We start from the raw sequence: 41969 nt of genomic DNA, 5'->3' as shown, positions 1-41969 counted from the left end.
GGGCGCACCGATCTGCCCCCAGGGCACCGGCGCGGCCAAAGCGCCGCCGGGCCACACGGGCACGCAACGGGGCGGCAAGTCGGCCACGCCCTCCGGGCCGTCCACCACGGCCACCGGCAACAAGCCGCCCGTGACCTGAACCGCCCGGCGCAGGGTGGCCAGGTCGCCGATGACGACGCATTCGCGCGACCATTCGGGCCGCAGCCGAAACACCTGGGCCACGATTTCCGGCCCGATGCCGGCCGGGTCGCCCATGGTGATGGCGAGGGGCAGGCGCGCGCTCATGCGGGGTTGTCCACTTCGATAAAACGGTGCGTCAGCCCCAGTTGCCGGGCCACTTCGGCGGCGACGGCCGGGGCCCCGTAGCGTTCGGTGGCGTGGTGGCCACAGGCCAGGTAGGCCACGCCGCACTCGCGCGCGAGGTGGGCCTGCGGCTCGGAAATCTCGCCGGTGATGAAAGCGTCGGCCCCGGCGGCGATGGCCGCCTCGAAATAGCCTTGGGCACCCCCGGTGCACCAGGCCACACGGCGCAAGGGACGTTGAGCGGTGTCGAGCAGGGTCACCGGCCGACCGAGGGCGGCCTGGACGTGGGCGGCCAGCTGCGCGGCGCTCTCCACCGGCGGCACGCCGATGAAGCCCAGGTCCTGCTCGCCGAACCGGCTGCGCTCGTGCTCGGGCAAAGGTGCCATGCCCAGCCGCAGGCCCAGTTGGGCGTTGTTGCCCAGGGTGGGGTGGGCGTCCAGCGGCAGGTGGTAGGCGAACAGGCTGATGTCGTGCCGCAGCAACAAGACCAGCCGCTGCTTCATCCAACCGGTGACGCAGCCGCTCTGCCCGCGCCAGAACAGGCCGTGGTGCACCACGATGGCATCGGCGCCGTCTTCGATGGCCGCTTCGATCAGGGCCCGGCTGGCGGTCACCCCGCTGACGAGGTGGCGCACCCGCTCGCGACCTTCGACCTGCAGGCCGTTGGGGCCATAGTCCTTGAAACGGGCCGGCTCCAGCAAGGCGTCGAGGGCAGCGCCCACGGCATCACGGGACACGCCGTCGCCAAGGGGAGCGGGGATGGGCTGGGGTGGGGTCAGGTCGGTCGCGTCGGGCATGGCGGTGGAATCGGGCGGATTGAGGTCGATTGTCTCACCCACCCGCCCCGGGCTCCGCAGCGCCCGCGGGCGCGACTCAGGGTCGCTTGGCCGCCTGGGCGCGTTCGGATTCTTCCATCTTGCGGGTGAAGAAGCGGTAGAACCACCACGCCATGAAGGGAATGAACAGGAGCACCGCGATGCTCAACAGGCCGTAGTCGGTGGAAAAAAGGTCCACAATCGCTTTCATGGTGCACTCCGCTTTTCTTGTGTCTGGATCGCCCCGGATTTGAACCCGGATGCCGCGCCCGGGACTTGACGCACATCAAGCTTGCACGCCACACAGGCCCCCCATGAAACGTTATTGGCTCTTGTTTTCCCAAACCATCACGGTGCTGCTGGCGGCGTGGTTCGTCGTCGCCACCCTCAAGCCCCAGTGGCTGAACCGCCGCCCGGAGCTGGCCAGCATCGTCCCGGTGTTCGACGTGGGCGAGACCGAACGCAGCGCCGCCGTCGCGGCCAGCAGCTACAGCGGCGCGGCCAAAGCCGCGGCGCCGGCGGTGGTCAGCATCAGCACCAGCAAAGCGCCGGCCCGCAACCCGCACGAGCAGGACCCGTGGTTCCGCTTCTTCTTCGGCGACCAGCAAAGCAACCCGCAACCCCAGACCGGCCTGGGCTCGGGCGTGATCGTCAGCCCGGAAGGCTACATCCTGACCAACAACCACGTGGTCGAGGAGGCCGACGAGATCCAGGTGCAGCTGAGCGACGGGCGCAGCGCCCAGGCCCGCACCGTGGGCAGCGACCCGGAAACCGACCTGGCCATCCTGAAAATCGAACTGCCCGACCTGCCGGTGATCCTGCTGGGCCAATCGGAACAGCTGCAGGTGGGCGACGTGGTGCTGGCCATCGGCAACCCCTTCGGGGTCGGCCAGACGGTGACCAGCGGCATCGTCAGCGCCCTGGAGCGCAGCCAGCTCGGGATCAACACCTTCGAGAACTTCATCCAGACCGATGCGGCCATCAACCCCGGCAATTCCGGCGGGGCGCTGGTGGACGTGAACGGCCACCTGATGGGCATCAACACCGCGATCTACTCGCGCTCGGGCGGCTCCATGGGCATCGGCTTCGCCATTCCCACCTCCACGGCGCGCAGCGTGATGGAGGCAATCGTGCGCGATGGGGCCGTGACCCGCGGCTGGATCGGCGTGGAGCCCCAGACCCTGACGCCCGAACTGGCCGCCTACTTCGGGCTGAGCCAGACGGAGGGCGTGGTCATCACCGGCGTGCTGCAGGATGGGCCCGCGGCCCTCGCCGGCATCCGCCCCGGGGACGTGGTGACCCGGGTCGGCCAGGTGGCGGTGAAAGACGTGCCTGGGCTGCTGAGCGCGGTGGCCGCCCTGCCCCCAGGCCGGCCGGCCGAACTGGAAGTGGAGCGGCGCGACGGCCCGCAGCGGCTGCAGATCACACCCAGCCGCCGCACCCCGCCGGGACGCGCCCGCTGAGCAAGCCGGCCCGCCACCACAGGGCGGGCCCGAGGGGTTCAGGCCTCGTCCGAGGCTTCGGGCGGCTTGGCGTTCTGGGCAAACCAGCGCGAACCGACGATGCCCAGTTCGTACAGGATGCACATGGGAATGGCCAGGGCGAGCTGCGAGATCACGTCCGGCGGCGTGACCACCGCCGAGATGATGAAAGCCACCACAACGAAGTAGCCCCGAAAGCTCTTGAGCTGTTCGGGCGTGACCATGCCAAAGCGCACCAGCAGCATGACAACGATGGGCACCTGAAAGGCCAGGCCAAAGGCGAGGTACAGCGACAAGATGGCTTCGACGTAGGAGGCGATGTCGGGCGTGGCGTTGACACTGTCCGGGGTGAAGCCCTGGATGAAGCCGAACATCTTGTCGAGCACGAAAAACTGCACGAAGGCGATGCCGGTGTAGGCAAGCAGGCTGCCAAAGATGATGAGCGGCAGGGCAAAGCGCTTTTCGTGGCTGTACAGGCCCGGCGCGACGAAGGCCCAGATCTGGTACATGACCCAGGGCAGCGCCAGCAGCAGGCCCGCCATCATCAGCACCTTGAGCGGCACGAAGAAGGGGGTGAACACACCCACCGCGATCAGCTTGACGTCGGGCGGCATGTGCGCCCGGATGGGCACGGCGATCAGGTCGATCAGGCCGCTGGGGCCGGGCCAGATGGCCAAGGCCACCATGCACGCACCGATGCCCGCCATGATGTAGACCAGGCGGTCGCGCAGTTCGATCAGGTGCTGGACGAAGGGTTGCTCGGTGCCGGCCAGTTCGTCGGTCTTGTCTTGGGCTTCGGACATGGCTCGGGCTTACATCGGTTTGGTTTTCGGCCGGAAACGGGCCACGCGGGCCGCGCCCGACTGGGCCCGGGTGCGGGTGCCGGTGCGCGCCTTGAACCACTGCGGCACGGCCTTCTGCTTGAGCCGGAAGTTCTTCTTAGGGTGCTTGTATTCGGGGAACACCGTCATGCCGATGGAGTCGGCGTCGGACGGGTTGAAACCGACCGAGGCACTGGACTCGAGGCCGGCGGTCGCCTCGGACCACTGTTTGTCGAACTCGGCCGAGGTGTCGTGGATCGTGGACTCGACGTTGCGCGCCGCGCTCTCGACCGACTCCTTCATCTTTTTGAGCTCTTCCAGCTCCATGGAGCGGTTGACCTCGGCCTTGACGTCGGCCACGTAACGCTGCGCCTTGCCCAGCAAGGTCCCGACGGTGCGGGCCACCTTGGGCAGCTTTTCGGGACCGATGACCACCAGAGCAACAACCCCGATCAGGGCCAGCTTGGAAATACCCAAGTCAATCATGCAGCGCTTTCCATGCACGCATCACACACAAGGGGGGCTTGCCCCCCTCAGGAAACCCACGGCGAACGGCTCAGCCCTTGGTTTTGGCTTCGACGTCGATGGTGGCTTTGTCGGCCGAGGCCTTGTCCTGGGCCACCTGCGCGGTGGTGGTGGACTCGGCGGTGCTGCCACCGTCCTTCATGCCGTCCTTGAAACCCTTGACGGCGCCACCCAGGTCGGAACCGATGTTCTTGAGCTTCTTGGTGCCGAAGACCAAGACCACGATCAGCAGGACGATCAGCCAATGCCAGACGGAAAAAGCACCCATGTCAAAACTCCAGTGTGGGGAACAGTACCCCGGGTATGCGTTGGATTCTAAGTCGGGCGACCGGTTCGCCGCCCGCAGCGCTGGGGATTGTCCCAGATATGTGTGACGGTCCCGCCAAAAACAAGACCACCGCCCACACCGGGGCGACGCAAGTCCCGTGCCGGCTCAGCCCTTGAGCCAGGGCCGCGGACCGCCCATGACGTGCACGTGCAGGTGGTGCACCTCCTGCCCGCCCTCCAGACCGGTGTTGGCGAGCACGCGGAAACCGCCTTCCGGGTAGGGCTTGCAGCCCTGCTCCAGCGCCAGCTTGGGCGCCAGCACCATCATCTTGCCCATGAGACGTTCGTGCTCGGGGGCGAGCTGGGCCATGGACGGGATGTGCAGCTTGGGGATCAGCAGAAAGTGCACCGGCGCCCAGGGCGCGATGTCGTGGAAGGCGAAGATGTCCTCGTCCTCGTAGACCTTGCGGCTGGGGATCTGGCCGGCGACGATTTTGCAGAAGATGCAATGCGGGTCGTGACTCATTCGGCGAACTCCATGGGCTGGCCGGCATTCATGCGGGCCATGCCTTTGACGATGCGGTACAGGAACCAGGCGGAAATGGCCAGCCACGCCACCCAGCCGGGAACGACGAACAGCAGCCACAGTGGGAAGGTGACCAAGTAGGCCAGGAAGGCAATGACGACCGAGCGGATGCGCCAGCGGAAATGGCTGGCGTGCCAGGTGCCCTGGGCCTCGTCCTTTTTGACGAAGTCCAGAATGAGGGCGACGATGAGCAGGGTCGGGCCCCACTGCCCGCCAGGGATCAGCGCCCCCACCGCCACGATGAGGTGCAGCACGTAGCTGATCAGCCCCACGGTGTTGAGGCGGCGCAGGCGTTCGGTGTCGTCTTGCATGGCCGGGGCTCCGGGGGTTGGGGCTTATTCGCCGGCTTCGCGGGCCTGCGCCTTGCGCAGGGCTTTTTCTTCCAGGCCGCTCAGGCCTTCGCGGCGGGCCAGTTCGGCCACCACGTCGGCCGGGCTCAGGCCAAAGTGGGCCAGCGCGATCATGCTGTGGAACCACAGGTCGGCCACCTCGCCGACCAGGGCCTGGGTGTCCCCGTGGCCGTGCTGCAGGTCTTTGGCGGCCATGATGGCCTCGCCGGCTTCCTCGCCGATTTTTTTCAGAAAGGCGTCGGGGCCTTTGTGCAGCAGGCGGGCGACGTAGCTTTTCTCCGGGTCGCCACCGTGGGCGGGCTTGCGGGTTTCAATCACGGCCGCCAGGCGGTCCAGGGTGTCGGTGGCGCTCATTGGTAGATGCTTTCGGGGTCTTTGAGGACCGGATCGACCGCCTTCCATTCGCCCTGCTCGTGGCGCTGGAAGAAGCAGCTGTGGCGGCCGGTGTGGCAGGCGATGCCGGGTTCGTGGCCCAGCTGGGTGACTTTCAGCAGCACCACGTCGTTGTCGCAATCGAGGCGGATGTCGTGCACCGTTTGCACGTGGCCGGATTCTTCGCCCTTGAACCAGAGCTTGCCGCGCGAGCGGCTGAAGTACACCGCGCGGCCGAGTTCGGCGGTTTTCTGCAGCGCCTCGCGGTTCATCCAGGCGAACATCAGCACGTCGCCGGTGGCGTTTTCTTGGGCAATGACGGGCACCAGGCCTTTGTCGTCCCATTTCACTTGGTCGAGCCAGTTCATGCGTCCAGCCCCCTTCACAGCCGCACCGGAATGCCGTGGGCGCGCAGGGTTTCCTTGGCCTGGCGCACGGTGAATTCGCCGTAGTGGAAGATGGACGCGGCCAGCACCGCGTCGGCCCCGCCCTGCTGGATGCCTTCGGCCAGGTGTTCCAGGGCACCCACGCCACCGGAGGCGATCACGGGCACCGGCACCGCGTCGCTGACGGCGCGGGTGAGCGCCAGGTCGAAGCCGATCTTGGTGCCGTCGCGGTCCATGCTGGTGAGCAGGATTTCGCCGGCGCCGTGCGCGGCCATCTGCGTGGCCCAGGCCACCGCGTCCAGGCCCACGTTCTTGCGACCGCCGTGGCTGAACACGTCCCAGCCCGGGCCCACCGGCAGGCCGTTGGCGCCCAGGCGTTGCTCTTCTTCCGGCCGGCGGCGCTTGGCGTCGATGGCCACCACGATGCACTGGGCGCCGTACTTGGCCGACGCGTCGCGGATGACCTGCGGGTTGGCGATGGCGGCGGAATTGAAGCTGACCTTGTCGGCCCCGGCGTTGAGCAGGCGGCGCACGTCGTCCACGGTGCGCACGCCCCCGCCCACCGTCAGGGGGATGAAGACCTGCGAGGCCACCGCCTCGATGATGTGCAGGATGAGGTCGCGGCCGTCGCTGGTGGCGGTGATGTCGAGGAAGGTCAACTCGTCGGCGCCCTGCTCGTTGTAGCGGGCGGCGATTTCGACCGGGTCACCGGCGTCGCGCAATTCGACGAAGTTCACGCCTTTGACGACGCGGCCACCGGTCACGTCCAGGCAGGGGATGATGCGTTTGGCTAGCATGGCGTCATTGTTTCAAAAGTTCTGTCTCGGCCTCACACCACACGCAAACACTGGGAACCCACCCATTGCTCACCCGGCGCCAACTCGATGGGTTCGAACACTTGGGCAGCCTCCACGCACAGCATGCGCCGCCAGCCATCGGTCGGCATGTCGGGCAGCGCGACACACTTGTGGGCACCGGGGTTCCAAACCACCGTTTCGGCCCAGTCGAAGTCCTGCTCGATCTCCAACCCGTGCGGCCCGTCCTGCAATTCCAGTGGCCCGTGCGCAGCCGCATAGACCCGGTCAAATTCGCCCACAAAGCGCAATTCGGGGTCGGCACGGCGGCGCTGGTCCGTCACGGCATCCCATTCGGCCTGTCCCCCCAAACCGAACAAACGGGCCTGGGCCACGTCGTCCACGGCCAGGTAGGTGTGCAAGGCACCGGTGAAAGCCAGTGGCTGGGCGTCGGTGTTGCGCACCTCCAGGCCCACGCGCAATGCGCTCGGCGTGAGCAGCACCCGCACCCGGGCCTCGAAGACCTGGGACCACCACTGGCGCGTGGTGGCGCTGTCGCCCAAAGCCAGGTTCAACAGGGCCGAGTCTTCGGTGAAGTCGGCGGCATCGAATGCCCAGGCCAGGTTCCGGGCAAAACCGTGTTTGGGCAGTGGCCCGCGCTGGTTGAACTGGGGAAAACACACCGGAATGCCGCCACGGATGGCGGCACGACCGTCCAGGGTGCTGCGTGGGCTCAGGTACAGGCGCTCGCGCCCACCCGACACCCAGGACAGCACCTGGGCCCCTTGTTGCGCCACCACCGCGCGATCGCCCTGCGGCAGCGTCAGCTCCCAGGCCGGCAGGCCCGCGAACGTGGTGTCGCGACAGGTGGCCGGCGTGGGGCTCATGGTCAACCGTTGAGCTCGTCGGCCAGCTTCTGCGCAGCTTCGAAATCCAGGTCGCCGCTGTAAATGGAGCGGCCGCAGATCACGCCTTCAACACCCTCGCCCTCCACCGCACAGAGGCGGCGAATGTCGTCGAGGTTGGACAGGCCACCCGAGGCGATGACCGGGATGGACAGGGCCTGGGCCAGCTTGACAGTGGCCTCGATGTTGATGCCCGAGAGCATGCCGTCGCGGCCGATGTCGGTGTAGATGATGGACTCGACGCCGTAGTCCTCGAACTTCTTGCCCAGGTCCACCACCTCGTGGCCGGTGAGCTTGCTCCAGCCGTCGGTGGCCACCTTGCCGTCTTTCGCGTCCAGGCCGACGATGATGTGGCCCGGGAAGGCGGTGCAGGCGTCCTGCAGGAAGCCGGGGTTCTTCACCGCGGCGGTGCCGATGATGACGTAACGCAGGCCGGCGTCGAGGTAGCGTTCGATGGTGTCGAGGTCGCGGATGCCGCCGCCCAACTGCACGTCCACCTCGTCGCCCACTTCCTGCAGGATGCCTTTGATGGCGTCGCCGTTCTTGGGTTTGCCGGCAAAGGCGCCGTTGAGGTCGACCAGGTGCACGCGGCGCGCGCCCTTGTTGACCCATTGTCGGGCCATGGCCGGCGGGTCTTCACCGAACACGGTGGATTGGTCCATGTCGCCTTGTTTCAGGCGCACACATTGGCCGTCTTTCAAGTCAATGGCAGGGATCAGCAGCATGGCGGTACGGTCGGGCAGGGAAAGGGATCAGGGGTTCCAGTGGAGGAAATTGCGGTACAGGGCCAAGCCCTGGTCGGCGCTTTTCTCGGGGTGGAACTGGGTGGCAAACAGGTTGTCGCGGGCCACGGCGCAGCTGAAGCGGCTGCCGTAGTCGCTCTCGCCCACGCTGTGCGCGGCCTGGGCGGGCCGGGCGTAGAAGCTGTGGACGAAGTAGAAATGGGTGCCGTCGGGCACACCCGCCCACACCGGGTGGACGGGGCCGCGACCCAGGTCGTGGAACACCTGGTTCCAGCCCATCTGCGGCACTTTGTAGCGACTGCCATCGGGCTGGATCTGGCCTTCGAGCCGGAAGCGCACCACCTCGCCCGGGATCAGGCCCAGGCCGGCGACGTCGCCCTCCTCGCTGTGGTCGAGCAACATCTGCATGCCCACGCACACGCCGAACAGGGGCTTGCTGGCGGCGGCTTCGAGCACCGCGTCGCGCAGGCCGGAGCGTTCCAGCTCGGCCATGCAGTCGGGCATGGCGCCCTGGCCGGGCAGCACCACGCGCTGGGCGTCGCGCACCACTTGGGGATCGGACGTGACCACCACGTCCACATGGTCCACCGCGGTGGCGGCGTGGATGACGGCCTGCGCCACCGAGCGCAGGTTGCCCATGCCGTAGTCGACCACGGCCACGGTCTGTCGGTTCATCGTTCGGAACGGTTCAGGCGGGTGAACACGGTGTCGGAGTTACAGGGAACCTTTGGTCGAAGGAATCACACCGGCTTGGCGCGGGTCCAGCTCCAGCGCGGCGCGCAGGGCGCGGGCAAAGGCCTTGAAAATGGTTTCGCACTGGTGGTGCGCGTTGACGCCCTTGAGGTTGTCGATGTGCAGGGTCACGCCGGCGTGGTTGACGAAGCCCTGAAAAAACTCGAACACCAGTTGCGTGTCGAGCTGGCCGATGCTGCCTGCGGTGAACTGCACGTCCATGTGCAGCCCCGGGCGCCCGGAAAAGTCCACCACCACGCGGCTCAGGGCCTCGTCCAGCGGCACGTAGGCGTGGCCGTAGCGGCGGATGCCCTTCTTGTCGCCCACGGCCTGGGCAAAGGCTTGCCCGAGGGTGATGCCGATGTCTTCCACCGTGTGGTGGCCGTCGATGTGCAGGTCGCCCTCGCACTGCACCGCCAGATCGATCAGCCCGTGGCGGGCGATCTGGTCCAGCATGTGATCCAGAAACCCGATACCGCTGTGCAGTTGCGAGCGCCCCGTGCCATCGAGGTGGACGCTCACGGTGATGCGGGTTTCGAGGGTGTTGCGGGTGACTTCGGCTTGCCGCATGAGGGCTATCGCTTCTGGGGGGTGTTGATCAGGGGGGCATGATACCATCCACCTTCAAGGCGACCCCGCCCTCTCACGCATACACCCATGAGCCGCTTCTGGAGCGCCGTCGTCCACGGCCTGACCCCCTACGTTCCGGGCGAACAGCCCAAACTGGACAACCTGGTCAAGCTCAACACCAACGAGCACCCCTATGGGCCTTCGCCCCTGGCGCTGGAGGCCATCCGCACGGCCACAGACGACGCGCTGCGGCTCTACCCCGACCCGAACGCCGACGCGCTGAAAGCCGCGCTGGCGCAGCGCCACGGCGTGAAGCCGAACCAGATTTTCGTCGGCAACGGCTCGGACGAGGTGCTGGCACATGCCTTCATGGCGCTGCTGAACCACGGGCGACCGCTGTGGTTCCCCGACATCACCTACTCCTTCTACCCGGTGTACTGCGGCCTGTACGGCGTGGCGCACCAAACCGTGCCCCTGGCCGAGGACTATTCGATTCGCGTCGAGGACTACCTGCCGCGGGAGGATGAGCAGGCCGGCGCGATCATCTTCCCCAACCCCAACGCACCCACCGGCCGGCTGCTGCCGCTGGACGCGGTGGAGCGCATCGTGGCCGGCAACCCCGACGCGGTGGTGCTGGTGGACGAAGCCTATGTGGACTTTGGCGGCGACAGCGCCATCGCCCTGGTGGACCGCTACCCCAACCTGCTGGTGGTGCACACCTTCTCCAAGAGCCGTTCGCTGGCGGGCTTGCGGGTGGGCTTTGCCGTGGGACACCCGGCCTTGATCGAGGGGCTGGAACGGGTGAAGAACAGCTTCAACTCCTATCCGCTGGGCCGGTTGGCACTGGCGGGGGCCGTGGCGTCGGTGAAAGACGAAGCGCATTTCCAGCGCAGCTGCGCCCAGGTGGTGGCCACGCGCGAACGGCTGGTGGCCGACATGGCGGCGCTGGGCTTCGAAGTGCTGCCGTCGGCGGCCAACTTCATCTTTGCGCGCCACCCGGCGCACGACGGCGCCGCCTTGACGGCCGCGTTGCGCCAGCGGGCGATCATCGTGCGGCATTTCAAGCAGCCGCGCATCGACCAGTTCCTGCGCATCACCGTGGGCACGGACGCGCAGTGCGATGCCCTGGTGGCGGCGCTGCGCGAGATCCTCGCGGCCGGCTGATCAACGCCGCGCCGGCACGGGCTTGGCCAGTTCGGCCTGCAGGGTCTGGAGCAGTTGGGCGTCGTCCGGGCCGGTGCTGCTGGCGTAGGCGCCAGCCACCCGACCGTCGCGTCCGATCAGGTATTTGTAAAAGTTCCACTTCGGCGACACGCCGCTCTGCTGGGCCAGCTGCTTGTAAAAGGGCGAGGCACCCGAGCCGCGCACCGAGCTCTTGGCGAACATCGGAAATTTGACGCCGAAGGTGTTTTCGCAGAATTCGGCGATGTCGGCGTTGCTTTTCTTTTCCTGGAAAAAGTCGCCCGAGGGAAATCCCAGCACCACCAGGCCCCGCTCTTTATAGCGGGCGTACAGGTCTTCCAGCCCCTGGTACTGGCCGGTGAAACCGCAGTAACTGGCGGTGTTGACCACCAGCAGCACCTGACCGCTGTACTGGCACAGCGATTGCGGCTTTTCGTCCTGCAGGCGCGGGAAGGTGTGCTGCAGCAAAGGCGGGCAGCCGCCACCCACCGCGACCGGCGCCGGCGCCGCGACCTGCGCGGTGGCGGACACACTGAGCAAACCGGCCAGACCGGCCAGCAGGCCGCCCCCCAAACCGCGCAGGCGGTGTTTCCAATTCAGGTTGGTCATGTGCGTGCTCCGTGGTGGGAAAAAAGGGGATCAGCGCAGGCGCAACTCGGCGGCGCGGGCATGGGCCTGCAGCCCCTCGCCGTGCGCCAGCACCGAGGCGATCTGGCCCAAGGTTTGCGCGCCCTGCTCGCTCACCTCGATCAGGCTGCTGCGCTTTTGAAAGTCGTACACGCCCAGCGGGCTGCTGAAGCGCGCGGTGCCGCTGGTGGGCAACACGTGGTTGGGGCCGGCGCAGTAGTCGCCCAGGCTTTCGCTGGTGTAGGCGCCCAGGAAAATGGCACCCGCGTGCTTGAGTAGCGGCTCCCAGCGGTGCGGTTCGTTCGACGACACCTCCAGGTGCTCGGGCGCGATCCGGTTGCTGATGGCGCAGGCCTCTTCCATGCTGCGGGTCACGATCATGGCGCCGCGCCCGTTCAGGCTTTTGGCGATGATCTCGGCGCGTGGCATGGTGGGCAACAAACGGTCGATGGCCGCCTGCACCTGTGCGATGTACGCCTCGTCCGGGCACAGCAGAATGCTCTGGGCCAGCTCGTCGTGCTCGGCCTGTGAAAACAGGTCCATCGCCACCCAGTCCGGGGGGGTGCTGCCGTCGGCCAGCACCAGGATTTCGCTCGGGCCGGCGATCATGTCGATGCCCACGGTGCCGAACACGTGCTTCTTGGCGCTGGCCACGTAGGCGTTGCCAGGGCCGGTGATCTTGTCCACCGGGGGCACGGTGGCGGTGCCGTAGGCCAGGGCAGCCACGGCCTGCGCGCCACCGATGGTGAAGGCGCGGCTGACGCCCGCCACGTGGGCGGCGGCCAGCACCAGCGGGTTCTTCTCGCCCCGGGGCGTGGGTACCACCATGATGATGTCCTGCACCCCGGCCACGTGGGCCGGAATGGCGTTCATCAACACCGACGAGGGGTAGGCCGCCTTGCCGCCGGGCACGTAAATGCCCACCCGGTCCAGCGGCGTGACCTTCTGGCCCAGCAAGGTGCCGTCCTCGTCGCGGTAGCTCCAGCTTTCGCCGCTGGCCTTCTTTTGCGCCTCGTGGTAGCGGCGCACGCGCGCGGCGGCGGCCTGCAGGGCGTCGCGCTGCACGGCGGGCAGGCCATCGAAGGCGGCTTTCAGCTCGGGCTGCTTCAGCTCCAGTTCGGCCATGCCGCTGGCGCTCAGGCCGTCGAAACGCTGGGTGTAGTCCAGCACGGCCGTGTCGCCACGGGTGCGCACATCGGCCAGGATGTCGGCCACGCGCTGCTCGATGGCCGCGTCGGTGTCGGCGGACCAATGCAGCCGCGCCTGGAACTGGGCTTCGAAGTCGGCGTCGGTGGTGCGCAACGCGGGCGGGGTGGCTTTCATGGGGTCGGTTCCATCAAACGACAAAAGGCTGCAACGCAAGGGATGCAGCCCTGAGCTTAGCGCAGCGGGCAAGGCCCCAGCGCCGGCGGTGTTTCGGGCTCAGCCCGCGGTGGCCTGGGCAAAGGCGTCCAAGATCGGGCGGATCGCGGCGCGCTTGACCTTCAAGGCGGACTGGTTCACCACCAGGCGCGAGGAAATGTCCATGATGCGCTCCACTTCCACCAACTGGTTGGCCTTCAGGGTGTTGCCGGTGGACACCAGGTCCACGATGGCGTCGGCCAGACCGGTCAGCGGGGCCAGCTCCATGCTGCCATAGAGCTTGATCAGGTCCACGTGCACGCCCTTGCTGGCGAAGAAGTCGCGCGCAATCGCCACGTACTTGGTCGCCACCTTCAGGCGCGCACCCTGGCGCACCGCATTGGCGTAATCGAAGTCGGCCCGCACGGCCACGCTCATGCGGCACTTGGCAATTTTCAAATCCAGCGGCTGGTACAGGCCGACGTTGCCGGCACCGCCCCACTCGGCCTCGTGCTCCAGCAGGGTGTCCTTGCCGCACACGCCCATGTCGGCGCCGCCGTACTGCACGTAGGTGGGCACGTCGGAGGCGCGCACCAGCACCACCTGCACGTCGGGCCGGTTGGTGGGCAAAATCAGCTTGCGCGACTTTTCCGGGTCTTCCAGCACCTCAATGCCGGCGGCCGCCAACAAGGGCAGGGTTTCTTCGAAAATGCGGCCCTTGGACAGGGCCAAGGTGATCATGGCCTGGCTCATTGGATTCTTTCGATGTCCGCGCCCAGGGCGCGCAGTTTCACTTCCATCTGGTCGTAGCCGCGGTCCAGGTGGTAGATGCGGTCCACCACGGTTTCACCCTCAGCCACCAGGCCGGCGATGACCAGGCTGGCCGAAGCCCGCAGGTCGGTCGCCATCACCGTGGCACCAGACAAGCGGCCGCTCCCGTCCAACCCTTCGACCAGGGCCACGCGGCCGTCGATGTGGATCTTGGCGCCCAGGCGCTGCAGCTCCTGCACGTGCATGAAGCGGTTTTCGAAAATGGTTTCGGTCACGCTGCTGGCGCCCTGCGCCACCACGTTCAGGGCCATGAACTGGGCCTGCATGTCGGTCGGGAAACCGGGGTATTCGGTGGTGCGGAAGGTTTGCGCCTTCAGTTGGGCCGCACCAGGCGAAGCCACGCGCAGGCCACCGGGCACCTCGTCCACCGCCACGCCGGCGTCGCGCAGCTTGTCGATCACCGCGTCCAGGTGGTCGCCGCGCGCGTGGTGCAGCACGGCTTCGCCACCCGTGGCGGCCACGGCGCAGAGGAAAGTACCGGCCTCGATGCGGTCGGCCACCACGGCGTGGTCGCAGCCGTCCAGGCGCTCCACGCCCTGGATGCGGATGCGGCTGCTGCCGTGGCCTTCGATCTTCGCGCCCATCTTGATCAGCATCTCGGCCAGGTCCGTCACCTCGGGCTCTTGCGCGGCGTTTTCCAACACGGTTTCTCCGTCGGCCAGGGCCGCGGCCATCAGGAAGTTCTCGGTGCCGGTGACGGTGACCATGTCGGTGGTGATGCGCGCGCCCTTGAGACGGGTCCGGCCCGCGGGCAGTTGCGCCACCATGTAGCCGTGCTCGACCACGATCTCGGCCCCCATGGCCTGCAGGCCCTTGATGTGCTGGTCCACCGGGCGCGAGCCGATGGCGCAACCGCCGGGCAGCGACACCTTGGCACGGCCAAAGCGCGCCAGCAGCGGCCCCAGCACCAGCACCGAGGCGCGCATGGTCTTGACCAGTTCGTACGGTGCTTCGGGGTGGATGGGGTCGTGCGCGTGCAACGTCAGGCCGCCGCGGTCGCCGTGGGCCTGGGTCTGCACGCCCATGTTTTCCAGCAGCTTGCGCATGGTGGCCACGTCGCGCAGGCGCGGCACGTTGCGCAGCATCACCGGTTGGTCGGTCAGCAGGGCGGCACAGAGTTCGGGCAGGGCGGCGTTTTTGGCGCCGGAAACGGTCACCTCGCCATGCAGGGGCTTGCCGCCCACAATTCGCAGTTGGTCCATGGCTCAGCCGTTCAAGGTGGCCCATTCGGCCGGGGTGTGGGTCTTCATCGACAGGGCGTGGACCTCGTCGTTCTGGATGCGCTGGCCCAGGGTGGCGTAGACCAGTTGGTGGCGCTGGATCGGGCGCTTGCCCTCGAACGCCGGTGACACGATGACGGCGGCCCAGTGGCGGCCATCGCCGGACACCTCCAGGTGCTCGCAGGCCAGGCCGCTGGCGATGAGGGAATGCAGTTCGTCGGAAGTCATGTCAGTGCCGGATCTTGTAGCCGGTTTTCAGCAGGTGCAGGGCCAGGCCGGCCACGCCCGCGAACGAGGCCCCCACCACGGCCAGGCTGACCCAGGGCGACACGTCGCCCTGACCAAAGAAGCCGTAACGGAAGCCGTCGATCATGTAGAAGAAGGGGTTGAGGTGGCTGACCCGCTGCCAGAAGCTGGGCAGGGAATGGATGGAATAGAACACGCCGCTGAGGAAGGTCATCGGCATGATGATGAAGTTCTGGAAGGCGGCCATCTGGTCGAATTTTTCGGCCCACAGCCCGGCGATCACGCCCAGCGAACCCAGCAACCCGGCGCCCAGGAGGGCGAACACCGCGATCCACCCCGGTGCCACGAAGGTGAGGTCGGTGAACCAGACGGTGACCGCCAGCACCCCCAGCCCCACCACCAGGCCACGCACGATGGACGAGCCCACATAGGCCACGAACCAGGCCCGGTGCGACAGCGGGGTGAGCAGCACGAACACCAGGTTGCCCATGACCTTGCTCTGGATCAGGCTGGACGAGCTGTTGGCAAAGGCGTTCTGCAGCACGCTCATCATCACCAGGCCGGGCAGCAGGAAGGCGGTGTAGCTGACCGTGCCGTAGACCTTGACGTGTTCCTCCAGCACGTGGCCGAAGATCATCAGGTAGAGGATGGCGGTCATCACCGGCGCGGCCACGGTCTGGAAACCGACCTTCCAGAAACGCAGGATTTCCTTGTGGAACAGGGTCTGCCAGCCGCTCATCGCGCCACCTCCTCTGCGGGTTTGCTGCCGGTCAGGTCGAGGAACACGTCTTCCAAGTCGGCCTTGCTGATCTCGATGTCCTCCACCGGCACGGCGGCTTCGCGCACCCGCGCCAGGATGCGCTCGACCGCCAGCGCGTCGGGCGCGGGCAGTTGCACAAAGCGCCCGGTCACGCGCGCCTGCGCCGCCAGATCGGCCGGCAGGGGGTGGTCGGTCTTGAAGCGCAGCACATTGGCCGAGGCCCGCTGCAGCAGGTCGGAGGTTTTTTCCAGCGCCACCAGCTCGCCTTGCTTGAGCATGGCGATGCGGCCGCACAGGGCCTCGGCTTCTTCGAGGTAGTGGGTGGTGAGCAGCACGGTGCTGCCCTGCTTGTTCAGGCGCGAGACGAACTGCCACAGCGTCTGGCGCAGTTCCACGTCCACGCCGGCGGTGGGCTCATCGAGCACGATGACCGGCGGCTTGTGCACCAGCGCCTGCGCCACCAGCACCCGGCGCTTCATGCCGCCCGAGAGCTGCCGCATGTTGGCAGCGGCCTTGTCGGCCAGGCCCAGGCCTTCGAGCAGTTCGTCGATCCAGGCGGCGTTGTCGCGGATGCCGAAGTAGCCGGACTGGAAGCGCAGCGCCTCGCGCACGGTAAAGAAGGGGTCGAACACCAGCTCCTGTGGCACCACGCCCAGTTGGCGGCGGGCCTGGGCGTAATCGGCCTGCACATCGGCACCGTGCACCGTCACCCGGCCGCCGCTGGCGCGGGTCAGGCCGGCCAGGATGCTGATGAGGGTGGTCTTGCCGGCCCCGTTGGGACCCAGCAAGCCAAAGAACTCACCGGGCTCGATGTCAAAACTCACCCCCTTGAGGGCATGCAGCTCGCCTCGGGGGGTGGGGTAATGTTTGGAAACGCTTTGGAAAGAGACGGCGGACATGGGCCCAGCATTTTACGCGGGCAGCAATTCGCTCACACCGTACAGGGCCGCCAGGTCGCGCAAACGGGCCGACAGACCCAGCACCTGCAGGTGGCCCCCCGCGGCCAGCGCCCGGCGGCGCAGGGCCAGCAGCACGGCCAGGGCGGACGAATCGAAGTCGGCCAAGGCACTCGCGTCGAGCTGCCACGCCACGCCGGTGGACATGCCGCCAGCGCGGGCCGCGGCGACACAGCGGTCCAGGTAGGCAGAGGCCTCGGCATGGGTCAGGCGCGGCGGCAAGGGCGGCAGCGGCATGCTCGGCACAGGCTCAGGACTTGGCCGCGTTGCCGCGGTTGCGTTCGCTCAGGGCGGCAATCAGGCCATCGATGCCCCGCGCCTGGATTTCCTGGGCGAACTGGCCGCGGTAGGTGTCCACCAGCCAGACCCCAAGGACGTTGATGTCGTACACCTTCCAGCCCGTGGCGGTTTTTTCCAGCCGGTAGTCGAGCTGGATCGGATCGCCGCGGCCACGCACTTCGGAACGCACCACCACTTCGGTGTCGGCCGGGGTGAAGCGCGAGGGGCGCAGCACCAGGGTCTGGTCCTTGACCTGGCCCAGGGCGCCGGAGTAGGTGCGCACCAGCAGGGTCTTGAATTCGGCCTGCAGGCGCTGGCGCTGTTCGGGTGTGGCCTGGCGCCAGGAACGGCCCACGGCCGACGAGGTCATGCGGGTGAAGCTCAGGTGGGGCATGAGCTTGGCATCGACCAACTGGGCGACCCGGTTGATGTCCCCGGCCTGGATGGCCGCATCGGCCTTGACCGCGGCAAACACCTCGCCGGCCACGCGCTGGATCAGCGCATCGGGGGCCTCCTGGGCCTCGACGGCCAAGGCCCCGAGCGGCCAGGCCAGACCGACCGAAGCGGCCGCGGCCAGCGCCAGCCACTGGCGGCGGTCGGTCAAGGCATTCTGGGTGGGGGTCGTCATGGTTGGTTTTCCTTCAAAAGGGCGGCTAGCGGTGGGCTGGCGTCCCTGCTTGGGACCCGGTGTGGCACGGGGGTTCCGCACCGTTACACCCGGTCACCGGGGTTTCATTCGTCGTAACGTTCTTCGGGCTGGGCACCGTTGCCGCGGATCTGTGATTCGCGCCGTTGCAGGTAGGCATCGCGAGTGAAACTGTATTTGTCCAGCGCGACTTCATCGAGCAGTTCGCCGGCGCGCAGCAGGTTGGCGCGGGTGTCGGTCACGCGCAGGCCGATGGCGCTGTTGCGGGTGGGCACGTGGTCCACGCCCTGGGTCAGCACATCGCCCTGCTGGTCCACCACCAGGCCGGCGGTGTCACGCACTGAAGACGGACCGAACACCGGCAACACCAGGTAGGGGCCCGAGGGAACGCCCCAGCGGCCCAGGGTGTGGCCAAAATCCAGCGTGGTGCGCGGGATGCCCATTTCGCTGGCGATGTCGAACACACCACCCAAGCCAAGGAAGGTGTTGACGTTGAAGCGCATGAAGTTCTCGGCCGCCTCCGCCGGACGCGCCTGCAACAGCGCGTTGACGAAGGACCAGACGTCGCGCAGGTTGTTGAAGAAGTTGTGCACCCCGGTGCGCACCGGGCTGGGCGCCACCTCCTGGTAAGCGGTGGCCACGGGCTTGAGCACCGCCTTGTCCAGCCCTTCGTTGAATTCGGACACGCCGCGGTTGAACGGCTCCAGCGGGTCTTGCGGGTGGGCGTTGGGCCCGGTGGCGCAACCGGCCAGCAGGCCGAGGCACAGGCACAAGACCCCAAGCCAGGAACGTGGTGTGTGTTGGTTCATGCAAACTCCCTCCGATGGCGGCACGCCGCTCACTGGCCCGCCGGGGCCGATGCCGCCGGCGCACCGGCCTCTTCGGCCTTGTTGAACAAAAACTGACCGATCAGATTTTCCAGCACCACGGCCGACTGGGTCTGGGTGATCACGTCACCCGCCGCCCAGTTGCCGTCCGCGCCGCCGGCCTCGATGCCCACGTACTGCTCGCCCAGCAGGCCGCTGGTGAGGATTTTCAGCGAACTGTCCTTGGGGAAACCATAGCGCGATTCCAGCGCCATGACCACGTCGGCCTGAAAGGTCTGGTCGTTGAAGGCGATGGACTCGACCCGCCCCACCACCACGCCGGCGCTGCGCACCGCCGACTTGGGTTTGAGGCCGCCGATGTTGTCGAAGCGCGCGGTCACCCGGTAGCTGGACTCGAAACTCAGGTTGAGCAGGTTGGCCGCCTGCAGCGACAGGAACAACAGGGCCAGCGCGCCCAGCAGCACAAACAAACCCACCCACAGGTCTTTAGCGGAGCGTTGCATGCACACCCTCCTCCATTCAAATGCCGAACATCAGCGCGGTCAGGACGAAGTCCAGGCCCAGCACCGTCAAAGAAGCCATCACCACCGTGCGCGTGGTCGCGCGCGACACACCCTCGGGCGTGGCCTGGGCCACGTAGCCCTGCAACAAGGCGATGAAGGTCACGGCCACGCCGAACACCAGGCTTTTCACCGCGCTGTTGCCCACGTCGCTCCAGACGTCCACGCCGGCCTGCATCTGGCTCCAGAAGGAGCCGCCGTCCACGCCCAGCATGGGCACGCTCACCAGCCAGCCGCCGACGATGCCCACGGCACTGAACACCGCGGTCAGCACCGGCAGCGCCACGATGCCGGCCCAGAAACGCGGCGCCAGGATGCGCGCGATCGGGTCCACCGCCATCATCTCCATGGCGCTGATCTGCTCGCCGGCCTTCATCAGACCGATTTCGGCGGTGAGCGAGGTGCCGGCGCGCCCGGCGAACAGCAGGGCCGCGATGACGGGCCCCAGTTCACGCACCAGGCTCAGGGCCACCAGCAGGCCCAGGGCTTCGGTCGAACCGAAGCGCTGCAAGGTGTAATAACCCTGCAAGGCCAGCACGAAGCCGACGAACAGTCCCGACACGCCGATGATGGCCAGCGAGTAATTGCCCAGGAAGTGGACCTGCTCGCGCACCAGGCCGAAGCGGCGCAACACCGTGCCCAGGCACCACCACAAGCGCCACATCAGGCGCGTGGCGTAACCGATGTCGGCCAGTTTCAGCCGCACCGCGTAGCCGATGGCCACCAAACCGGAACGGCTCATGCGCGCCTCCCAGGGCCGAAATCGTCGGCGGCGCTGGCGGCCGGATAGTGGAAGTGCACCGGCCCCTCGGGCTCGGCGTGCACGAACTGGTGGATCAGGGGGTCGGTGCTCAGGCGCACCTCCTCGGGCGTGCCCTGGGCGGCCACGCGCCCGTTGGCGAGCACTATCACGTGGTCGGCGATCTGGAAGGTCTCGTCCAGGTCGTGCGACACCAGGATGCTGGTCAGGCCCATGGCGTCGTTCAACTGGCGGATCAAGCGCGCCGCCGTGCCCAGGGAAATCGGGTCCAGACCGGCGAAGGGTTCGTCGTACATGACCAGCTCCGGGTCCAGCGCGATCGCGCGGGCCAGGGCCACGCGCCGGCCCATGCCCCCGGAAATTTCCGACGGCATCAGGTCGCGCGCGCCGCGCAGGCCCACCGCGTCCAGCTTCATCAAGACGATGTCACGCACCAGTTCTTCCGGCAGGCCGGCGTGCTCGCGCAGCGGAAAAGCGACGTTGTCGAACACGCTCAGGTCGGTGAACAGGGCCCCGAACTGGAACAGCATGCCCATGCGCCGGCGCATGCGGTACAGGCCAGCGGTGTCCATGGACGACACCTCCTGCCCGTCGAAGCGCAGGCTGCCCGACTGGGCCCGGTATTGCCCGCCGATCAGGCGCAGCACGGTGGTTTTGCCCCCGCCCGACGCGCCCATGAGGGCCGTGACCTTGCCACGGGGGATGTCCAGGCTGAGCCGGTCCAGGATCAAGCGATCTCCGTACCCGAAGGTGAGATCGCGCAATTGGACGAGGGCGGTGGTGGACATGCGGGTTCAAAAAGAAAGGCCGGCGAACCGGCCTTCGTATCATAGGGGATTCCCCAGGGCGCTCAGCGCGGTAGGTCGGACGCCCCCATCAGGAACTCGTCCACCGCGCGCGCGGCCTGGCGGCCTTCGCGGATCGCCCAGACCACCAGCGACTGGCCCCGGCGCATGTCGCCGGCGGCGAAGACCTTGTCCACGCTGGTGGCGTAGCCGCCGGTGAAGGCGTCACTGGCCTTGGCGTTGCCGCGGGCGTCCTTGTCCACGCCGAAGGCGTCGAGCACGGTCGCCACCGGGTTCACGAAGCCCATGGCCAGCAGCACCAGGTCGGCCTTGTATTCCTTCTCGGTGCCGGCGATCTCGACCAGCTTGCCGTCCTTCATCTCGACGCCCACGGTCTTCAGGCCGGTCAGCTTGCCGTTCTTGCCGATGAATTCCTTGGTGGAGATGGCGAACTCGCGCGCCAAAATGCCTTTTTCGGCACTTTCGTCGTGGCTGGAGCTGGTGCGCAGCTTCAGCGGCCAGTACGGCCACACCAGCGGCTTGTTCTCCTGCTCGGGCGGCTGCGGCATCACTTCGAACTGGGTCACGCTGATGGCGCCATGGCGGGTGCTGGTGCCGACGCAATCGGAGCCGGTGTCGCCGCCACCGATCACGATGACGTGCTTGCCATCGGCGCGCAGCTGGCCCTTGAGCTTGTCGCCGGCGTTGACCTTGTTCTGCTGCGGCAGGAACTCCATCGCGAAGTGGATGCCGTCCAGGTCGCGGCCGGGCACCGGCAGGTCGCGGCTTTGCTCGGAACCGCCGGTCAGCAGCACCGCGTCGAAGTCCTTCTTCAGCTGCTCGGCGCTTATGGTGGTCTTCGCGTCGTTGGTGACCTTGCTGCCCTCGGGCAGGGTGCCGATCAGGGTCGAGGTTTTGAACACCACGCCTTCGGCTTCCATCTGGGCCACGCGGCGGTCGATGTGCGACTTCTCGAACTTGAAGTCGGGGATGCCGTAGCGCAGCAGGCCACCGATGCGGCTGTTCTTCTCGAACAGGGTCACGTCGTGGCCGGCGCGGGCCAACTGCTGGGCGGCGGCCAGACCGGCCGGGCCGGAGCCCACCACGGCCACTTTCTTGCCGGTCTTGACCTTGGCCGGCTGGGGTTGCACCCAGCCGTTTTCCCAGGCTTTGTCGATGATCGCGTGTTCGATCGACTTGATGCCGACGGCGTCGCCGTTGACGTTGATCACGCAGGCGGCTTCGCACGGTGCGGGGCAGATGCGGCCGGTGAACTCGGGGAAGTTGTTGGTGCTGTGCAGCACGGTGATGGCGTTCTTCCAGTCGCCGTGGTAGACCAGATCGTTGAAATCCGGAATGATGTTGTTGACCGGGCAGCCGTTGTTGCAGAACGGCGTGCCGCAGTCCATGCAGCGCGCGCCCTGCACCTTGGCCTGTGCGTCGTCCAGGGTGACGACAAATTCCTTGTAGTGCTTCAGGCGCTCGGGAACGGGCTTGTAGCCTTCCTCGATGCGCTCATACTCCATGAAGCCGGTGACTTTTCCCATGATCGATTCCTTTGCGGGGCGGCCTGCCGCAGGCCGCCCCAAAACTTGTCGTTGACGTGGATTACTTGGCCGCGACGGCTGCCTTGGCGGCGGGCTTGGCCTGCTGCTTGGCGTGGATTTCGCCCAGCGCGCGCTTGTACTCGGTCGGGAACACCTTCACGAACTTGGCGCGGGCTTCGGTCCAGTGGTCCAGCAGCTCGCGGGCGCGCTTGGAACCGGTCCACTTGTGGTGATCTTCCAGCAGCTTCTTGAGTTGCTCCTCGTCGGTCTGGCCACGGTGCCAGGTCGCCACATCGCCAATGGCCTTCTGCTCGGTCGCGGACAGCACCTTGTCCAGTGCGACCTGGGCGGTGTTGCAACGGCTGGCGAACTGGCCGTCCTCGTCGTACACGTAGGCGATGCCGCCGCTCATGCCGGCGGCGAAGTTGCGGCCGGTCTTGCCCAGCACGGCCACGGTGCCGCCGGTCATGTATTCGCAGCCGTGGTCACCCACGCCTTCGACCACCGCGGTGGCGCCCGACAGGCGCACGGCGAAGCGTTCGCCGCCCACGCCGCTGAAGAAGGCCTCGCCCTTGGTGGCGCCGTACATCACGGTGTTGCCCACGATGATGTTCTGGTGCGCGGTGCCGCGGAACTCCAGGCTGGGGCGCACCACGATGCGGCCACCCGACAGGCCCTTGCCGGTGTAGTCGTTGGCTTCACCGATCAGGTACAGCGTCACGCCGTTGCACAGGAAAGCGCCGAAGGACTGCCCCCCCGTGCCTTCCAGCTGGATGCGAATGGTGTCGTCCGGCAGGCCCTCGGGGTGGACGCGGGTGACCGCGCCCGACAGCATGGCGCCGACGGAACGGTTCACGTTGCGCGCCACTTCCATGAACTGGACCTTCTCGCCCTTTTCAATGGCGGCCTTGCTCTTGGCGATCAGCACGTTGTCCAGGGCCTTGTCCAGGCCGTGGTCCTGCTCGGCCACGTGCAGGCGCGGCACATCGGCCGGCACCTGCGGCTGCGCGAACAGGCGGCCGAAGTCCAGGCCCTGCGCTTTCCAGTGCTCGATGCCCTTGCGCACGTCCAGCAGGTCGGAGCGGCCCACCAGGTCGTCGAACTTGCGGATGCCCAGTTGGGCCATAATCTGGCGCACTTCTTCGGCGATGAAGAAGAAGTAGTTCACCACGTGCTCGGGCTTGCCGCTGAACTTCTTGCGCAGCACCGGGTCTTGCGTGGCCACCCCCACCGGGCAGGTGTTGAGGTGGCACTTGCGCATCATGATGCAGCCTTCCACGACCAGCGGTGCGGTGGCGAAACCGAATTCGTCGGCACCCAGCAGGGCGCCGATCACCACGTCGCGGCCGGTCTTCATCTGGCCGTCGGCCTGCACGCGCACGCGGCCGCGCAGGCGGTTGAGCACCAGGGTCTGCTGGGTTTCGGCCAGGCCGATTTCCCACGGACCGCCCGCGTGCTTGATGGACGACCAGGGCGAGGCACCGGTGCCACCGTCGTGGCCGGCGATCACGATGTGGTCGGCCTTGCACTTGGCCACGCCCGCGGCGATGGTGCCCACGCCCACTTCCGACACCAGCTTGACCGAGATGCTGGCGGTGTGGGCCACGTTCTTCAGGTCGTGGATCAGCTGGGCCAAGTCCTCGATCGAGTAGATGTCGTGGTGCGGCGGCGGGGAGATCAGACCCACGCCCGGCACCGAGTGGCGCAGGAAGCCGATGTACTCGGAGACCTTGCCGCCCGGCAGCTGGCCGCCCTCACCTGGCTTGGCGCCCTGCGCCATCTTGATCTGCACCTGGTCGGCAGAGGCCAGGTACTCGGCGGTCACGCCAAAGCGGCCGGACGCCACCTGCTTGATGCGCGAACGCAGGCTGTCACCGTCTTGCAGCGGGATGTCGGCTTCGACCTTGTCGGCACCGATGATGGAGGCCAGGGACTCGCCCTTCTTGATCGGGATGCCCTTGAGCTCGTTGCGGTAACGCGCCGGGTCTTCGCCGCCTTCACCGGTGTTGCTCTTGCCGCCGATGCGGTTCATGGCCACGGCCAAGGTGGCGTGGGCTTCGGTGGAGATCGAGCCCAGCGACATGGCGCCGGTGGCGAAACGCTTGACGATCTCCTTGGCGGATTCCACCTCCTCGACCGGGATGGCCTTGGCCGGGTCCAGCTTGAACTCGAACAGGCCGCGCAGGGTCAGCTGGCGCTTGGTCTGGTCGTTGATGATCTGGGCGTACTCTTTGTACGTGTTCCAGTTGTTGGCGCGGGTGGAGTGTTGCAGCTTGGCAATCGCATCCGGCGTCCACATGTGCTCTTCGCCGCGGGCACGCCAGGCGTACTCGCCGCCGGCGTCCAGCATGTTCGCCAGCACCGGGTCGTCGCCAAAAGCGGCCTTGTGGGTGCGGATGGCCTCTTCGGCGATGTCGAACACGCCGATGCCTTCCACGCGGGTCGGGGTGCGGGTGAAGTACTTCTCCACCGTCTCGGCGTTGATGCCGATGGCTTCGAACAGCTGCGCGCCGCAGTAGGACATGTAGGTGCTCACGCCCATCTTGGACATGATCTTGGACAGGCCCTTGCCGATCGCCTTGATGTAGTTGTAGATCGCCTTCTCGGCCGACAGGTCGCCCGGCAGGTCCTGGTGGATGGCCTGCAGGGTTTCCATGGCCAGGTAGGGGTGCACGGCCTCGGCGCCGTAGCCGGCCAGCACGGCGAAGTGGTGCACCTCGCGGGCAGAACCGGTTTCCACCACCAGGCCGGCGGAGGTGCGCAGACCCACGTTGATCAGGTGCTGGTGCACGGCCGACAGGGCCAGCAGCGCCGGAATGGCGACGTTGGCGGCACCGACGTTGCGGTCGCTCAGGATCAGGATGTTGTGGCCGCCCTTGATCGCGTCCACGGCCTCGGCGCACAGCGAAGCCAGCTTGGCCTCCACGCCTTCCTTGCCCCACAGCACCGGGTAGGTGATGTCGAGCGTGGCGCTCTTGAACTTGCCCTGGGTGGTCTGTTCGATGGCGCGCAGCTTGGCCATGTCCTTGAAGTCCAGCACGGGCTGGGACACCTCGAGGCGCATCGGCGGGTTGACCTGGTTGATGTCCAGCAGGTTGGGCTTGGGGCCAATGAAGGACACCAGCGACATCACGATCGCTTCGCGGATCGGGTCGATCGGCGGGTTGGTCACCTGGGCAAACAACTGCTTGAAGTAGTTGAACAGCGGCTTGTTCTTGCTCGACAGCACGGCCAGCGGGCTGTCGTTGCCCATGGAGCCGATGCCTTCCTCGCCGTTCTGGGCCATGGGCGCCATCAGGAACTTGATGTCTTCCTGCGTCATGCCGAAGGCCTGCTGGCGGTCCAGCAGCGAAGGCGAGGTGCTGTCCACCGCGGCGGACGAGGACTCTTCCACCATCGGCTGCACGTCCAGTTCACCGGCCACCGGCTGGGTCACGTCGTCCAGGCGGATGCGCAGGTTCTCGATCCACTGCTTGTAGGGCTTGCTGTTGGCCAGTTGGGTCTTCAGCTCCTCGTCGTCGATCATGCGGCCCTGTTCCAGGTCGATCAGGAACATCTTGCCCGGCTGCAGGCGCCATTTGCGCACGATCTTGTTTTCGGGCACCGGCAGCACGCCGGACTCGGAACCCATGATCACGAAGTCGTCGTCGGTCACGCAGTAGCGGGCCGGGCGCAGGCCGTTGCGGTCCAGCGTGGCGCCGATCTGGCGGCCGTCGGTGAACACCACCGAAGCCGGGCCGTCCCACGGCTCCAGCATGGCGGCGTGGTACTCGTAGAAGGCCTTGCGGCGCTCGTCCATGGTGGTGTGCTGCTCCCACGGTTCGGGGATCATCATCATCACGGCCTGGCTGATGGGGTAGCCGGCCATGGTCAGCAGTTCCAGGCAATTGTCGAAGGTGGCGGTGTCGGACTGGCTGGCAAAGCTGATCGGGTAGAGCTTCTGCAGGTCTTCGCCCAGCACCGGGGACGACATCACGCCTTCGCGCGCCTTCATCCAGTTGTAGTTGCCCTTGACGGTGTTGATTTCACCGTTGTGCGCCACGTAGCGGTAGGGGTGGGCCAGCGGCCACTCGGGGAAGGTGTTGGTCGAGAAGCGCTGGTGCACCAGACCGATGGCGGAAACGCAACGCGGGTCTTGCAGGTCCAGGTAGTAGGTGCCCACCTGGTCGGCCAGCAGCAGGCCTTTGTAGACCACGGTGCGGCTGGACATCGAGGGGATGTAGTACTCGTTGCTGTGCTTGAGCTTGAGCGCCTGGATGTTGGCACTGGCGGTCTTGCGGATCACGTACAGCTTGCGCTCCAGCGCGTCCTGCACGATGACATCGTTGCCGCGGCCGATGAAAACCTGGCGCATGATCGGCTCTTTCTCGCGCACGGCCGGGCTCATGGGCATGTCGCGGTTGACCGGCACGTCGCGCCAGCCCAGCAGCACCTGGCCCTCGGCCTTGATGGCGCGCTCCATCTCCTGCTCGCACGCCAGGCGGGAAGCGTGTTCCTTGGGCAGGAACAGGAAGCCCACGCCGTACTCACCGGCGGGCGGCAGCGCCACGCCCTGTTTTGCCATCTCCTCGCGGTAGAGCTGGTCGGGCAGCTGGATCAGCAGACCGGCGCCGTCGCCCATCAGCGGATCGGCACCCACGGCGCCCCGGTGGTCCAGGTTTTCCAGGATCTTCAGGGCTTGGCCGACGATGGCGTGGCTCTTCTGGCCCTTGATGTGGGCCACAAAGCCCACGCCACAAGCGTCGTGTTCGTTGGCAGCGCTGTACAGACCTTGCTGTTGCAGCGCGGCGATTTCGTTGGATTGGGTCACACCAAACTCCTGAGACTGATGACAAGTGTGCGAAGCATAGTGCAATGCAACAACAATGCCAAGAAAATTAATTGGGGTCGGATGAAAATTAAAATCATTCGAACGACCGCTTCAATTTAATTGGGGACACATCAATGACCGGGGGGATCAGAAGGATCGCCGGCAGGCGCTGCCAGCGGCTTCACCGGGCGCCCTGCCCTGGCCTTGCTGGGGCGCCGCCCGGACCGCTCCTGCACCAGCTGCAAGAAAGGCTCGGCACCCAAGGCCCAGCCTTTCAGGGTGGCGTCGAGCAGGCGCGCCCGGATCGCCTCGCTCACACCCAGGCGCACCCGCTCCGCGTAGGCAGCTTCGCGGGCAAAAGGGGTGTTGCCCAAGGCCCACATCAGGGGGTGCGGGGTCAGCCAACGGTCCTGCCGCAAACCGATGTAGTGCGCGTGGCTGGACCACGGGTACGCCTCCGGTGCATGCACCACACCGGCGCGCACAGGCGCCAGGTCCGCGGCCACCATGGCGGGCAGCAGGTAGGTCTCCGCCTCCAGCAAGGTGGAACGGTAACGCCCCTCCCACAAGGTGCCGCTGCGCCCGTGGCGCTGGTTGAACCAACGCACGTAGCTGCGCCCGACCGCCTGCATCAGGCGCGGCACACCGGTGTCGTTGGTGGGTGTCATCAGCAGGTGCACCGCATTGTCGAGCAGCACATAGGCATGCAGCCGGATCCGCTCGCGCGCGGCCTGTTCGGCCAGCAATGCCAGAAAGCGCTCGCGGTCGGGCACGTCGAGGAACACCGCTTGGCCATTGTTGCCCCGCCACACCACCTGGTGCAGCGTTTCGGCCAGCGTCAAACGGGACAAACGCGCCATGGCCCGGCCCTCAACGCCCGGGCGCTGTCAGGCGCCGCTGCAGCGCCAGCGCCAGCAGCCCCCCTGCCGCACAACAGGCCAGGTTCACGGTCCAGGTCAGGTGCCAGCCACCCACCCATCCGGCCAGCCAGGCCACCAGCGGCGGCCCGACAAACTGCCCCAGGGACGACAGCTGCTGCACCCAGCCCACCGTGGTGGACACCGCGTGCGCCCCTGGCGCCAGGCGCACGGCCAGGGCAAACAGGGTGCCGGGAATCAGGCCGCCCACCGCCGAAAACACCAGCACGGCCACGAACTGCGCGGCCGCACCGCCCCAGCCTTGGAAAGTCCAGAAGGCGCCGGCGGCCATGCACGCATAGCCCCAGCCCAGGAGGGTGACGGGGAGCACGCCCGCGGCCAGGCAGCGGCCCGCAGCGATGTTGCCTGTGAGGTTCACACCGGCCGCCGTGGCACTCAACAGCCCCACCGCCCCGGGCGACCAGCCCGCCTGGGTGTAGATGGTGGGCAAAAACCCCACCACCGCCAGCCATTGGCCCGAATACATCAAGAACGCCAGGGCCACCAGCCAGGGGCCGGCCGAGGTCAGTGTATCGGACAGACGCACCCACATCCCCGGCCCGCGGGCCGGGCCGTGCGCGGGGTCGGCCGGCACCCAGCGCCACACCCACAACGCGCACAACCAGGTGCCGGCCGCCAGGGCGGTCCAGCCCCAACGCCAGCCCCATTCCGCATAGACCCAGGGGCCCAGCAAGAGGGCCGTGGCCGCCCCGATGGGCATGTAAGCCCCCCAGAAACCCAGCGCCTGGTTCAGCACCGCCGGGGCATGCAATTCGCGCCGCAACAGGCCGGGTGCGGGCAAGACCGCCAGCAAAAACCCCAAGCCCTCCAGGGCACGGGTCGCGAGCAAAGCGCCCGGGCTCGGCACGGCGGCCCCCAAGGCACTGCCCAGGCCCAGCAGTCCCAAGCCCGACAGCATGACCCGCCGCGGCCCCAAGCGGTCGGCCAGCATGCCGGCCACCGCACCCAGCCCCATTCCTGCCATCTGGATCAAGGCGAGCAAAAACCCACCCTGCACCAGCGTCAGGCCCAATTCGCGCGACAACACCGGAATCGCCGGCGGCAACTTACCCACGTGCAAGGCACTGAACACCCCCACCGCCACGATGAGGGCGGCGGTGCGCCGGGGATCGCGCAGCCCATCGGTCGAGGCAGTGGCCGGGATCGGGGACAAGCGAGCCTCCTTCAGGCGAACAGGCGCTGCCCGGTCAACCGCTCGTGTTCGCGGATGGCGAAGCGGTCGGTCATGCCCGCGATGTGGTCGGCCACGCGGCGGCGCCAGATCCAGGCACTCGCACCGGGCGCTGCGCCGCGCATCTCCTGGGGCGCCGCACGGTAGGCGCGGTACAGGTCGGCCACGACCTGCCGTGCCCGGCCGGTGGTGTCCATCACCTGCGGGTGCCGGTACAGGTTGAGCATCAGAAAACGCTTCAAATCCGACGAGGCCTGGCGCATCTCCGCCGAGAAACACAGCAGCGGGGCATGGGCCCGCACGTCCGCCAGGGTCTCCACCCCCGCCGCCCGCACCGCCTCGCGGGTCGCGTCGATCACGTCGTAGACCTGGGCACTCAGCATGCGGCGGATGGCCTCGAACAGCACGCGCCGCCCCTTGAGTGAGGGATGTTCACGCAGCACCGCCTGCCGGTATTGGTCGAACAGGGGCACGGCTTCGAGTTGCTCCAGGCTCAGCAAACCCGAACGCACGCCGTCGTCGATGTCGTGGGCGTTGTAGGCGATCTCATCGGCCAGATTCGCCAACTGCGCCTCCAGCGAGGGCGACTGCCCGCTCAGGAAGCGCGCCCCCACCCCACCCGGCTCGCGCGCCTCCAGCCACTGCGCATTGGCGCGGGAGCAGTGCTTCAAAATGCCCTCGCGGGTTTCAAAGCACAGGTTCAAACCATCGAAGGCCGGGTAGCGTTCCTCCAGTTCGTCCACCACCCGCAGGCTTTGCATGTTGTGCTCGAAGCCCCCGCGCGGCCCGGACTGGGCGTCGTCTTCGCCAGGCGCCTCGGGGTCCTCGTGCAGGCAGGCGTTCAAAGCGTCCTGCCCGGCGTGGCCGAAGGGGGTGTGCCCCAGGTCGTGGGCCAGTGCGATCGCCTCGACCAGGTCCTCGTTCAGCCCCAGGCTGCGGGCAATGCTCCGCCCCAGTTGCGCGACCTCCAGGGAGTGCGTCAGCCGGGTGCGGAACAGGTCGCCCTCGTGGTTGAGGAAGACCTGGGTCTTGTAGACCAGGCGGCGGAAGGCCGTGGAGTGGATGACGCGGTCGCGGTCGCGCTGGAAGGCATTGCGGGTGGGTGCCGGCGCTTCCGGGTGGCGCCGCCCCCGGCTGGCCGCCGGGTCACAGGCACAGGACCGCAGAGGCTGCAAACCGTCAGCCGGTGCAAGCATCGATGACCTCGGCCACCACGGCATCCGGCGCACCGCGCACGACCGCGGCGCCCTGGCCGTTGACGAGCACGAACTTGATCTCGCCGGCCTCGGCCTTTTTGTCGACGCGCATCAGTTCCAAGAAGCGACTGGCCTGCTCGGGCGCCAGCACCGGTGCGCGCACCGGCAGCCCGGCAGCGGCCACCAGCCGCGCGATGCGCTCCACATCGGCAAGGGGCAAGAGGCCGAGCCGGGCCGACAAGGTGGCGGCCATCACCATGCCGCAGCCCACGGCCTCGCCGTGCAACCACGCCCCATAGCCCATGCCCGCCTCGATGGCGTGGCCGAAGGTGTGGCCAAAATTCAGGATGGCGCGCAGACCCGATTCCTTTTCGTCCTGGCCCACCACCCCGGCCTTGATCTCGCAACTGCGGCGCACCGCCTGGGCCAGTGCCAGCGGGTCGCGTGCGCGCAACGCCGGCATCTGGGCTTCGATCCAATCGAGAAAATCCAGGTCGGCGATCGGCCCGTACTTGATGACCTCGGCCAACCCGGCGCTCAATTCGCGCTCGGGCAAGGTCTGGAGCGTGTCCAGGTCGCACACCACCCGCAAGGGCTGGTAGAACGCCCCGATCATGTTCTTGCCCAAGGGGTGGTTGATGGCGGTCTTGCCCCCCACCGAGGAATCCACCTGGGCCAGCAAGGTGGTGGGCACCTGCACGAAGGGCACCCCCCGCATGTAACAGGCCGCGGCAAAGCCGGTCATGTCGCCCACCACCCCGCCCCCCAGGGCATACAACACGGTTTTGCGGTCGCAGGCGCGCGACAGCAGGGCATCGAAAATGAGGTTGAGCGAGTCCCAGGTCTTGTGGGCTTCCCCATCGGGCAGTTCGACGACGTGCACCTGGCCGTAGCGGCCGGCCAAGGCAAGCCGGAGGCGTTCGGCGTACAAGGGGCCGACCACGTCGTTGGTCACGATCAACGCTGCCGCCGCGCTGGGCAAACCGTCCCAGGTGGCGGGATCGTCCAGCAGCCCCTGGCCGATCCGGATGGGGTAACTGCGGTCCCCCAGGTCGATGTGAACGGTCAGAGGCTGGGGCAGTGCGTGTGCAGACATCCGCCTAGTGTAGCGACGGCGCGGCCGACCCGACGGGCTCGGCCGGACGGCGACCGTCCAACTCCAGCTGCATCGCGATCATGTTCACCAGGGTCGCCACCGACGGCCGCCCGGTTTCGATGACGAAATGCGCGGTCTCGCGGTACAGCGGGTCGCGCACCGCGTACAGGTCACGCAGGCGCTGCAAAGGGTCATCGACCTGCAACAGGGGGCGGTTGCGGTCGTGCCGGACCCGGCGAAACACGTCCTCGGGGGCCGAACGCAGGTAGAACACCGTTGTGCGTTCGCGCAGGTGCCGGCGGTTGACCGGTCGCAACACCGCGCCGCCCCCGGTGGACAGGACGCAGGGTCCACCCTGGGTCAGTTCATCGATGACGGTCTGCTCCACGTCGCGAAACGCGTCCTCGCCTTCGCGGGCGAAGAATTCGCGGATGGTGCAGCCCAGACGCTCCTCGATCCGCTGGTCCGAATCGAGGAAAGGCAACTGCAAACGGCGCGCCAACTGCCGGCCGACCGTGGTTTTGCCGGAACCCGGCAAGCCTACCAGTGCGATCGGCATCAGCGCGTGGACACCGACAGGGCACTGCGGGCCTCTTCGTTCAGCACACGCGGGGTAATGAACACCAGCAATTCGGACTTGCGCAGGGAGCGCGTGCGCGACTTGAACAGGTTGCCCAGCACCGGCACGTCACCCAGACCCGGGACCTTGCTGGTGCCGTCCAACTCTTCCAGGCTGTAGATACCGCCGATCACGACCGTGCCACCGTTTTCCACCAGCACCTGGGTCTGCACGTTCTTGGTCTGGATGGCCGTGGTGTTGTTGAACACGATCGGGGAGTCGTTGCGGATGTCCAGCTTCATGATCACATCGCCTTCCGGCGTGATCTGTGGCGTGACGTCCAGCACCAGCGAGGCGCTCTCGAAATTGGTGTTGGCCGTGCCGTTCTGCTGGGTGGTGGTGACCGGGATGCGGCGACCGTCCTCGATGCGGGCCTTGCCCTGGTCGGCGGTCAGCACCCGCGGGCTGGCAATCGTCTTCAAACGGCCATCGGATTCGTTGGCGTCGATTTCCAGGTTCACCAGACGGCTCAGGTTCGGGCTGAACAAGGACAGGGCAAAGGTGCCACCGCTGGTGCTGGACGAGGGAATGGTCGTCACGTTGCTGCTGCTGGCGGCGCCCAACGAGCCAAAGCCGAAGGTGGTCTGGACCTTGTCCTTGTTGTTGTTGCTGATCAAAGTCACCGGCTGACTCATCCGACCGCCCAGACGCACGCCCAAGCTGCGGTTGAAGTCGTCGGTGGCTTCCACGATGCGGGCCTCGATCAGCACCTGGCGCACCGGCACATCCAACTTCTTGATCAATTCACCGATTTCGTCCAGCTTGGAGGAAATGTCGGTCACGAACAACTGGTTGGTGCGGGGTTCGGCAAACACCGAGCCCTGTTTGCTGAGCAGGCGAACCGCCGACTCGCCCGACCCCACCGCCGTGGTCAACTGCTTGGAGACGTCGTCGGCCTTGGCGAAATTCAGGCGGAAGCTTTGTGTGCGCACCGGCTCGAGTGCGCGGATCTGCTGGCGCGACTCCAGCTCGGCCTTTTCTTTGGCCAGGATCTCGGCTTGCGGCGCGATCCAAATCACGTTGCCGGTCTTGCGCATGCCCAGGCCCTTGGCCTGCAGCACGATGTCGAGGGCCTGGTCCCAGGGCACGTCCTTCAGGCGCAGGGTCACGTTGCCCGTCACCGTGTCCGAGGTGATGATGTTGAAGTTCGTGAAATCGGCGATCACCTGCAACAGGGAGCGGACCTCGATGTTCTGGAAGTTCAGCGACAGCTTTTCACCGCTGTAATTCGGCCCCTGGGTCAGTTTGTTGGGGTCGGTCTTGATCTCCCGGACCTCCAGCACGAACTGGTTGTCACTCTGGTAAGCGCTGTGTTCCCAGTTGCCGGTGGGCTCGATCAGCAGGCGCACCCGGTCACCGGCCTGGGTGGCCGTCACCATCCGCACCGGTGTGCCGAAATCGGCCACATCCAGACGCCGGCGCAGCCCCTCGGGCAGCGATGTTTTCAGGAACTCCACCACCAGGTTACGCCCCTGGCGTCGGATGTCGACACCCGTCTGGCTGTTGGCCAGGTTGACAACGACCCGCCCGGTGTTTTCGGTGCCACGGCGGAAATCGATGTCCGACAGCGGCGACACGTCGATGGCTTCGCTCGGGGCGGCGAACACCGTCTCGCCGGCCGTGGATTTGGCCACGGCGGCCTGCTGCAAGGTCACCAGCAGGGCATTGCCATCGAGGCGGGTTTCGTACCCCACCGACTGGTTCAGGTTGAGCACCACCCGGGTGCGATCGCCCGCCTCCACCACATTGGCCGAACGCAGGTTGCCCTGGTTGATCGGGAACAGGTTTTTTCCGCTGGCGTTGGTGGCGCCGGCAAAATCGAGCGCGATGCGGGCCGGAGACTGGATCGCGAACCCCACGGGCAATTGCTTCAGGGGTTCGCTCATCTGGATGCGGATCACTTCGCCACCGCCCTGGGTGGCCGCCGTGACCGATTGGATGGCCAGTTGGGCCTGGGCCAGACCCGCCATGAGCAAGGCCGACACCATGAACGTAAGTTTGCCTGTGCGCGACATGGTGCGACCCTGACTGTTGCCGGTGGTGTGCTTGTTGGTCATTTGCCGGTTCCCTCTTGTAGCTCCAAGGACGTCATGCGCTCGATCCACTCGCCTGCCGCATCCTGAACGATTTCCCTCAGCTTGATCTCACCCTCGGTGATGCCGAGGATGCGACCGTAGTTCTGCCCCAGGTAGTTGCCCACGCGAACCTGGTAGAGCAGGTTGTTGGCGCGCACCAGCGCGACCTTCTGCCCGCGCCGGTCCAGCAGCCCCACCATGACCATGGTGTCCAAAGGCAGGGCTTCGAGCGGCTCCTTGCGCCGGTTCACTTCGGCGGCCAGCAGACCCGTGGCGGCCGCCGTGGCGGCTTCGTCCTTGAAGGATCGGGTCAGCTTTTCATCACTGAACGGCGACAGCTCGGCCAACTGGGTGAATTCCTGCGGCACGTAAGGCTTGGGCTCGGAAACGGGCTCCACCTTGGGTTTGACGGTGTTGCGCTGCTCGGCCATCCACTGGCTCAGCTCCTCGTTGCCAGAGGTGCCGCAGGCGGACACCAAGGCAACCAACAGCAACAAGCCCCCCAGCCCTCGGACACGGTGCAGAGCGGATGTCATTTCTTCGCCCCCTGGTTCTTTTGCTGCGTCTTGACTTCGTCGGGATCCAGGTAACGGAAAGTCTTCGCAGTGGCGTCCATGGTCAGCACATCCGGACGGTTCGGGTTGAGCGACAGGTTGTTCAAGGTCACGATACGCGACAGGTGGGCCACGTCGGACACGAACAGCCCCACGTCGTTGTAGCTGCCGGTGACGCGCACGGTGATGGGCAGCTCGGCGTAGTAGTCACGCACGGTTTCCTGGCCCGGCCGGAACAGCTCGAACTGCAGCCCCCGGCCCAAGCCGGCCTGGTTGATGTCGGACAACAAGGCGTCCATCTCGGCCTTGCTGGGCAACTGCTTTTCCAACTGGGCCACGTATTGGCGCACCTGTTCCAACTGGGCTTTCAGGATTTCAAAATTGACCGTCTGGCCCAGCTTCTTGGTGTACTGGGCGCGCAACTCCGTCTCGCGGGTGCGCTCGGACTCCAACCGGACATCCAGGTCGGTCAACCAGAGGTACCACAAGGCCACCACCACCGCCACACCCACCACGCCAAGCAGCAGAAACCGGGGCAGGTTCGGCCACAAGGATGGATCGTTGGGATCCAGTCCCGTGAACTGGGTGCGGACCTTTTGCTGCAGAGCCGCGAAGTCGATCGAGGATTTTTTGGAGGTTTTGGCCATGGTGCTTGTCCGACGAAACCGCCGCCTCACGCCTTGCCTGCCGCGGGCTTGGCCGCCGCCGGGGTGGGTTCGGCCGGGGCCGGCCCTTTGGTCAAGGTCACGCGCATTGAAAAGTTGTAGACACGACGCTGGCCCCGCGCACCCAAGGTGGCGGTCGTGGCGGTGATTTCGATCAACTGCGGCTGGGTCAGCCAATCGCTGTGGCCACCCAGGTTGCGCAGCAACTCAGACACCCGCTCCTGCGACTGGGCCAGGCCGGTGAGGCTGATGGTCATGCCCTCCTGCCTCAAAGTCCGCAGGTACACGCCCTCGGGCAACTGGGTCACCATTTCGTTGAGCAGGTGCACCGGCAGGTTGCGGTCGGCCTGCAGGCTTTCCACCGCAGCCTGCCGCGCCTTCAGGCTGTTGAGCTCTTGTTGCAGCGTCGCGATCTCCTTGATCTGGACGTCGAGCTTGCGGATTTCGGTCTGCAGGAACTCGTTGCGCCGCTGCTGTTCGGCGATGCGGGCTTCGTAAAAGGCATAGATGGCCGCCGCCACCGCCAGACCGGCCACCGCAGCCAGCCCCAGGTGCACAAAGAACTGCTCGCGCCGCTTCTTGCGTGCCGCCTCGCGGTGCGGCAGGAGGTTGATGGTGATCATTGGCTGAACCTCCGCAGTGCCAGACCCGTGGCCACCAGGTAGGACGTCGCCTCCATGCTCAGGCGGCTGGCGGGGATGGACGGCGAGATCGACATGCCATCAAAGGGGTTGATGACCTTGCAGGGGAAGGAGGTCTGCCCCATGACGGCCTCGGCCAGCCCCGGCAGGGCAGCCGACCCGCCCGACAACAGGATGTGGTCCACCTTGTTGTGCGGCGTGCTGGTGAAAAAGAACTGGAGGGCACGGCCCAGTTCCTGGCCCAGGCCTTCCATGAAGGGGGCCAGGACCGTGTCCTGGTAATCGGTGGGCAAACCGGCGCCGGATTTTTTCTTGGCCTCGGCGTCGTCAAAGGAAATGCCGTACTGGCGCGCGATCTGGTTCGACAGCTGGACACCACCGAACACCTGGTCGCGCTCGTAAATCATCTCGTCGTTGCGGATCACCTGCAAGCTGGTGGCCTGCGACCCGACTTCGAAGAGGGCGATCAGCATGTTCCGCCCCTTGTTGGGCAGGGACTCGATCAGGCGCGAGGCGGCCAGGCGGGAGGCGTAGGACTCGACGTCCAACACCACCGGGTTCAGGCCCGCGGCCTCGGCCAGCCCCTGGCGGTCCGAGACCTTTTCCTTGCGCGAAGCGGCCAGCAGCACCTCGACGTAGTCCGGCACGTTGGCCGCCGGACCCACCACGCAGAAGTCCAGGCTGACCTCAGACAGTGGGAAGGGGATGTACTGGGTGGCCTCGGACTCGACCTGCAGCTCCAACTCGGCGTCGCTCAGACCGGCCGGCAGGTTGATTTTTTTGGTGATGACGGCCGAACCGGGCAGGGCCAGGGCCACGTTCTTGGTTTTGGTACCGGCTTTGCGCACCAGACGCCGCAAGGCCTCGGCCACTTCGTCGAACTTTTCGACGTTGCCTTCGTTGATCCAGCCCCGCTCCAAAGGCTCAATGGCACAGTGCTCCAGCACCATGCCGCCGTCCCGGCCACGCCCCAACTCGACCAGTTTGACCGTGGTGGAGCTGACATCAATGCCCAGAAGCGGCGCGGGCTCCCGGCTGAACATAGACCCCAGTGAGATCAATTCCATCCCCAAATGTGTGTGTTCGTTTCACGTCACCTGTGAACGTCCTGTTTCAATACTAGCAGCAAGCCGGCTTCGTCCACAAACAAAAGCGCTGCGGCTGCCAGCCCCGACGTTGTCAAAAACACACGTTGCCTCACTCGCTCACGGACACAGTATCCGCCATTTTTTGGCCGTGTTTACAAACTTTCACAGGGAATCCGGCGAAAAAGCGGCGGGCTGAGGCCCGGTTTTTATAATCGTGGCCAGCATTCCAAGGCCTGCATGACCCAACGCTCCCACCCCCAACCCGCCCCCGACCGCCCGAACCCATCGCCCCGCCGGGGGGGGCCGGGCCGGCTTCTGACCTGGCTGGTGGGGTTGGCCGCGGCGGGCGCCCTGGGTCTGGCGCTGGTGATCGGCCTGGGGCTGGCGATGGCCTACCCGAACCTGCCCGACGTGACGGAGCTGGCCGATTACCGCCCCAAGCTGCCGTTGCGGGTGTACGCCCGGGGCGGCGAGCTGATCGGCGAATTCGGCGAAGAGCGCCGCAACCTGCTGCCGTTCGAGGACATACCGGCGGTCATGGTCAATGCCGTGCTGGCGATCGAGGATGCCCGCTTCTTCGAGCACAACGGCATCGATTACCGCGGCATGCTGCGGGCCGCGCTGGCCAACCTGGCCGAGGCCAAGAGCCAGGGTGCGTCCACCATCACCATGCAGGTGGCACGCAACGTCTACCTGTCGAGTGAAAAAAGCTACCTGCGCAAGATCTATGAGGTGCTGCTGACCTTCAAGCTGGAACACCTGCTGACCAAGGAGCAGATCCTGGAGATCTACATGAACCAGATCTTCCTGGGACACCGGGCCTACGGCTTTGCCGCGGCCTCGCAGACCTACTTCGGCAAGCCGCTCAAGCAGGTGTCGGTCGCCGAAGCCGCGATGCTGGCCGGTTTGCCCAAAGCCCCTTCGGCCTACAACCCCATCAGCAACCCCAAGCGGGCCCGGGTGCGGCAGCTGTACATCATCGACCGGATGCTGGAGAACGGTTTCATCACCGCCGAGCAGGCCCGGGCCGCCAAGGACGAACCGCTGAAACTGCGCCAGATCGACCCGGACCAGTTCATCCACGCCGACTACCTGACGGAAATGGTGCGCCAATCGGTGTTTGAGCAGTACGGCGACGAGGCCTACACCCGCGGCCTGCAGGTTCACACCTCGGTCGATGCCCAGGCCCAGCGCCTGGCGCACAAGGTGGTGCGCCAGGGCGTGCTCGACTTCGAGCGGCGCCAGTTCTACCGCGGACCGGAGCGCTTCATCGACCTGCCCGCCGACAAGACGGCCCGCGAGGAGGCCATCGACCAGGCACTGACTGCCTTGCCCGACAACGGCACGCTGCTGACCGCGGTGGTGCTCGAAGCCACACCGCGCCGGGTGCTGCTGGTGCGGGGCGACGACACCCCGTTTGAAGTCACCGGCGCCGGACTGGAACCGGTGCGCTCCGGCTTGGCCGACAACGCCCCACCGCACCTGAAACTGCGCCCCGGGGCCGTGGTGCGCGCCGTCAAGGGCAGCGCCGGCTGGTACATCACCCAAACGCCCGAGGTGGAGACGGCCTTCGTCGCGCTGGACCCGCGCACCGGCGAAATCCGGGCGCTGGTCGGGGGCTTCGACTTCAACCGCAACAAGTTCAACCGGGTCACCCAGTCGCAGCGCCAGCCCGGCTCCAGCTTCAAGCCCTTCATCTACTCGGCCGCGCTGGAAAAAGGCATCACCCCGGCCACCGTGGTCAACGACGCGCCGCTGTTCTTCAGCGCCACGGTCACCGGCGGCAAACCCTGGGAGCCGAAGAACTACGACGGCAAGTTCGAAGGCCCGATGACGGTGCGCACCGCCCTGGCCAAATCGAAGAACATGGTGTCCATCAACATCCTGAAGGCGGTGGGCACCACCAGTGCGCAGGAGTGGGTGACGCGCTTCGGCTTCGAAGCCGAAAAACACCCCCCCTACCTGACCATGGCCTTGGGCGCGGGCTCGGTCACCCCGCTGCAGATGGCCAGCGCCTACGCCGTGTTCGCCAACGGGGGGCATTACGTGCCGCCGATGCTGATCACCCGCATCACCGACCAGCGCGGCAAGGTGCTGATGGCGTCCCCGCCCCACCTACCGGACGAGTCGCAGCGCGTCATCCCCGAGCGCAACGCTTTCATCATGAGCCAGTTGCTGCAGGAAATCACGCGTTCGGGCACCGCGGCCCGTGCCCAGGCCACGCTCAAACGCCCAGACCTGTATGGCAAGACGGGCACCACCAACGACTCGATCGACGCCTGGTTCGTGGGCTACCACCCCACCCTGTCGGCCGCGGTCTGGATGGGCTACGACACGCCGCGCAACCTGGGCCGCCAGGCCACCGGCGGCGCCCTGAGCCTGCCCGTGTGGGTGCAGTTCATGGGCGAAGCCCTGCGCAACGTGCCGGTGCAGGAACCGGTGGCCCCGGCCGGGGTGGTGTTCACCCAGGGGGAATGGTTCTACGAGGAATACCAGCCCGGCTCGGGCGTGGCCAGTCTGGGCATGAACGCGGGCAGCGCCGAAGCCGGAGCCCCCGAAGCCGAGTCCCAGGAAAAGCGCAACATCCTCGACCTGTTCAGGAACTGAAGACCAGAGCCTGCCCCGACTGGGCCGAGGCCTCCCGGCTCAGGTGGGCAAAAAATTCACCGGCGCCCTTGGTGTCCATCCAGCACTGGCCGTCGAATTTGTAGTGGTAGCCGCCGGAACGGGCCGCCATCCAGATTTCGTGCAAGGGTTTCTGCAGGTTGATCACGATCTGGCTGCCGTTGCGGAACACCAGCGTGATCATGCCGCCCACCCGCTGATTGTCGACGTCGGCATCGGTTTCGTCGTTGATGCGGTCGCACGCCGCCTCGATCGCCTGCAGGGCGGTTTCGGCGCGGTCCATGTATTCCAGGTCGGTCATTACAATTCCTCGATGTTCACATTTCGCCAAATTTTAGGCCGGCGTTCGGCCACCACCCCGGATGCAGCACTTGACCGGGCCGCGGCCGTGGGCATGTGGGGACGTGGAGGGTGCGCGGCCGCCCTGGCACTGGCCCTCGCGGCGTGCGGCCAGAAAGGTCCGCTCTACCTGCCTGCCCCCACCACCCCGACCGCCGCGGTGCCGGACGCGTCCCGCACCCCCACACCCCAGCCCGACGCGACCGCCCCCCGCCGCCCCTGATTTCCATCCCGCTTGCCCATGGCCCAGCCCTCCCCTTCCGATCTCCGCCTGCCCGGCCACCCGCACTTCGCCTACCGCAACGGCGAGTTGATGGTGGAAGACCTGTCCGTGTCGGCGCTGGCGCGCACGCACGGCACGCCTCTGTTCGTCTACTCGCAATCCGCCATGCTGGCGGCCCTGGCCGCCTACCAGCGAGGCTTTGCCGGGCGCCAGGCCCTCATCTGCTACGCGATGAAGGCCAACTCCTCGCTCGCGGTGCTGCAGACCTTCGTGAATGCCGGCTGCGGCCTGGACATCGTTTCGGGCGGGGAACTGGCCCGCGCATTGCGCACCGGGGTGGCCCCGGAAAAAGTGATTTTTTCCGGCGTGGGCAAAACCCGCGCCGAGATGCGCCAGGCGCTGGAGGCCGGCATCGGCTGCTTCAACGTCGAAAGCCTGGCCGAACTCGATGTGCTGAACGAGGTGGCCGCGGCCCTGGGCCGGCGTGCGCCGGTCAGCCTGCGCGTCAACCCCGACGTGGACGCCAAGACCCACCCCTACATCTCCACCGGCCTCAAGGGCAACAAATTCGGCATCGCCCACGACGCGGTGCTGCAAGCCTACCGGCACGCGGCCCAGCTGCCCGGGCTGCGGGTGGTCGGCATCGACTGCCACATCGGCTCACAGATCACCGAGATGTCGCCCTACCTCGACGCCATGGACCGCATCCTGGACCTGGTGGACGCGATCGAAGCCAGCGGTATTGCGCTGGAACACATCGACTTCGGTGGCGGCCTGGGCATCGACTACCAGGGCGACACGCCGCCCGCGGCCGACGCCCTGTGGCAGGCCCTGCTGGCCAAGCTGGACGCGCGCGGCCACGGCCAGCGCAAGCTGCTGATCGAGCCGGGCCGTTCCCTGGTGGGCAACGCCGGCCTCTGCGTGACCGAAACGGTGTGTCTGAAACCCGGCGAGCAGAAGAACTTCCTGGTGGTGGACGCGGCCATGAACGACCTGCCCCGACCCGCCATGTACGAGGCCTACCACGCCATCGTCCCGCTGCAGCCGCGCGCGGGCGAGCCCACGGTCTGGGACGTGGTCGGGCCGGTCTGCGAAAGCGGCGACTGGCTGGGCCGCGACCGGGCCATGAACGTGCAGCCCGGCGATCTCCTGGCGGTCTGTTCGGCCGGCGCCTATTGCATGAGCATGTCGAGCAACTACAACACCCGCGGCCGGGCGGCCGAGGTGCTGGTACGCGGCGACCGGGCGCAACTGATCCGCACCCGCGAAACCGTGGACGACCAGCTGCGCCTCGAATCCCAGCTGTCGCTGGGCTGAGGCCGTTCAGTCACGGGGGCGCAAACCCACTGGCGCGCCACCCGCAGAACGCGGGGCGCGTGCCCACCGCCCCACACGCCAGCCCAGCAGCAGGGCCAGCAGACCGGCGTAAACATACACCTCGGTGAAGTGGTTCTTGCCGGCACGCATCCAGTAAAAATGCGCAATGGCCAGGCCCGCCACCGCGTACACCGCCTGGTGCAGGCGCCTCCATCGGGCGGCACCCAGCCAGCGCATGGCGCGGTTGAATGAGGTGGCGGCCAGGGGCAGCAGACACAGCCACGCCACGAACCCCAGGGCGATGAACGGGCGCTGGGCCACGTCGCTGGCCACCTCGTCCAAGCCCAGGCCCATGTCGAGCCAGGCGTAGGCCAGCGCGTGCTGGCTGGCGTACG

The 41969-nt window shown here is 66.8% G+C and carries 46 protein-coding genes and 1 pseudogene (1 of these 47 cut by a window edge); 5 read left to right on the top strand and 42 right to left on the bottom strand.

The window, feature by feature from the left end; genetic code table 11:
• From CON77_RS03410 to CON77_RS03400, 3 genes and pseudogenes are all read right to left on the bottom strand, one after another.
• Positions 1–285: pseudogene (locus CON77_RS03410) on the bottom strand (4-hydroxythreonine-4-phosphate dehydrogenase PdxA); the annotation flags it as partial.
• Positions 282–1100, bottom strand: coding sequence for a Nif3-like dinuclear metal center hexameric protein (locus CON77_RS03405; protein ID WP_101047726.1), 819 nt, complete (start codon positions 1098–1100; stop codon positions 282–284). The gene CON77_RS03405 and the pseudogene CON77_RS03410, both read right to left, overlap by 4 nt.
• Positions 1101–1176: 76 nt before the next feature.
• Positions 1177–1329: a DUF3149 domain-containing protein gene (locus CON77_RS03400; RefSeq protein WP_101047725.1), complete on the bottom strand. Its 153-nt coding sequence runs from the start codon at positions 1327–1329 to the stop codon at positions 1177–1179.
• A 103-nt stretch (positions 1330–1432) separates the two neighbouring features.
• Here CON77_RS03400 and CON77_RS03395 point away from each other — a divergent pair, with 103 nt between their 5' ends.
• Positions 1433–2581, top strand: a complete 1149-nt coding sequence (locus CON77_RS03395) for a S1C family serine protease (protein ID WP_101047724.1) — start codon at positions 1433–1435, stop codon at positions 2579–2581.
• Between the two features lie 38 nt (positions 2582–2619).
• On the opposite strand, the gene tatC is transcribed toward CON77_RS03395, so the two are convergent.
• The 12 genes from tatC to hisB all read right to left on the bottom strand — a co-directional run bounded on the left by tatC (position 2620) and on the right by hisB (position 9650).
• Positions 2620–3402, bottom strand: coding sequence for a twin-arginine translocase subunit TatC (gene tatC / locus CON77_RS03390; protein WP_101047723.1), 783 nt, complete (start codon positions 3400–3402; stop codon positions 2620–2622).
• A 9-nt stretch (positions 3403–3411) separates the two neighbouring features.
• Positions 3412–3906 (bottom strand): Sec-independent protein translocase protein TatB, encoded by a 495-nt coding sequence (gene tatB / locus CON77_RS03385; protein ID WP_101047722.1) that lies wholly within the window; start codon positions 3904–3906, stop codon positions 3412–3414.
• 70 nt (positions 3907–3976) lie between these two features.
• Positions 3977–4213 carry a Sec-independent protein translocase subunit TatA gene (tatA, locus tag CON77_RS03380; protein ID WP_101047721.1) on the bottom strand — a complete coding sequence of 79 codons (237 nt, stop codon included), beginning with the start codon at positions 4211–4213 and terminating at the stop codon, positions 3977–3979.
• 165 nt (positions 4214–4378) lie between these two features.
• Positions 4379–4738 (bottom strand): histidine triad nucleotide-binding protein, encoded by a 360-nt coding sequence (locus CON77_RS03375; protein ID WP_101047720.1) that lies wholly within the window; start codon positions 4736–4738, stop codon positions 4379–4381.
• Positions 4735–5109, bottom strand: a complete 375-nt coding sequence (locus tag CON77_RS03370) for a DUF4870 family protein (protein WP_101047719.1) — start codon at positions 5107–5109, stop codon at positions 4735–4737. Before CON77_RS03370 ends, CON77_RS03375 begins: the two co-directional genes overlap by 4 nt.
• A 24-nt stretch (positions 5110–5133) precedes the next feature.
• The gene (locus tag CON77_RS03365) at positions 5134–5502 is read right to left on the bottom strand and encodes a phosphoribosyl-ATP diphosphatase (protein ID WP_198552252.1); all 369 of its coding nucleotides are present in this window, start codon (positions 5500–5502) and stop codon (positions 5134–5136) included.
• Complete coding sequence (gene hisI / locus CON77_RS03360; protein WP_101047717.1) at positions 5499–5888, bottom strand: phosphoribosyl-AMP cyclohydrolase; 390 nt, start codon at positions 5886–5888, stop codon at positions 5499–5501. Before hisI ends, CON77_RS03365 begins: the two co-directional genes overlap by 4 nt.
• 14 nt (positions 5889–5902) lie before the next feature.
• Complete coding sequence (gene hisF / locus CON77_RS03355) at positions 5903–6703, bottom strand: imidazole glycerol phosphate synthase subunit HisF (protein WP_101047716.1); 801 nt, start codon at positions 6701–6703, stop codon at positions 5903–5905.
• 32 nt (positions 6704–6735) lie between these two features.
• The gene (locus tag CON77_RS03350) at positions 6736–7587 is read right to left on the bottom strand and encodes a D-hexose-6-phosphate mutarotase (RefSeq protein ID WP_101047740.1); all 852 of its coding nucleotides are present in this window, start codon (positions 7585–7587) and stop codon (positions 6736–6738) included.
• Positions 7588–7589: 2 nt separating this feature from the next.
• A complete protein-coding gene (hisA, locus tag CON77_RS03345; protein ID WP_101047715.1) occupies positions 7590–8330 on the bottom strand; it encodes a 1-(5-phosphoribosyl)-5-[(5-phosphoribosylamino)methylideneamino]imidazole-4-carboxamide isomerase in 741 nt (246 codons plus the stop codon).
• A 27-nt stretch (positions 8331–8357) separates the two neighbouring features.
• Positions 8358–9023 (bottom strand): imidazole glycerol phosphate synthase subunit HisH, encoded by a 666-nt coding sequence (hisH, locus tag CON77_RS03340; protein WP_101047714.1) that lies wholly within the window; start codon positions 9021–9023, stop codon positions 8358–8360.
• A 39-nt stretch (positions 9024–9062) separates the two neighbouring features.
• Positions 9063–9650, bottom strand: coding sequence for an imidazoleglycerol-phosphate dehydratase HisB (gene hisB / locus CON77_RS03335; RefSeq protein WP_101047713.1), 588 nt, complete (start codon positions 9648–9650; stop codon positions 9063–9065).
• Positions 9651–9737: 87 nt separating this feature from the next.
• Here hisB and hisC point away from each other — a divergent pair, with 87 nt between their 5' ends.
• Positions 9738–10814, top strand: coding sequence for a histidinol-phosphate transaminase (gene hisC / locus CON77_RS03330; RefSeq protein WP_101047712.1), 1077 nt, complete (start codon positions 9738–9740; stop codon positions 10812–10814).
• Here hisC and CON77_RS03325 read toward each other — a convergent pair whose 3' ends face one another.
• The 25 genes from CON77_RS03325 to CON77_RS03205 form a co-directional block, all read right to left on the bottom strand.
• Complete coding sequence (locus CON77_RS03325; RefSeq protein WP_101047711.1) at positions 10815–11441, bottom strand: glutathione peroxidase; 627 nt, start codon at positions 11439–11441, stop codon at positions 10815–10817.
• 30 nt (positions 11442–11471) lie between these two features.
• Positions 11472–12782: a histidinol dehydrogenase gene (gene hisD / locus CON77_RS03320; RefSeq protein ID WP_101047710.1), complete on the bottom strand. Its 1311-nt coding sequence runs from the start codon at positions 12780–12782 to the stop codon at positions 11472–11474.
• Between the two features lie 99 nt (positions 12783–12881).
• Complete coding sequence (gene hisG, locus CON77_RS03315; protein ID WP_101047739.1) at positions 12882–13541, bottom strand: ATP phosphoribosyltransferase; 660 nt, start codon at positions 13539–13541, stop codon at positions 12882–12884.
• Between the two features lie 8 nt (positions 13542–13549).
• Positions 13550–14833 (bottom strand): UDP-N-acetylglucosamine 1-carboxyvinyltransferase, encoded by a 1284-nt coding sequence (gene murA, locus CON77_RS03310; protein WP_101047709.1) that lies wholly within the window; start codon positions 14831–14833, stop codon positions 13550–13552.
• A gap of 3 nt (positions 14834–14836) precedes the next feature.
• Positions 14837–15079 carry a BolA family protein gene (locus CON77_RS03305; RefSeq protein WP_101047708.1) on the bottom strand — a complete coding sequence of 81 codons (243 nt, stop codon included), beginning with the start codon at positions 15077–15079 and terminating at the stop codon, positions 14837–14839.
• 1 nt (position 15080) lies between these two features.
• Positions 15081–15836, bottom strand: coding sequence for an ABC transporter permease (locus tag CON77_RS03300; protein WP_101047707.1), 756 nt, complete (start codon positions 15834–15836; stop codon positions 15081–15083).
• Positions 15833–16756 (bottom strand): ABC transporter ATP-binding protein, encoded by a 924-nt coding sequence (locus CON77_RS03295; RefSeq protein ID WP_101047706.1) that lies wholly within the window; start codon positions 16754–16756, stop codon positions 15833–15835. Before CON77_RS03295 ends, CON77_RS03300 begins: the two co-directional genes overlap by 4 nt.
• A gap of 12 nt (positions 16757–16768) precedes the next feature.
• The gene (locus CON77_RS03290; RefSeq protein WP_101047705.1) at positions 16769–17050 is read right to left on the bottom strand and encodes an STAS domain-containing protein; all 282 of its coding nucleotides are present in this window, start codon (positions 17048–17050) and stop codon (positions 16769–16771) included.
• Between the two features lie 13 nt (positions 17051–17063).
• Complete coding sequence (locus CON77_RS03285; RefSeq protein ID WP_101047704.1) at positions 17064–17720, bottom strand: MlaC/ttg2D family ABC transporter substrate-binding protein; 657 nt, start codon at positions 17718–17720, stop codon at positions 17064–17066.
• A gap of 104 nt (positions 17721–17824) precedes the next feature.
• On the bottom strand, positions 17825–18547 hold the full coding sequence (locus tag CON77_RS03280) for an MlaA family lipoprotein (protein ID WP_101047703.1): 723 nt from the start codon (positions 18545–18547) through the stop codon (positions 17825–17827).
• Positions 18548–18576: 29 nt separating this feature from the next.
• Positions 18577–19068, bottom strand: a complete 492-nt coding sequence (gene mlaD / locus CON77_RS03275; protein ID WP_101047702.1) for an outer membrane lipid asymmetry maintenance protein MlaD — start codon at positions 19066–19068, stop codon at positions 18577–18579.
• Between the two features lie 16 nt (positions 19069–19084).
• Positions 19085–19867 (bottom strand): lipid asymmetry maintenance ABC transporter permease subunit MlaE, encoded by a 783-nt coding sequence (gene mlaE / locus CON77_RS03270; protein ID WP_101047701.1) that lies wholly within the window; start codon positions 19865–19867, stop codon positions 19085–19087.
• The gene (locus CON77_RS03265; protein ID WP_101047700.1) at positions 19864–20673 is read right to left on the bottom strand and encodes an ABC transporter ATP-binding protein; all 810 of its coding nucleotides are present in this window, start codon (positions 20671–20673) and stop codon (positions 19864–19866) included. The genes mlaE and CON77_RS03265 overlap by 4 nt, the downstream gene beginning before the upstream one ends.
• Before the next feature lie 62 nt (positions 20674–20735).
• Positions 20736–22217: a glutamate synthase subunit beta gene (locus CON77_RS03260; RefSeq protein ID WP_101047699.1), complete on the bottom strand. Its 1482-nt coding sequence runs from the start codon at positions 22215–22217 to the stop codon at positions 20736–20738.
• A 61-nt stretch (positions 22218–22278) separates the two neighbouring features.
• Positions 22279–27027, bottom strand: coding sequence for a glutamate synthase-related protein (locus CON77_RS03255; protein WP_101047698.1), 4749 nt, complete (start codon positions 27025–27027; stop codon positions 22279–22281).
• Positions 27028–27158: 131 nt separating this feature from the next.
• Entirely contained in the window at positions 27159–27887 is a 729-nt protein-coding gene (locus CON77_RS03250; protein WP_101047697.1) for a transposase, read from the bottom strand.
• Between the two features lie 10 nt (positions 27888–27897).
• Complete coding sequence (locus CON77_RS03245; RefSeq protein WP_369407336.1) at positions 27898–29118, bottom strand: MFS transporter; 1221 nt, start codon at positions 29116–29118, stop codon at positions 27898–27900.
• Between the two features lie 11 nt (positions 29119–29129).
• Positions 29130–30332: a deoxyguanosinetriphosphate triphosphohydrolase gene (locus CON77_RS03240; protein WP_232788385.1), complete on the bottom strand. Its 1203-nt coding sequence runs from the start codon at positions 30330–30332 to the stop codon at positions 29130–29132.
• Positions 30316–31428, bottom strand: coding sequence for a 3-dehydroquinate synthase (gene aroB, locus CON77_RS03235; protein WP_101047695.1), 1113 nt, complete (start codon positions 31426–31428; stop codon positions 30316–30318). The genes CON77_RS03240 and aroB overlap by 17 nt, the downstream gene beginning before the upstream one ends.
• A gap of 4 nt (positions 31429–31432) precedes the next feature.
• Positions 31433–31987, bottom strand: coding sequence for a shikimate kinase (locus tag CON77_RS03230; protein ID WP_101047694.1), 555 nt, complete (start codon positions 31985–31987; stop codon positions 31433–31435).
• Positions 31987–34104 carry a type IV pilus secretin PilQ gene (locus tag CON77_RS03225; protein ID WP_439650508.1) on the bottom strand — a complete coding sequence of 706 codons (2118 nt, stop codon included), beginning with the start codon at positions 34102–34104 and terminating at the stop codon, positions 31987–31989. Before CON77_RS03225 ends, CON77_RS03230 begins: the two co-directional genes overlap by 1 nt.
• The gene (locus CON77_RS03220; protein WP_101047693.1) at positions 34101–34658 is read right to left on the bottom strand and encodes a pilus assembly protein PilP; all 558 of its coding nucleotides are present in this window, start codon (positions 34656–34658) and stop codon (positions 34101–34103) included. The genes CON77_RS03225 and CON77_RS03220 overlap by 4 nt, the downstream gene beginning before the upstream one ends.
• Positions 34655–35323 (bottom strand): type IV pilus inner membrane component PilO, encoded by a 669-nt coding sequence (locus tag CON77_RS03215; protein WP_101047692.1) that lies wholly within the window; start codon positions 35321–35323, stop codon positions 34655–34657. The genes CON77_RS03220 and CON77_RS03215 overlap by 4 nt, the downstream gene beginning before the upstream one ends.
• Positions 35324–35349: 26 nt before the next feature.
• Positions 35350–35964, bottom strand: coding sequence for a PilN domain-containing protein (locus CON77_RS03210; protein ID WP_101047691.1), 615 nt, complete (start codon positions 35962–35964; stop codon positions 35350–35352).
• Positions 35961–37043, bottom strand: coding sequence for a pilus assembly protein PilM (locus CON77_RS03205; protein WP_101047736.1), 1083 nt, complete (start codon positions 37041–37043; stop codon positions 35961–35963). Before CON77_RS03205 ends, CON77_RS03210 begins: the two co-directional genes overlap by 4 nt.
• A 264-nt stretch (positions 37044–37307) precedes the next feature.
• Between CON77_RS03205 and CON77_RS03200 the strand changes: the two genes are divergently transcribed.
• Positions 37308–39677, top strand: coding sequence for a penicillin-binding protein 1A (locus tag CON77_RS03200; RefSeq protein ID WP_101047690.1), 2370 nt, complete (start codon positions 37308–37310; stop codon positions 39675–39677).
• On the opposite strand, the gene cyaY is transcribed toward CON77_RS03200, so the two are convergent.
• Positions 39667–39996 carry an iron donor protein CyaY gene (cyaY, locus tag CON77_RS03195; RefSeq protein WP_101047689.1) on the bottom strand — a complete coding sequence of 110 codons (330 nt, stop codon included), beginning with the start codon at positions 39994–39996 and terminating at the stop codon, positions 39667–39669. The two genes, CON77_RS03200 and cyaY, sit on opposite strands and share 11 nt — an antisense overlap.
• A gap of 12 nt (positions 39997–40008) precedes the next feature.
• On the opposite strand from cyaY, the gene lptM reads away from it, so the two are divergent.
• Both lptM and lysA read left to right on the top strand, forming a co-directional pair.
• Entirely contained in the window at positions 40009–40257 is a 249-nt protein-coding gene (lptM, locus tag CON77_RS03190; protein ID WP_369407335.1) for an LPS translocon maturation chaperone LptM, read from the top strand.
• Between the two features lie 18 nt (positions 40258–40275).
• On the top strand, positions 40276–41574 hold the full coding sequence (gene lysA / locus CON77_RS03185; protein WP_101047688.1) for a diaminopimelate decarboxylase: 1299 nt from the start codon (positions 40276–40278) through the stop codon (positions 41572–41574).
• Positions 41575–41580: 6 nt separating this feature from the next.
• On the opposite strand, the gene msrQ is transcribed toward lysA, so the two are convergent.
• A protein-coding gene (msrQ, locus tag CON77_RS03180; protein ID WP_101047687.1) for a protein-methionine-sulfoxide reductase heme-binding subunit MsrQ crosses the window boundary here: on the bottom strand, positions 41581–41969 show its 3' portion. It continues 256 nt past the right edge of the window; only the last 389 of its 645 coding nucleotides appear in the window; its start codon lies off the right edge, out of view; the stop codon is at positions 41581–41583.

The sequence above is a fragment of the Macromonas nakdongensis genome (assembly GCF_002837145.1).
GTDB classification, from domain to species: domain Bacteria; phylum Pseudomonadota; class Gammaproteobacteria; order Burkholderiales; family Burkholderiaceae_C; genus Macromonas_B; species Macromonas_B nakdongensis.
The sequence above is the reverse complement of the archived record's forward strand: the minus strand, read 5'-3'. Positions and strand labels throughout refer to the sequence as shown.

Coding starts and splice junctions, on each gene's coding strand:
- CON77_RS03325 (WP_101047711.1), bottom strand. CDS start 11,441: ATGACCAACCTGAATTGGAAACACCGCCTGCGCGGTTTGGGGGGCGGC.
- CON77_RS03305 (WP_101047708.1), bottom strand. CDS start 15,079: ATGACTTCCGACGAACTGCATTCCCTCATCGCCAGCGGCCTGGCCTGC.
- hisF (WP_101047716.1), bottom strand. CDS start 6,703: ATGCTAGCCAAACGCATCATCCCCTGCCTGGACGTGACCGGTGGCCGC.
- murA (WP_101047709.1), bottom strand. CDS start 14,833: ATGGACCAACTGCGAATTGTGGGCGGCAAGCCCCTGCATGGCGAGGTG.
- CON77_RS03250 (WP_101047697.1), bottom strand. CDS start 27,887: ATGGCGCGTTTGTCCCGTTTGACGCTGGCCGAAACGCTGCACCAGGTG.
- lptM (WP_369407335.1), top strand. CDS start 40,009: ATGTTCACATTTCGCCAAATTTTAGGCCGGCGTTCGGCCACCACCCCG.
- CON77_RS03220 (WP_101047693.1), bottom strand. CDS start 34,658: ATGACATCCGCTCTGCACCGTGTCCGAGGGCTGGGGGGCTTGTTGCTG.
- tatA (WP_101047721.1), bottom strand. CDS start 4,213: ATGGGTGCTTTTTCCGTCTGGCATTGGCTGATCGTCCTGCTGATCGTG.
- CON77_RS03365 (WP_198552252.1), bottom strand. CDS start 5,502: ATGAGCGCCACCGACACCCTGGACCGCCTGGCGGCCGTGATTGAAACC.
- hisI (WP_101047717.1), bottom strand. CDS start 5,888: ATGAACTGGCTCGACCAAGTGAAATGGGACGACAAAGGCCTGGTGCCC.
- CON77_RS03260 (WP_101047699.1), bottom strand. CDS start 22,217: ATGGGAAAAGTCACCGGCTTCATGGAGTATGAGCGCATCGAGGAAGGC.
- hisG (WP_101047739.1), bottom strand. CDS start 13,541: ATGATCACCTTGGCCCTGTCCAAGGGCCGCATTTTCGAAGAAACCCTG.
- CON77_RS03280 (WP_101047703.1), bottom strand. CDS start 18,547: ATGAACCAACACACACCACGTTCCTGGCTTGGGGTCTTGTGCCTGTGC.
- CON77_RS03265 (WP_101047700.1), bottom strand. CDS start 20,673: ATGTCCACCACCGCCCTCGTCCAATTGCGCGATCTCACCTTCGGGTAC.
- mlaD (WP_101047702.1), bottom strand. CDS start 19,068: ATGCAACGCTCCGCTAAAGACCTGTGGGTGGGTTTGTTTGTGCTGCTG.
- hisA (WP_101047715.1), bottom strand. CDS start 8,330: ATGCTGCTGATCCCTGCCATTGACTTGAAAGACGGCCAATGTGTGCGC.
- aroB (WP_101047695.1), bottom strand. CDS start 31,428: ATGTCTGCACACGCACTGCCCCAGCCTCTGACCGTTCACATCGACCTG.
- CON77_RS03400 (WP_101047725.1), bottom strand. CDS start 1,329: ATGAAAGCGATTGTGGACCTTTTTTCCACCGACTACGGCCTGTTGAGC.
- lysA (WP_101047688.1), top strand. CDS start 40,276: ATGGCCCAGCCCTCCCCTTCCGATCTCCGCCTGCCCGGCCACCCGCAC.
- tatB (WP_101047722.1), bottom strand. CDS start 3,906: ATGATTGACTTGGGTATTTCCAAGCTGGCCCTGATCGGGGTTGTTGCT.
- CON77_RS03230 (WP_101047694.1), bottom strand. CDS start 31,987: ATGCCGATCGCACTGGTAGGCTTGCCGGGTTCCGGCAAAACCACGGTC.
- CON77_RS03210 (WP_101047691.1), bottom strand. CDS start 35,964: ATGATCACCATCAACCTCCTGCCGCACCGCGAGGCGGCACGCAAGAAG.
- CON77_RS03375 (WP_101047720.1), bottom strand. CDS start 4,738: ATGAGTCACGACCCGCATTGCATCTTCTGCAAAATCGTCGCCGGCCAG.
- CON77_RS03395 (WP_101047724.1), top strand. CDS start 1,433: ATGAAACGTTATTGGCTCTTGTTTTCCCAAACCATCACGGTGCTGCTG.
- CON77_RS03370 (WP_101047719.1), bottom strand. CDS start 5,109: ATGCAAGACGACACCGAACGCCTGCGCCGCCTCAACACCGTGGGGCTG.
- CON77_RS03285 (WP_101047704.1), bottom strand. CDS start 17,720: ATGACGACCCCCACCCAGAATGCCTTGACCGACCGCCGCCAGTGGCTG.
- CON77_RS03200 (WP_101047690.1), top strand. CDS start 37,308: ATGACCCAACGCTCCCACCCCCAACCCGCCCCCGACCGCCCGAACCCA.
- hisC (WP_101047712.1), top strand. CDS start 9,738: ATGAGCCGCTTCTGGAGCGCCGTCGTCCACGGCCTGACCCCCTACGTT.
- cyaY (WP_101047689.1), bottom strand. CDS start 39,996: ATGACCGACCTGGAATACATGGACCGCGCCGAAACCGCCCTGCAGGCG.
- CON77_RS03350 (WP_101047740.1), bottom strand. CDS start 7,587: ATGAGCCCCACGCCGGCCACCTGTCGCGACACCACGTTCGCGGGCCTG.
- tatC (WP_101047723.1), bottom strand. CDS start 3,402: ATGTCCGAAGCCCAAGACAAGACCGACGAACTGGCCGGCACCGAGCAA.
- CON77_RS03290 (WP_101047705.1), bottom strand. CDS start 17,050: ATGCCGCTGCCGCCCTTGCCGCCGCGCCTGACCCATGCCGAGGCCTCT.
- CON77_RS03300 (WP_101047707.1), bottom strand. CDS start 15,836: ATGAGCGGCTGGCAGACCCTGTTCCACAAGGAAATCCTGCGTTTCTGG.
- hisD (WP_101047710.1), bottom strand. CDS start 12,782: ATGAAAGCCACCCCGCCCGCGTTGCGCACCACCGACGCCGACTTCGAA.
- CON77_RS03215 (WP_101047692.1), bottom strand. CDS start 35,323: ATGGCCAAAACCTCCAAAAAATCCTCGATCGACTTCGCGGCTCTGCAG.
- CON77_RS03225 (WP_439650508.1), bottom strand. CDS start 34,104: ATGACCAACAAGCACACCACCGGCAACAGTCAGGGTCGCACCATGTCG.
- hisH (WP_101047714.1), bottom strand. CDS start 9,023: ATGAACCGACAGACCGTGGCCGTGGTCGACTACGGCATGGGCAACCTG.
- mlaE (WP_101047701.1), bottom strand. CDS start 19,867: ATGAGCCGTTCCGGTTTGGTGGCCATCGGCTACGCGGTGCGGCTGAAA.
- CON77_RS03405 (WP_101047726.1), bottom strand. CDS start 1,100: ATGCCCGACGCGACCGACCTGACCCCACCCCAGCCCATCCCCGCTCCC.
- hisB (WP_101047713.1), bottom strand. CDS start 9,650: ATGCGGCAAGCCGAAGTCACCCGCAACACCCTCGAAACCCGCATCACC.
- CON77_RS03295 (WP_101047706.1), bottom strand. CDS start 16,756: ATGTCCGCCGTCTCTTTCCAAAGCGTTTCCAAACATTACCCCACCCCC.
- CON77_RS03240 (WP_232788385.1), bottom strand. CDS start 30,332: ATGCTTGCACCGGCTGACGGTTTGCAGCCTCTGCGGTCCTGTGCCTGT.